This is a genomic window from Streptomyces sp. NPDC102274, assembly GCF_044766385.1.
GTDB lineage: Bacteria > Actinomycetota > Actinomycetes > Streptomycetales > Streptomycetaceae > Streptomyces.
The window spans coordinates 356,111-413,201 of sequence record NZ_JBIWLW010000003.1; the positions used below are offsets into that span (position 1 = coordinate 356,111).

55 protein-coding genes and 1 tRNA gene (2 of these 56 cut by a window edge) are annotated in these 57,091 nt (G+C 70.0%); 47 read left to right on the plus strand and 9 right to left on the minus strand.

Features of this window, described 5'->3' with window-relative positions; all coding sequences use genetic code 11:
- Together ACIRQP_RS06150 and ACIRQP_RS06155 are read left to right on the plus strand one after the other, a co-directional pair.
- Positions 1-491, plus strand: partial view of an FtsX-like permease family protein gene (locus ACIRQP_RS06150; protein ID WP_403884168.1) — the 3' end only. It extends 2,077 nt beyond the left edge of the window; 491 of the gene's 2,568 nt are visible here — the last part of the coding sequence; its start codon lies off the left edge, out of view; its stop codon occupies positions 489-491.
- Between the two features lie 474 nt (positions 492-965).
- Positions 966-1,835, plus strand: coding sequence for a 4'-phosphopantetheinyl transferase family protein (locus tag ACIRQP_RS06155; protein ID WP_403884171.1), 870 nt, complete (start codon positions 966-968; stop codon positions 1,833-1,835).
- 195 nt (positions 1,836-2,030) lie between these two features.
- Here ACIRQP_RS06155 and ACIRQP_RS06160 read toward each other — a convergent pair whose 3' ends face one another.
- Positions 2,031-3,818, minus strand: a complete 1,788-nt coding sequence (locus ACIRQP_RS06160) for a BTAD domain-containing putative transcriptional regulator (RefSeq protein ID WP_403884173.1) — start codon at positions 3,816-3,818, stop codon at positions 2,031-2,033.
- 448 nt (positions 3,819-4,266) lie between these two features.
- Complete coding sequence (ligD, locus tag ACIRQP_RS06165; protein WP_403884176.1) at positions 4,267-5,151, minus strand: non-homologous end-joining DNA ligase; 885 nt, start codon at positions 5,149-5,151, stop codon at positions 4,267-4,269.
- A 50-nt stretch (positions 5,152-5,201) separates the two neighbouring features.
- Here ligD and ACIRQP_RS06170 point away from each other — a divergent pair, with 50 nt between their 5' ends.
- From ACIRQP_RS06170 to ACIRQP_RS06195, 6 genes are all read left to right on the plus strand, one after another.
- Positions 5,202-6,251 carry a Ku protein gene (locus tag ACIRQP_RS06170; RefSeq protein WP_403884178.1) on the plus strand — a complete coding sequence of 350 codons (1,050 nt, stop codon included), beginning with the start codon at positions 5,202-5,204 and terminating at the stop codon, positions 6,249-6,251.
- A 67-nt stretch (positions 6,252-6,318) separates the two neighbouring features.
- Positions 6,319-6,951 carry a response regulator gene (locus ACIRQP_RS06175; RefSeq protein ID WP_403884391.1) on the plus strand — a complete coding sequence of 211 codons (633 nt, stop codon included), beginning with the start codon at positions 6,319-6,321 and terminating at the stop codon, positions 6,949-6,951.
- Positions 6,952-7,054: 103 nt separating this feature from the next.
- Positions 7,055-7,126, plus strand: a tRNA-Arg gene (locus ACIRQP_RS06180).
- Between the two features lie 965 nt (positions 7,127-8,091).
- On the plus strand, positions 8,092-8,370 hold the full coding sequence (locus tag ACIRQP_RS06185; RefSeq protein WP_403884181.1) for a hypothetical protein: 279 nt from the start codon (positions 8,092-8,094) through the stop codon (positions 8,368-8,370).
- Between the two features lie 102 nt (positions 8,371-8,472).
- Positions 8,473-9,723, plus strand: a complete 1,251-nt coding sequence (locus tag ACIRQP_RS06190) for a cytochrome P450 (RefSeq protein WP_403884184.1) — start codon at positions 8,473-8,475, stop codon at positions 9,721-9,723.
- A 5-nt stretch (positions 9,724-9,728) separates the two neighbouring features.
- Entirely contained in the window at positions 9,729-9,938 is a 210-nt protein-coding gene (locus ACIRQP_RS06195) for a ferredoxin (protein WP_403884187.1), read from the plus strand.
- Positions 9,939-9,958: 20 nt separating this feature from the next.
- On the opposite strand, the gene ACIRQP_RS06200 is transcribed toward ACIRQP_RS06195, so the two are convergent.
- On the minus strand, positions 9,959-10,705 hold the full coding sequence (locus ACIRQP_RS06200; protein WP_403884190.1) for an SDR family NAD(P)-dependent oxidoreductase: 747 nt from the start codon (positions 10,703-10,705) through the stop codon (positions 9,959-9,961).
- A gap of 118 nt (positions 10,706-10,823) precedes the next feature.
- Here ACIRQP_RS06200 and ACIRQP_RS06205 point away from each other — a divergent pair, with 118 nt between their 5' ends.
- The 12 genes from ACIRQP_RS06205 (at position 10,824) to ACIRQP_RS06260 (ending at position 23,810) form a co-directional block, all read left to right on the plus strand.
- On the plus strand, positions 10,824-11,453 hold the full coding sequence (locus tag ACIRQP_RS06205; RefSeq protein ID WP_403884193.1) for a TetR/AcrR family transcriptional regulator: 630 nt from the start codon (positions 10,824-10,826) through the stop codon (positions 11,451-11,453).
- 172 nt (positions 11,454-11,625) lie between these two features.
- Entirely contained in the window at positions 11,626-11,814 is a 189-nt protein-coding gene (locus tag ACIRQP_RS06210) for a hypothetical protein (RefSeq protein ID WP_403884196.1), read from the plus strand.
- 197 nt (positions 11,815-12,011) lie between these two features.
- Complete coding sequence (locus ACIRQP_RS06215; RefSeq protein ID WP_403884199.1) at positions 12,012-13,862, plus strand: asparagine synthase-related protein; 1,851 nt, start codon at positions 12,012-12,014, stop codon at positions 13,860-13,862.
- Complete coding sequence (locus ACIRQP_RS06220; RefSeq protein ID WP_403884202.1) at positions 13,843-14,100, plus strand: lasso peptide biosynthesis PqqD family chaperone; 258 nt, start codon at positions 13,843-13,845, stop codon at positions 14,098-14,100. Before ACIRQP_RS06215 ends, ACIRQP_RS06220 begins: the two co-directional genes overlap by 20 nt.
- A complete protein-coding gene (locus ACIRQP_RS06225; RefSeq protein WP_403884205.1) occupies positions 14,097-14,624 on the plus strand; it encodes a lasso peptide biosynthesis B2 protein in 528 nt (175 codons plus the stop codon). The genes ACIRQP_RS06220 and ACIRQP_RS06225 overlap by 4 nt, the downstream gene beginning before the upstream one ends.
- Complete coding sequence (locus tag ACIRQP_RS06230) at positions 14,569-14,691, plus strand: lasso RiPP family leader peptide-containing protein (protein WP_403884208.1); 123 nt, start codon at positions 14,569-14,571, stop codon at positions 14,689-14,691. Before ACIRQP_RS06225 ends, ACIRQP_RS06230 begins: the two co-directional genes overlap by 56 nt.
- A gap of 43 nt (positions 14,692-14,734) precedes the next feature.
- On the plus strand, positions 14,735-14,857 hold the full coding sequence (locus tag ACIRQP_RS06235; RefSeq protein WP_249953513.1) for a keywimysin-related RiPP: 123 nt from the start codon (positions 14,735-14,737) through the stop codon (positions 14,855-14,857).
- Positions 14,858-14,957: 100 nt separating this feature from the next.
- The gene (locus ACIRQP_RS06240; RefSeq protein ID WP_403884212.1) at positions 14,958-16,778 is read left to right on the plus strand and encodes an ABC transporter ATP-binding protein; all 1,821 of its coding nucleotides are present in this window, start codon (positions 14,958-14,960) and stop codon (positions 16,776-16,778) included.
- Between the two features lie 14 nt (positions 16,779-16,792).
- The gene (locus tag ACIRQP_RS06245) at positions 16,793-18,625 is read left to right on the plus strand and encodes an ABC transporter ATP-binding protein (RefSeq protein ID WP_403884216.1); all 1,833 of its coding nucleotides are present in this window, start codon (positions 16,793-16,795) and stop codon (positions 18,623-18,625) included.
- A gap of 354 nt (positions 18,626-18,979) precedes the next feature.
- Positions 18,980-21,001 (plus strand): BTAD domain-containing putative transcriptional regulator, encoded by a 2,022-nt coding sequence (locus ACIRQP_RS06250; RefSeq protein ID WP_403884219.1) that lies wholly within the window; start codon positions 18,980-18,982, stop codon positions 20,999-21,001.
- Positions 21,002-21,208: 207 nt separating this feature from the next.
- Complete coding sequence (locus tag ACIRQP_RS06255) at positions 21,209-22,402, plus strand: sensor histidine kinase (RefSeq protein ID WP_403884222.1); 1,194 nt, start codon at positions 21,209-21,211, stop codon at positions 22,400-22,402.
- Entirely contained in the window at positions 22,395-23,810 is a 1,416-nt protein-coding gene (locus tag ACIRQP_RS06260) for a hypothetical protein (RefSeq protein ID WP_403884225.1), read from the plus strand. Before ACIRQP_RS06255 ends, ACIRQP_RS06260 begins: the two co-directional genes overlap by 8 nt.
- Here the strand turns inward: ACIRQP_RS06260 and ACIRQP_RS06265 are convergent.
- Positions 23,777-24,433, minus strand: coding sequence for a response regulator (locus ACIRQP_RS06265; RefSeq protein ID WP_403884229.1), 657 nt, complete (start codon positions 24,431-24,433; stop codon positions 23,777-23,779). The genes ACIRQP_RS06260 and ACIRQP_RS06265 overlap by 34 nt on opposite strands.
- A 245-nt stretch (positions 24,434-24,678) precedes the next feature.
- On the opposite strand from ACIRQP_RS06265, the gene ACIRQP_RS06270 reads away from it, so the two are divergent.
- Positions 24,679-25,206 (plus strand): HIT family protein, encoded by a 528-nt coding sequence (locus ACIRQP_RS06270; protein ID WP_403884232.1) that lies wholly within the window; start codon positions 24,679-24,681, stop codon positions 25,204-25,206.
- 96 nt (positions 25,207-25,302) lie between these two features.
- On the opposite strand, the gene ACIRQP_RS06275 is transcribed toward ACIRQP_RS06270, so the two are convergent.
- Positions 25,303-25,728, minus strand: coding sequence for a hypothetical protein (locus ACIRQP_RS06275; RefSeq protein ID WP_403884235.1), 426 nt, complete (start codon positions 25,726-25,728; stop codon positions 25,303-25,305).
- 97 nt (positions 25,729-25,825) lie between these two features.
- Here ACIRQP_RS06275 and ACIRQP_RS06280 point away from each other — a divergent pair, with 97 nt between their 5' ends.
- The 25 genes from ACIRQP_RS06280 (at position 25,826) to ACIRQP_RS06400 (ending at position 52,274) form a co-directional block, all read left to right on the plus strand.
- Positions 25,826-26,338 carry a response regulator gene (locus ACIRQP_RS06280; protein WP_403884238.1) on the plus strand — a complete coding sequence of 171 codons (513 nt, stop codon included), beginning with the start codon at positions 25,826-25,828 and terminating at the stop codon, positions 26,336-26,338.
- A 55-nt stretch (positions 26,339-26,393) separates the two neighbouring features.
- Positions 26,394-27,503, plus strand: a complete 1,110-nt coding sequence (nrtL, locus tag ACIRQP_RS06285) for an ArgS-related anticodon-binding protein NrtL (RefSeq protein ID WP_403884241.1) — start codon at positions 26,394-26,396, stop codon at positions 27,501-27,503.
- 23 nt (positions 27,504-27,526) lie between these two features.
- A complete protein-coding gene (gene lysA, locus ACIRQP_RS06290) occupies positions 27,527-28,921 on the plus strand; it encodes a diaminopimelate decarboxylase (RefSeq protein ID WP_403884243.1) in 1,395 nt (464 codons plus the stop codon).
- 108 nt (positions 28,922-29,029) lie between these two features.
- Positions 29,030-30,331 (plus strand): homoserine dehydrogenase, encoded by a 1,302-nt coding sequence (locus tag ACIRQP_RS06295; RefSeq protein WP_403884246.1) that lies wholly within the window; start codon positions 29,030-29,032, stop codon positions 30,329-30,331.
- Positions 30,332-30,339: 8 nt separating this feature from the next.
- Positions 30,340-31,422, plus strand: coding sequence for a threonine synthase (gene thrC, locus ACIRQP_RS06300; RefSeq protein WP_403884249.1), 1,083 nt, complete (start codon positions 30,340-30,342; stop codon positions 31,420-31,422).
- A gap of 289 nt (positions 31,423-31,711) precedes the next feature.
- Positions 31,712-32,629 carry a homoserine kinase gene (thrB, locus tag ACIRQP_RS06305; RefSeq protein WP_403884252.1) on the plus strand — a complete coding sequence of 306 codons (918 nt, stop codon included), beginning with the start codon at positions 31,712-31,714 and terminating at the stop codon, positions 32,627-32,629.
- A gap of 394 nt (positions 32,630-33,023) precedes the next feature.
- Positions 33,024-35,108 carry a transcription termination factor Rho gene (gene rho / locus ACIRQP_RS06310; protein WP_403884255.1) on the plus strand — a complete coding sequence of 695 codons (2,085 nt, stop codon included), beginning with the start codon at positions 33,024-33,026 and terminating at the stop codon, positions 35,106-35,108.
- A gap of 351 nt (positions 35,109-35,459) precedes the next feature.
- Positions 35,460-36,557, plus strand: coding sequence for an LCP family protein (locus ACIRQP_RS06315; protein WP_403884258.1), 1,098 nt, complete (start codon positions 35,460-35,462; stop codon positions 36,555-36,557).
- Between the two features lie 235 nt (positions 36,558-36,792).
- The gene (gene rpmE / locus ACIRQP_RS06320) at positions 36,793-37,017 is read left to right on the plus strand and encodes a 50S ribosomal protein L31 (RefSeq protein ID WP_066950131.1); all 225 of its coding nucleotides are present in this window, start codon (positions 36,793-36,795) and stop codon (positions 37,015-37,017) included.
- Positions 37,018-37,117: 100 nt separating this feature from the next.
- Complete coding sequence (gene prfA / locus ACIRQP_RS06325; protein WP_403884262.1) at positions 37,118-38,197, plus strand: peptide chain release factor 1; 1,080 nt, start codon at positions 37,118-37,120, stop codon at positions 38,195-38,197.
- A 96-nt stretch (positions 38,198-38,293) separates the two neighbouring features.
- On the plus strand, positions 38,294-39,133 hold the full coding sequence (gene prmC, locus ACIRQP_RS06330; protein WP_403884394.1) for a peptide chain release factor N(5)-glutamine methyltransferase: 840 nt from the start codon (positions 38,294-38,296) through the stop codon (positions 39,131-39,133).
- A 95-nt stretch (positions 39,134-39,228) separates the two neighbouring features.
- Positions 39,229-39,876, plus strand: a complete 648-nt coding sequence (locus ACIRQP_RS06335) for an L-threonylcarbamoyladenylate synthase (protein ID WP_403884265.1) — start codon at positions 39,229-39,231, stop codon at positions 39,874-39,876.
- Positions 39,873-40,532: a protein-tyrosine-phosphatase gene (locus tag ACIRQP_RS06340; RefSeq protein WP_365752205.1), complete on the plus strand. Its 660-nt coding sequence runs from the start codon at positions 39,873-39,875 to the stop codon at positions 40,530-40,532. The genes ACIRQP_RS06335 and ACIRQP_RS06340 overlap by 4 nt, the downstream gene beginning before the upstream one ends.
- Positions 40,533-40,806: 274 nt before the next feature.
- Positions 40,807-42,063, plus strand: coding sequence for a serine hydroxymethyltransferase (gene glyA / locus ACIRQP_RS06345; protein WP_403884269.1), 1,257 nt, complete (start codon positions 40,807-40,809; stop codon positions 42,061-42,063).
- A gap of 145 nt (positions 42,064-42,208) precedes the next feature.
- Entirely contained in the window at positions 42,209-43,561 is a 1,353-nt protein-coding gene (locus ACIRQP_RS06350; protein WP_403884272.1) for an MraY family glycosyltransferase, read from the plus strand.
- Positions 43,562-43,833: 272 nt separating this feature from the next.
- The gene (locus ACIRQP_RS06355; RefSeq protein WP_326810646.1) at positions 43,834-44,271 is read left to right on the plus strand and encodes a hypothetical protein; all 438 of its coding nucleotides are present in this window, start codon (positions 43,834-43,836) and stop codon (positions 44,269-44,271) included.
- A gap of 210 nt (positions 44,272-44,481) precedes the next feature.
- Positions 44,482-45,318, plus strand: a complete 837-nt coding sequence (atpB, locus tag ACIRQP_RS06360; protein ID WP_403884397.1) for a F0F1 ATP synthase subunit A — start codon at positions 44,482-44,484, stop codon at positions 45,316-45,318.
- A 72-nt stretch (positions 45,319-45,390) separates the two neighbouring features.
- The gene (gene atpE, locus ACIRQP_RS06365) at positions 45,391-45,618 is read left to right on the plus strand and encodes an ATP synthase F0 subunit C (RefSeq protein WP_249953492.1); all 228 of its coding nucleotides are present in this window, start codon (positions 45,391-45,393) and stop codon (positions 45,616-45,618) included.
- A 44-nt stretch (positions 45,619-45,662) separates the two neighbouring features.
- Complete coding sequence (locus ACIRQP_RS06370; RefSeq protein ID WP_403884276.1) at positions 45,663-46,217, plus strand: F0F1 ATP synthase subunit B; 555 nt, start codon at positions 45,663-45,665, stop codon at positions 46,215-46,217.
- Positions 46,214-47,029, plus strand: a complete 816-nt coding sequence (locus ACIRQP_RS06375; RefSeq protein WP_403884279.1) for a F0F1 ATP synthase subunit delta — start codon at positions 46,214-46,216, stop codon at positions 47,027-47,029. Before ACIRQP_RS06370 ends, ACIRQP_RS06375 begins: the two co-directional genes overlap by 4 nt.
- 187 nt (positions 47,030-47,216) lie before the next feature.
- A complete protein-coding gene (gene atpA, locus ACIRQP_RS06380; RefSeq protein ID WP_403884282.1) occupies positions 47,217-48,812 on the plus strand; it encodes a F0F1 ATP synthase subunit alpha in 1,596 nt (531 codons plus the stop codon).
- Positions 48,813-48,832: 20 nt separating this feature from the next.
- Entirely contained in the window at positions 48,833-49,747 is a 915-nt protein-coding gene (locus tag ACIRQP_RS06385; protein ID WP_403884285.1) for a F0F1 ATP synthase subunit gamma, read from the plus strand.
- Between the two features lie 2 nt (positions 49,748-49,749).
- Positions 49,750-51,204 (plus strand): F0F1 ATP synthase subunit beta, encoded by a 1,455-nt coding sequence (atpD, locus tag ACIRQP_RS06390; protein WP_403884288.1) that lies wholly within the window; start codon positions 49,750-49,752, stop codon positions 51,202-51,204.
- 121 nt (positions 51,205-51,325) lie between these two features.
- Positions 51,326-51,700, plus strand: a complete 375-nt coding sequence (locus ACIRQP_RS06395; protein ID WP_249953486.1) for a F0F1 ATP synthase subunit epsilon — start codon at positions 51,326-51,328, stop codon at positions 51,698-51,700.
- Between the two features lie 127 nt (positions 51,701-51,827).
- Positions 51,828-52,274: a DUF2550 domain-containing protein gene (locus tag ACIRQP_RS06400; protein WP_403884400.1), complete on the plus strand. Its 447-nt coding sequence runs from the start codon at positions 51,828-51,830 to the stop codon at positions 52,272-52,274.
- Positions 52,275-52,376: 102 nt separating this feature from the next.
- On the opposite strand, the gene ACIRQP_RS06405 is transcribed toward ACIRQP_RS06400, so the two are convergent.
- The 3 genes from ACIRQP_RS06405 to ACIRQP_RS06415 form a co-directional block, all read right to left on the minus strand.
- On the minus strand, positions 52,377-54,233 hold the full coding sequence (locus ACIRQP_RS06405; protein ID WP_403884291.1) for a glycosyl hydrolase family 18 protein: 1,857 nt from the start codon (positions 54,231-54,233) through the stop codon (positions 52,377-52,379).
- Between the two features lie 145 nt (positions 54,234-54,378).
- On the minus strand, positions 54,379-55,029 hold the full coding sequence (locus tag ACIRQP_RS06410; protein ID WP_403884293.1) for a response regulator: 651 nt from the start codon (positions 55,027-55,029) through the stop codon (positions 54,379-54,381).
- Entirely contained in the window at positions 55,026-56,270 is a 1,245-nt protein-coding gene (locus tag ACIRQP_RS06415; protein ID WP_403884296.1) for a sensor histidine kinase, read from the minus strand. Before ACIRQP_RS06415 ends, ACIRQP_RS06410 begins: the two co-directional genes overlap by 4 nt.
- A gap of 151 nt (positions 56,271-56,421) precedes the next feature.
- Between ACIRQP_RS06415 and ACIRQP_RS06420 the strand changes: the two genes are divergently transcribed.
- Positions 56,422-57,009, plus strand: coding sequence for a hypothetical protein (locus tag ACIRQP_RS06420; protein ID WP_403884299.1), 588 nt, complete (start codon positions 56,422-56,424; stop codon positions 57,007-57,009).
- Positions 57,010-57,011: 2 nt separating this feature from the next.
- Here ACIRQP_RS06420 and ACIRQP_RS06425 read toward each other — a convergent pair whose 3' ends face one another.
- A protein-coding gene (locus tag ACIRQP_RS06425) for a cob(I)yrinic acid a,c-diamide adenosyltransferase (RefSeq protein ID WP_403884302.1) crosses the window boundary here: on the minus strand, positions 57,012-57,091 show its final stretch. 493 nt of this gene lie beyond the right edge of the window; 80 of the gene's 573 nt are visible here — the last part of the coding sequence; the start codon falls outside the window, past its right edge; the stop codon is at positions 57,012-57,014.

Below are 57,091 nucleotides of genomic sequence, written 5' to 3' on the forward strand. Positions count from 1 at the left end.
GCCGGGAACAACTGACCGCCGCGGTCAAGGGCTTCCCCGGGATCGCGGTGCTCGACCGCACGCAGGTCGACGGTCTCGCGGCCGACGCGCAGCAGTCCAACGCCGAGGTCAACTACCTGGCCATGGGCCTGATCATCGCGTTCACCGCGATCGCGGTGGTCAACACTCTGGCCATGTCCGTCTCCGACAGGACCCGTGAGTTCGCGCTCCTGCGGCTCGTCGGCACGACCCGCCGGCAGGTGATGATGATGCTGCGCATCGAGTCAGCGCTGGTGATCCTGGTCGCCGCCGTCCTCGGCACCGGTATCGCGATCGCCGTTTTGACCGCTTTCAGCGTCGGAATGACCGGTGCCGCCCAGCCCTCCTTCGAACCGCTGACGTACATCGGGGTGGTCGCCCTCGCCGCGGTCCTCGCGGCCCTGGCCACCACGATCGCGGGCCGCTTCGCCCTGGGCAGCCGGCCCGCGGACGTGATCAGCGCCAACCAGTAGCCACACGGAGGCCTGCAGGGGCGTACGGGACACTCCCGTACGCCCCTGCGGCGTGTACCGGCCCTGCGGGCCCGCGCGGCCTCCGGGCAACCCCCGGCCCGCTGCCCGGCACCGAGACGCACATCCAGGCCCCGGCGGACCTCATCCCCGGGGGGGGGATCAGATCCCGGCAGGATCCGCGGCCGAACTCTTCCCGCACGAAAGGAAGCCGGTCCCGAGGATCCTTTTTCGGGGTCCCGGGAGGCGTACGGGTCTCGGACATGTGGGCATACCTCGCGTCGATCGGAATTTACCGCCCCAGTCTCCGAGGAACTGCTAGGGCGCCCCTAGGGGTGAATTCATGAGCCAACCCGTATAGAGGCCCTGTAGCCCCGCGGCGCACGATCGCCGGGTGGCATTTCTGTCCGTGCCGCACGCGGAGATAAAGCGTAAGAGGCCGAGAAAATTCAAGAGGGACTGTGAGGTAAATGGGAAATGGCGTCCACATACGGAACACAGGAGGGCGAACAGATCCAGCAGCCTCCCCGGACCGCGGCCGGGGTGCCCGGGGTGCCCGGGGTGCCAGGGGTGCCAGGGGCCGACGGTGAGGCGCACGTCTGGTGGTGGCAGCCGCCGGCCCGGCTGATCCCGGCCGACCTCGCCCTGCTCGGCACCGAGGAGTTCCGCCGTGTGCTCAGCCTGCCGGCCGAGCGTGACGCGGCGGCCTTCACGCACCACAGGGCGGAGGCGCGGCGAGCACTGGCCGGACTGCTGGGTATCGCCCCCCAGTCCGTCGAACTGGGGAGGTACCGCTGTCCGGGCTGCGGCGACTTCGGGCACGGCCCGCCGCGGATCGTGTCCCCGCCGAGGGCCGCGCGGCTGGCGATCAGCATGTCCCGTACCGCCGACCGCGGTGTCTTCGCGGTCGGTGCCGGCACCACGATCGGCGTCGACGTCGAGAAGGTAATCCCGATGCGCGAGGCATCACTCTCCGGCTCCGTACTGACCGAGAACGAGAGTTCCCACCTGCTGACACTGCCCGCAGGACCGGTCAGGGACGCGGGCTTCCACCGCGTCTGGACCCGCAAGGAGGCCGTGGTGAAGGCGGCCGGGATCGGCCTGGTGGGCACCGTGCTCAATCGGCTCGAAACCTGGCCCGCCCATCAGGGCCCGGTCAGCGTCCTGCACACGTACGCGGGCCGCACCACCGCTTGGGCCGTGCAGGACCTGCGACTCCACGACAAGGTCGCGGCAGCGGTTGCCCGCCCCCAGGGTGACCGGGCCCAGGGTCCCGTCCACATCCATTCCGCACCACACAGCGAGACACCCACCGCATCGGACCCGGAAGGAAACCGACGGACATGACCGCATCGACCGTAGAGACCGTAGAGACCGTAGAGACCAGGAACCGCCCCCCACCCAGGCGTTCACGTCCCAGCCGCCCTCCGCCGAACACGTCGGGCCCGTCCCCGCCGGACTCGGCGACACGGACCTCGCCGCCTACTGCGCCGACCTCACCGAGGCCGTCCAACGCGACGACCGTATCCGGTGGCACCACGCTCACCCGACCGCGGTGGCGTCGTGCGTTCCCATCGAAGCGGCGTACAGCAGCACCAGTTCGTGGTACCGGTACAGCGGCAGCCCCTGCGGATCCAGACCCGACAGATCGAGCAGGGCGCCGTCCACCAGCGACTCCAGCAGCCGCTCCGCCGTTTCCTCCGGCAACGAGAGCCGGGTGCCCGCCTCCCGCGCCGAGAACGGTTCGGTTCCCCAGCCGGCCAGCGCCGCCAGGGTCTCCCGTCCCTGGGGTGTCGTGCGGCGCGCCGAGGGAAGCAGGGCCCTGCGCACGTCCAGATCGCCGAAGGACAGCTCCGCGAGCCGGGTCCTGGGATCCGCCATCCGCTCCGCGAACCGGCGGACCGGCCAGTGCGGCCGCGCCACCAGCCTGGCGCCCATCACGGCCAAGGCCAGCGGCAGTCCGCCGCAGTACGCCACCAGGTCGTCGGCGGCGTCGGGATCGGCCAGCAGCCGGTCCCGGCCCGCCGCCGCCGCGAGTACGGCCAGCGCCTCGTCGTCGTCCAGCGAAGCCAGTGCCACCGTGTCGGCGCCCGTCACCCTCGCCATCCTGGACCGGCTGGTGATCAGCACGGCGCACTGTGTGCCGGCCGGCATCAGCGGGGCCACCTGAAGGTCACCCGCCGCGTCGTCCAGCACCACCAGCAGCCGTTTGCCCGCCGTACGCGCCCGGTAGAGCCGCACCAGCTCGTCGCGGTCCGGGGCGGGTCCCGCGCCGTCGAGCCCGGGTTCCCCCAGCGCCCGCAGCAGCCGTATCAGCACCTCGCCGGCGTCCTTCGCGGCGCCGTCGGGGCGGCACAGTTCGGCGAAGAGCTGCCCGTCCGGGAAGTGCTCCGCGCAGTCGGCCGCCGCCCGCACCGCGAGGGCCGTCTTGCCCATCCCCGCCATACCGGTCACCAGGAGCCGCCGCGGCCTGCCGTCCGGCGGCCCGAGACGGGAACGGAGAGCGGCGAGTTCACCGTCCCGCCCCACCAGCTCGCCCTCGTCGGCCGGGAGCATCGCCGGCGCGTCCGGCAGGGCCGGCGAACTGGGCACCGAGAAGCCCAACTCCCCTCCCAGTACGGCCTGGTAGGTGGCTCCCAGCGCGTCACCCGGATTGACCCCGAGCTGGTCGACGAGAACCTTGCGCCCCTCGTAGTAGGTGTGCAGTGCGTCGGCCTGTCGCCCGCACCGGTACAACGCCGTCATCAGCTGGGCCCGCAGCCGCTCCCGTACGGGGAACTCCGCGACCAGGCCCGTGAGTTCGGCGGTCACCTGCTCATGCCTGCCGAGGGCGAGGTCCGCCTCGATCCGGTTCTCCAGCGCGAACATCCGGGCCTCTTCCAGCTGTGGCAGCTCGGCGTCCAGCAGGAATTCCGTGACGTTCGACAGCGCGGAACCGCGCCAGCACCCGAGCGCCTCGGTGAGCAGCGCCTGTGCCTCGGCGTGGCGGCCGTCCTGCAGCGCCTCGCGGCCCAGCCGGTCCAGCCGCTCGAACTCGACGACGTCGATCCGGGCCGCTGGGGCCCGCAGCACGTATCCGGGCTGGCGCCGGATGATCTCGATCTCGTCCCCGAGGTGCTTCCGTAGCCGTGAGATGTACGTATAGATCTGCGCGCCGGCGGTGACAGGCGGGTCCCATCCCCACAACAGGGCTCCCAGTCTCGCGTCGGAGACCACTCGCCCACGGGCCAGCAGCAACGCCGCGAGGACCGTGTGCACCTTCGAACCGGACAACGCGACCCTTTCCCCACCACGCCGGGCCTCCACCGGCCCGAGAATCCTGAAATCCATGCGCCACTCCCTTCTGGTGTGATCTGGTGTGAGCGTCCTGCATGGACTCAGAAGCTATGCCTCGGCTTTATCCGAGGGTTATCGCGCGGGAACCGGCCACCGATACCGGCCATGCGCACGGGCCGTACGGTCGTGGGGCCATGGCTGGTCGATCCGCAGCACATCCTCGGAGCGGGCCCGCGCGCGGGCTCTGGCCCGGCGAGTGCGCGACGCGCGGGAATCCCGCGGGTGGACGCGGGAGCGTCTCGCGAAGGAAGCGGGACTTCACCCGCGTACGCTGCTGCGGCCGGAGACCGAAGCGGTGATCCAGCCGGGTTTTTCCAGGTCGGGGCACTTGCGGCGGCGCTGGATGTTTCCCTGGACGATCTGCTCAGGGCCTCTCACGCCACCCCCGCGACTGTGGTCCGCCGGTTATGAGGGCCAGGACAATCCGCTGCTCTGACCGGGTTCAGGGCAGCGGCGCGGCGCTGTCGGGGTCGGTGAGCGGGCCGAGGAGGTCCCCGTACCGCTCCAGCCGCCCCTCGATGTCCCCCAGCCGGAAGACCAGCTGCCCGGCTTCCGTACAGTCGGCGACCTCCTCCCAGGTCAGGGGAGTGGAGACGGTCGGTTCCGCTCTGGCGCGCAGCGTGTAGGGCGCCGCGGTGGTCTTCGCGGCGGCGTTCTGGCTGTGGTCGACGAAGACCTTTCCGGGCCGCAGCGAGCGCCGCATCCGGTGCACCACCAGCTCCGGCATCGCCGCCTCGGCCTCGACGGCCAGCCCCTTCGCGTACGCCGAGACCTCCGCGGACGGGGCGCGCTCCAGCGGTACGAGGAGGTGCAGCCCCTTCGACCCCGAGGTCTTCACGTACGCCTCCAGCCCGTCCGTACCCAGCCGCTCGCGCAGCCAGAGCGCCACCGCGCAGCACTCCACGGCGGTGGCGGGCGCCCCGGGGTCCAGATCGAGGACGAGCCTGTCGGCGCGCTCGGGCGCGTCGGCGCGCCACTGATGCGTATGGAACTCCACGACCAGGTTCGCCGCCCACATCAGCGACGCCAGGTCCTCCACCACCACCTGTCTGCCGGTGTCGGCCGTTCTTCGGGGCACATCGGCGATCCGTACCCAGTCGGGCGTACCGGGCGGCGGGTTCTTGGTGAAGAAGAGCGGCCCGTCGGGCCCGTCCGGGTAGCGGAGGAAGGACACGGGGCGGTCGGCGAGATGGGCCAGCAGGGGGGCCGCCGTACGGGCGTAGTGGTGCAGGACCTCGCCCTTGGTGGTGCCGGTGGCGGTGTACAGGACCTTGTCCAGGTTGCTGAGCGCCAGGCGTCGCCCCTCCACCTCTGTGATCGGCGTCATACGATGAGAATCCCATATATCTCGCGAATCTCAGATGAAAGGGATGGAACGTGCGATCAATATGGAACGGCGCGATCTCCTTCGGTCTGGTCAGCATCCCGATCAAACTGGTCAACGCCACCGAGAATCACTCGATCTCCTTCCGGCAGATCCACAGGGCGGACGGCGGCCGTATCCGCTACCGGAAGGTCTGTGAACTGGACGGCGAGGAGGTGTCGACGCCGGAGATCGGCAAGGCGTACGAGGACGCGGACGGGTCCATGATCCCGATCACCGACGACGATCTGGCCGCGCTGCCGCTGCCGACGGCGAAGACGATCGAGATCGTCGCGTTCGTCCCGGCGGATTCGATCGACCCGCTCCAGATGGACACGGCGTACTACCTCTCCGCCGCCGGCGTGCCCGCGGCCAAGCCGTACACCCTGCTGCGCGAGGCGCTGAAGCGCAGCCAGAAGGTGGCCGTCGCCAAGTTCGCCCTGCGGGGGCGGGAGCGGCTCGGGATGCTACGGGTGGTCGACGACGTGATCGCGATGCACGGCCTGCTCTGGCCGGACGAGATCCGTGCCCCGGAGAGCGTCGCGCCGGAGACGGACGTCACCGTACGGGAGGCCGAACTCGACCTGGCCGATGCCCTGATGGACACGCTCGGCTCGGTCGACCTCGACTCGCTGCACGACGACTACCGGGACGCGGTCGAGGAGATGATCGCCGCCAAGGCGGAAGGCGCGCCGGCACCGGAACGGGAGCCGGCGGCGGGCGAGGGAGGGAAGGTCCTCGACCTGATGGCGGCGCTGGAGAACAGCGTGCGCGCGGCGAAGGAGGGCCGGGCGGAGGGCGACGAGGTCGCGGAGGTGACGCGGCTCCCGGAGAAGAAGGCGGCGAAGGAGACGGCGAAGAGGGCGCCGGCGAAGAGGGCGCCGGCGAAGAAGTCGACGGCGGCGAAGAAGACCGCCACGTCCAAGCCGGCGTCGAAGGCAACCGCGAGGACGGCGTCGAAGACGGCGAAGACATCGAAGACGGCGAGCAAGTCGGCGAAGAAGACAGCCGCGAAGACAACCTCGAAGACGGCCTCCGGCGCCCGGAAGCGCGCCTCGGCCTGAGCGGCGTCCCCGGCGGAGCCCTCACCCCGGATGGCACACTGCGCGTGTGGACCGAACGCTGCGCATCGTGCTGGCCGAGGACAGTGTGCTGCTCCGAGAAGGCCTGACCGCCCTGCTGGACCGCTTCGGCCACAAGGTCGTCGCGGCGGTGGGCGACGCGCCCGCCCTGCTGACGGCGGTGGCGGAACACACCCCGGACATCGTGGTCACCGACGTACGGATGCCCCCGGGCTTCCAGGACGAGGGCCTCCACGCGGCCGTCCGCCTCCGCGAGCGGCAGCCCTCCCTCCCGGTGCTCGTCCTCAGCCAGTACGTCCAGCGCGCCTACGCCGCCGAGCTCCTCGACTCCGGCGACGGCTCCGGTGTCGGCTACCTCCTCAAGGACCGCGTCGGCCACGTGGAGGACTTCGAGGCCGCCCTCCAGTCCGTGGCCTCCGGCGGCACGGTCGTGGACCCGGAAGTGGTCCGCCACCTGCTACGCCGCCGCAGAGACCCCCTGGAACGCCTGACCTCCCGCGAACGCGAAGTCCTGGCCGTGGTCGCCGAGGGCAAGTCCAACGCGGCGATAGCCCGCCAACTCACCGTCTCCGAGGCGGCCGTGGGCAAACACATCGGCAACATCCTCGCCAAACTGAACCTCCCCCCGGCGGACGACACCCACCGCCGCGTCCTGGCGGTCCTCACCTACCTCCGCGCCTGACCCCTGTCTCCCACCCTGCCCCGCCCGACCTGGAAATACCTGTTCACGGCCACCCCGCCGAAGCTGGTAGGGTTTCCCTCGTCGCCAAGCACCACGGCGACGCGCCCCCGTAGCTCAGGGGATAGAGCAACGGCCTCCGGAGCCGTGTGCGCAGGTTCGAATCCTGCCGGGGGCACTTCGCCTCAACCAGCACGATGATGCGGTTGATCAGCGTAGATGCCTGGCGTGAGAGCGGGACCCAGTGTCACTGGGTCCCGCTCTTCGTAATTCGCGATGCGCGGCATCCACTTCGGCCCACGCACTGAGATGAATTCAGGATCGGCCATTGTCGATCACACGAGAGTGCCGATCTCCATCGTCGGGGCCCGACCCTCGACGAGGCCGCTGAACGGCCTGGGGTCGCTTCCAGGGTGGTCGAACGCTGGATCAGCGGACCCGAGCGCAAGCCGTATCGCCGTTTCCAGTATGCGAAAGCCTCGCTGTTGAAGTGCGAAGTGTCGTGCCTGTGGGCGGACGAACACATGTCAACCGAGGTGACGGCCTCCGGCAACACGGAGTTGGTCGGGCTCTCCCCGCACCGGTCCGTGGTGACGCGGTACCCATGGAGGGGAGCTGACCGCTGAGCGGCGGTTCCGAGGCGTCCGGGACGCAGGGGCGTCCGGGACGCAGGGGCGTCCGGGACGCAGGGGCGTCCGGGACGCAGGGGCGTCCGGGACGCAGGGGCGTCCGGAACGCAGGGGCGTCCGGGACGCAGGGCGTCGCTGAACCGGCGGGTGCCGTGCGTGCGGGATTCCGTTCGTGCTGCATCCGGGCATTCAGGCATTCAGGTATACCGGCGTGCCGACATTCAGCGGGAGCGCCCCGGCGATTGGCGCCATCTGGCGTCACCCGTACTTGCCATGGCGCCATCGTGATGCCATCATGGCGTTATGGACCTCACTCCCTATGTCACCCAGCTCCGCCATGAATTCGCGGTCGCGGCGGGCGCAGGCGGGGACGACCCCCGCGCCCTTGCCGGGCGGATGGTGCCATCCGTGGCACCCTTGGTGTCATTCACACCCCCGTCGAGTGGATGGCCTCGGTCGGCCTCCTGATCCTGCTCACCCTGGCGCCGACCTGGCCGGCGGCCGGCATTGGCTCGTGGTCAGGACACCCGAGTCGGCCGGCAACCAGCCCATGCCGCTGACCTTCCTGCCCTTCCTCGGTAGCGCCATCGTTTTGACGGACTCGATGCCGACCGGGCTGCGATGGTTCGCCGAGTACCAGCCCTTCACTCCCGTCATCGAGACCCTGCGCGGTCTGCTGATGCGCACCGGCATCCGCAACAGCGGGTACATCGCGCTCGCCTGGTGCGTCGGCCTCACCTTGGGCGGCCACGTCTGGGCGCGGTCGGCCTTCGGCCGCACCGCCGTGCCGTAAGCGCCGCTGTCCGCAAGCCACTTCGCGACACCGGGATGACAGATCCCCCTCGTCTCACCTGATGCCACCATTCACCGCACGTCACTCTCCACGGAGGGCACCATGAAGCAGGAACCGTCGATCCGACCCGGGGCCGCGGAGACCGCGGAGGCCACCGCGGTCGTCGGGCTTCCCACGCAGCGCGTCGCCGGCTGCCCCTTCGATCCCCCGTCCGACCTGGCGCCGCTGCGCGAGGCGAGCCCCCTCAGCAGGATGACGTACCCCGACGGGCACGTCGGCTGGCTGGCCACCGGCTACTCCACGGTCCGCGAGATCATGGCCGACCCCCGCTTCAGCTCGCGGTACGAGCTGATCCATCTCCCGTTCCCGTTCCCCGGTGCGCCCGAGGGTCCGCTGCCGCCGGCCCCCGTCGGTGACATGACCGGCATGGACGCTCCCGAGCACACCCGCCTCCGGCGGCTCCTCATGGGCAAGTTCACGGTCCGCCGGATGCGTCAACTCGCCGAACGGGTCGAGCAGATCACCACGGAGCACCTGGACGCGGTGGAGCGCCAGGGGCCCGGCACGGACCTGGTCGCGGCGTTCGCCCAGCCCATTCCCGCGCTGATGATCTGCGAGCTCCTCGGTGTGCCCTACGCCGACCGCGAGCTCTTCCAGAACTACGCCCACACGCTGATGACCATGGACGTCAGTCTGGAGGAACGGTACGCCGCGATGTCCGGGCTCCAGGAGTACATGGCGGCGCTGGTCGCCGCCAAGCGCGCCGAATCCTCCGACGACCTGCTCGGCGACCTCACCAGGGACTCCGACCTCACCGACGAGGAACTGGTGGGCGTGGGCGGCTTCCTGCTCGCCGCGGGACTCGACACCACCGCCAACATGATCGCCCACGGGACGTTCGCCCTGCTGAGCAACCCGGCCCAGGCCGAGGCCCTGCGCTCGGACCCGGACCTCGCCGCCCGGGCCGTCGAGGAGCTGATGCGCTATCTGACCATCGCCCACACCACCGTGAAGTCGGCGCTGGAGGATGTCGAGCTGAACGGCCAGGTGATCAAGGCGGGCGAGAGCGTCACCATCTCGTTCGAGGCCGCCAACCGGGACCCGGAGCGGTTCCCCGAGCCGGACGTCCTCGACCTGCACCGCGAGGCCACTGGGCACCTGGGCTTCGGGCACGGCGCCCACCAGTGCCTGGGTCAGCAACTGGCCCGCGTCGAGATGACGGTGGCCCTGCCGGCCTTGCTCACCCGGTTCCCCACGCTGCGGCTGGACGTGCCGGCCGAGGAGGTTCCGCTGCGGACCAATATGAACGTCTACGGCGTGCACCGGCTTCCGGTCGCCTGGGACGAGGACTGACCACCATGGACGTCCATGTCGATCGTGAACACTGCGTCGGTGCCGGGTTGTGCGCCCTGACCGCCCCTCAGGTCTTCGACCAGGACGAGGGTCTGGTTCTCCTGCTGACCGCCCGGCCGCCGCAGGAGCGGCACGCGGCAGTCCGCGTCGCCGCGGGTGTGTGTCCCGGCGCGGTCATCACCCTCACGGAGCGGGAATCCTCCACCGCCTCGTAGGCGGTCTCGACGCGGTGTCGTTACGCGTTGGTGCCCGCGTCCACGGTCAGTGCCGTGCCGGTGATGTTCTGGCCGCCGGGGCCGGCGAGGAACGCGACGGTGGCCGCTATGTCGTCGGGATCGAGGAAGCGGCCCAGCGCGGTCAACTGCCGTTGGGCGTCGGCGTGTGGGTTGTCGGCCGGGTTCATGTCCGTGTCGGTCGATCCGGGGTGCACGACGTTGGCGGTGATGCCGCGCGGGCCGAGTTCGCGTGCCAGTCCTCTGGTGAAGCCGCTGAGCGCCGCCTTGCTCATGGCGTACAGCGCGATGCCCGGGAAGGGCGCGTGGTCGGCGAGGTTGCTGCCGATGCTGATGACGCGTCCGCCCCGCGGCAGGATCCGTGCGGCGGCCTGCGAGGCGAGGAACACCGAGCGGACATGGATGGCCAGGGTCCGGTCGAGCTCCTCCGGAGTGACGTCCTCGATCGGTCCGTTCGGAAAGATCCCCGCGTTGTTGACGAGGATGTCCAGCCGGCCGAATTCGCCGGCCGTCCGCCGCACCGCGTCCGCGGCGGTGTCGTCGTCCGCCGCGTCGGCCCGGATCGCCAGCGCGCGCCGGCCGATCCCCTTGATGTCGGCCACCACATCGGCGGCCTTCGCCTCTCCGGCGGCGCTGACGTATGTGAACGCCACATCCGCACCTTCACGGGCCAGCCGTCGGGCGACAGCCGCCCCGATGCCCCTGCTGCCGCCCGTGACCAGCGCAGCCTTCCCCACCAACTCGCCCATGCCATCCCCTGATTTCTGTGTTGATCGGCACAGAAAGAATGGCAGGGCGCACCCGGCGGGTCAAGGCATATATTGAACGAACGACACAGAAAAGTCAGGGAGAGGAGAGGTGGGGAAGGTGACCACGCGCGGACGCCCCAGAGGGTTCGACCGGGACACGGCTCTGGAACAGGCGATGAAGGTGTTCTGGGCCACCGGCTACGAGGCGACGTCCATGGCCGACCTCACCTCGGCCATGGGGATCGCCTCGCCCAGCCTGTACGCGGCGTTCGGCTCCAAGGAGGAGCTGTTCCGCGAGGCGGTGGCGCTGTACGGAGCCACCGCGGGCCGGCCCGTGGCACGTGCGCTCACCGAGGAGCCCACCGCGCGCGCCGCCGTGAACGCCGTGCTCCACGCGAACGCCTACGCGTACACCAGGGCGGACACACCCGGCGGCTGCATGATCGTAATGGCCGCCACGAACTGCTCCGAGTCCAACGCCCCGGTCCGCGACCATCTCGCCCAGATTCGCAAGGCCGGCATCGAAGACCTGACGGTACGGCTGGAACAGGGCGTGCGGGACGGGGACCTGGCCCCGGGCACCGACACCCACGGCGTCGCCTCGTTCTATACCGCCGTACTCCAGGGCATGTCCGTACAGGCACGCGACGGCGCCTCGCGCGAGGACCTGGAGATGCTCGCGGAGCGGGCGATGTCGGCATGGGAGGCCGTGATCGCCCAGTGGCCTTCGCCTGCGCCGGGTCGCTGAGGACTCGCGCGAGGGCGTGAATTCCGGCGGTCGGCGGGGCACGCTGGCGGGGCCGCCTTTCGGGTGAGGGGAGAACGTTTCGGCGGTGGCCGTTCGAGCGGCGGACCGCTCGATGCCGAAACGGCTAGGCCATGCTGACGGCGCTTTGAACCGATCGAGAAAGGGATCACCTATGCGCCGCATCACCGCCGCGCTCCTCGGAGCCGTCGCACTGCTCGGAGTCGCGACCGTCACCGCCTCGGCCGCCACCGCCCACAGCGCCCCCACCGCCCACAGCACCGCGGATGTTGTCATGGGCGGCATCGATGATGGCGGCCTCGGAGGATTGGGCGACGTCATCGACGACCTCCTCGGTCACTGACCCGGCCCGATCGACCAGCTTCCCCAACCCGCACGCCCGCCTGCCCGTAACCGCCTGATCGCGGGTCGCGGGCGGCGGGCGTTTTTGCAGGTCAGGTGGGTGGCACTGATCTGCCACGGGAGTGCCACTCCACTGCCACAGCCACCGTCCAGCATGAAGTCATCGGCAAAACGGCGACGTGCGGGGCAGGAGGGCAAGTGAACAGTGATGGCTGGTACTTCGTCGCACTTCCGGACTGTGCGGGAGGCGAGCGTGTGGCCCGGCGGGTTGGTTCGGACGCTCAGCTGATCTGCCGTCATGCGTCGGGCCGGCCGCTGCTGCTGGCTCGCGGGCCGGAGCGGCAACGGGTGGTGGTGGAGGGCGGGGCCGTACGGGTCGCCGTCGTCGGGGGATCCTCCGCTACGGAAGAGCAACTGCGGGGGCGGCTGAGGCGGGCGGGGGGTGTCCGGCTGCTGGAGGAGCTCGGACATTCCCTGGCCGGCAGCTTCCATCTGGTGGCCGCCGATGGCGAGCGGCTGCGGGTGCAGGGGGCCGCGAGCGGTCTGCGGCGAGTGTTCCACGCGATGATCGACGGAGTGCGCGTGGTGTCCGACCGGGCGGATGTCCTGGCCGGGCTCGGCGGGTTCGCCCTCGATGACACCGCGTTGGCGATCAGGCTCTTGCGGGTGCTGCCGCATCCGCTGGCCGAGGAGCCGATGTGGCGGGAGGTCGAGGCCGTACCGCCCGGGTCGGCGCTGCTCGTCGAGGACGCCGGGCGGCGGGTACGTACGGTCGTCTGGTGGCGAAGGCCCGCGCCCGAGCTGTCCAGGCGGGAGGGTGCCGAGCGGTTGCGGGAGGCGCTCGAAGCCGCTGTGGACGTCAGGACCAAGGCCGGCGGGACGGTGCACTGCGATCTGTCCGGCGGTCTGGACTCGACGCCGCTGTGCCGTCTCGCGGCGAGGGGACCGGCCGAGATCGTCGCCACGACGATGTACAACGACGACCCGGGCGGCCTGGAGGATCTGATCTGGGCGCGTCGCGCCCTGCCGAGCATGCCGAATGTTCGGCACGACGTGGGCCGTCTCGACGACATGCCGCAGTTCTTCGAGGGCATGGGTGATGTCGTGGAGCGGCTGGACGAGCCGTCGCAGGCGTATCTGACCGCGCCCCGCATCCGGTACAGCATCGAGGCGGCGATGGCGCGGGGTGCCACGACCTACGTCAACGGTCTGGGCGGAGACCATCTGCTGCACGGTCTGCCGGTATGGGAGCACGCGCTGTTCCGCCGCCGTCCGTTGGTGGCCCTACGGCGCGTCAGAACCACCAGGATGCTCGATGACCGTCCGCTGATCCCCGTACTGCGCGAGCTGCTGGACTCCGAGAGCTATGGCGCATGGCTACGGCGGACCGTACGGGAGGCCCGGCGCGTCCGCGAGGTGAAATCGGATCTGCGGATGGAGTGGGACCAGCCCGTCGCGCTGCCGCGCTGGCTGAGCCGGAACGCCGCCGCGGCGCTGTCCGCCAGGCTGGGGGAGCTGGCCGCGTCGGCCGAACCGCTCGGGGCCGACCGGGCGCTCCACGCCGAGCTGGCCATGGTGCGGGACGGCAGCAGGATCGTCCGTGGCACGCAGCAGTACGCGGCCACGTTCGAAATGCCCTTCGAGGCCCCGTTCTTCGACGACCGCGTGGTGGAGGCGTGTTTCGCCGTACGCCACGAGGAACGCGACTCTCCCATGGAATTCAAGCCGCTGATCAAGGCGGCGATGCGCGGACTGCTCCCCGATGAATTCCTGCGGCGCGGCTCGAAGATGGGCGGAAGCGTCCAAGCGGCGCGCGGACTGCGGGGCCACTGGCCCACCCTTCTCGAACTCTGCGAACAGTCGCCGTTGACCACACGCGGCGTCATCGACTTCGACGCACTCGCCACCGGCGAGTCGCCACAGCACATGGGGACGCGGGACGCGTTCCTCGACGCCACCGTCAATTGCGCGGTGTTCGCCAGGAATCAGCCGGCGGGGGATCGCCGCCATGACAGGGAGGAGTCGGTTCATGGGCCTGCGGCTGCATGACCATGTCTCCACGACCGAGACCGAATACGGACTGGTCGTACTCGACGAACGCACCGGCCGTTACTGGCAGCTCAGCTCCTCCGCGGGGCTCGTGCTCTCCACCCTCGCGCAGGGGGCCTCGGTCGACGAGGCGGTCACCGCGCTCACCGACCGATACGACGTGGGCGACGCGCGAGCGCGGAAGGACATCGACGCTCTGATGGTCTCGCTGCGGTCCGCCGGGCTGGTGAAGCGATGAGCATCCCCGTACTGCCGGCTGACGCGGTGACGGTGTCCCTTCGGCAACGGCTGGTCACCCGCGCGGCGGTCGGTGCGGCCAGGCTTCTCGCCCGTCGACAGCCCCGGCACATCAGGGCCGTACTCATACGGGTACGACGGGGAGCGCGGCCGGCGACGGTGGCTGAGGCCGGACTCGCGCGCGACACCGTCCTCACGGTCAGCCCGCGCTGCTGCGGTGCCCGCGCCTGTCTCGTGCGGTCGATCGCCACGGTCCTGCTGTGCCGTACCCGCTCGGTCTGGCCGACCTGGTGCGTGGGCGTACTCAAAGCGCCTCCCTTCGCCGCGCACGCCTGGGTGGAGGCGGAGGGCCGCATGGTCGACGAGGCCACGGAAGCCGGTTACTACACCCGGCTCATCACCATCGAGGCTTCTGGCGAACTTCCCTCGCCAGGAAAGGAATACGGACAGCGGAGAGGAGGTGGCAACTATGGAGAAGGAAAGCTACGAGGCTCCCGTCGTGGTGGAGCTCGGTTCGTTCGGTGAGGAGACCGGGATTTTCGGTATCCGCAACGGGGACGAGATCACCTGGTTCTTCGACACCTGGCAGTAATCGCCCCAAGCGTGTCCGGAAAACAGGAAGGGAGGTGACCACCATGGAGAAGGAAATGTACGAGGTTCCCGCGCTCATCGAGCTCGGGGAATTCACCGAGGAGACGGGCTTCTTCCGTAACGGAGCGAACGAGGCCTACTTCTTCTTCCAGAACCAGAACGACTGATCATCAGTCGTCGGGGCCAATGGATCACCGGGTGCGGCGAGCGTTCGCAAGAGTGCCTCGCCGCGCCCGGTGGCGACAGAGAGACGGGACGGGGGGACAGATGCGCGAGAGTGACCGACTGCTGGCCGGAACGGTGGGGCGGGACAAGGGACTGTTCGCCGTGGTGGCGGCGCTGCACCTGTTCCAGAGCGCCGCCGGTCTGCTGCTGCCGCTCGCCCTGTCCGGCGCGATCGATGTGGTTCTCGGACAGACCGGCAACAGAGTCCCGTTCATGCTCGTGTGCTCCCTGCTGGGGACGATGACGGTCGCCGAGATCGCCGGGCAGATCGCCGAGGCCAGGATGAGGGCCACGGCCACCGCACGGCTGCGGCATGACACGTTCTCCCGGATCTTCCGCCTCGGACTGTCCTCCCGGAGCCGGTTCACGCCCGGGGACCTGCTGAGCCGCTCGCTGGAGAGCACCGCCGAAGCCGGTGGCGCGGGGCTGAATCTCCTCAACGCGGCCTTCGCCGCGCTGACCGCCTTCGGCGGGCTGGTCGCGCTCTTCCTCATCGACTGGCGGCTCGTTCTCGTCTTCGTTCTCGGTGTCCCCGCCGTCTGGCTGCTCGCCCGGATGCTCATCCGCAGGACCACCACGCTCACCGGCCAGTACCAGCAAGCACACGGGGAGTTGTCCGACCGCTTCGTCGACGCCGTCGGCGGAGCCCGCACCATCCGCGCCTCCGCCACCTTCGACCGGGAGGTGGAGCGCGTGCTCCGCCCGCTGCCCCGGCTGCGAGCCGCCGGAACAGGCTTCTGGGAGGCACAGCGCCGAGCGGGCTGGTATCTGTCACTGCTCGCGCCCGGCCTGCAGATCGGCGTGCTGGCGATGGCCGGGTACGGGGTGGTGGCCGGGCGGCTGACTCCCGGCCAGATGCTCGCGGCACAGCTCTACTTGACGTATGCGATGAGGCTGCTGTCGCAGGTCGGCATCTTCGCCGAACTGGGCAGGGCGCGGGGTTCGACCGAGCGGCTTCAGGAGGTGTTCGCCGCGCCGGTGCCCCACCAGGGGGACCGGCCCCTGCCGCCGGGAGAGGGGGCCCTCACGCTGCACGACATCACCGTACGGGCCGACGACAGGCTCGTACTCGACCGGCTGACGCTCGACGTCCCCGCCGGCTCCACCCTGGCGGTGGTCGGTGCCTCGGGGTCGGGCAAGACGACGCTGGCGCTCGTCGCCGGGGCGGCGCTGCCACCGGACGGCGGAGAGGTACGACTGGACGGCGCCGACCTCGCCGAGACCGACCGCGGCGAGGTGCGCGCCGCCATCGCGTACGCCTTCGAGCGCCCCCACCCACTGGGCGAGACCGTGGCCGATCTGATCGGGTACGGCGACCGGCCGGTGACCGCGACCGCCGTACGGGAAGCGGCGCGTGCGGCCCACGCGGACGGCTTCATCAGCCGACTTCCCCGCGCCTATCGAACCCCCGTCGCCGAACTCCGGCTGTCGGGAGGCGAATCGCAGCGGCTCGGGCTGGCGCGCGCGGTCTGCCGGCGGGCCAGGGTCGTGATCTTCGACGACGCGATGTCCAGCGTGGACACAGCGACCGAGAACGAGATCGGCAGGGCTATGGACGAGTCCCTGCGCGGCACCACCCGGATCGTGGTGGCCCACCGGATCACCACCGCAGCCGGCGCCGACCTGGTCGCCTGGCTGGAGCGGGGCCGCGTCCGCGCTGTCGGCCCGCACCGGACGCTGCTGGCAGACCCCGCCTACCGGGCTGTCTTCGGCACCGGCCGGGACCGGGCGGCTCCGGACAGAGCCGGACCGGACAGGGCGGGGCCGGACGCGGCTGGCCTGGACCGTGCGGGCGGCCCAGCACGCGGCCCGGCACGCGGCCCGGCGCGGGGCAACGGCCGAGAACGTTCGGGGGCGGTGTGATGGCGTCGGAGACCATGAGGCTCGTACGACCCGTTCTGCGCGCCCATCGCCGCGATCTCGGCGCCCTCGCCGCCTGGTCGCTTGTCGAGACGCTGCCGGTGCTGCTTTCCGGGACCCTGGTGGCGGCGGCCCTCGACCACGGCTTTCTGGACGGCCGCGCCGTGTATGGGCTGCTGCTCCTGCTCGCGTACGGCGTCACCATGGTGATAGGGACGCTCGGGACCAGACAGGCCATGCCACATACAGCGGCCGTCGTGGAGTCGCTGCGCGACGCGCTCATCAGCCAGGTGGTCCGTGCCGGACTGCACCGCGCGGTCTATCCGGAGAGCGGCGCGGGATACTCCGGCGGATCGACCGCGGATGTCTCCACCGTCGCCCGCCTCACCCGGCAGGTGGAGACGGTCCGTCAGATCTCCGGCGGGCTGCTGCTCTCCCTGCGCGGGGTCGCGTTGGCCATGGTGGCGGCCATGATCGGCCTGTTCGCGCTGGATCCGCTCCTCGCGCTGATCACGGGCGGGGCGGTGCTCACGGCGGTCGCGTTGACGGCTCTGCTCTCCCGGGTGCTCCGGCGACGCCATGTCGCCCTGCTCCGGGCGCAGGAGGAGCTGGCGCGGCGGGCCGGTCCTCAACTGACCGGGATCCGGGACGTCGTGACGTGCGGTGCCTGGGAGACGGCGCGGCGGACGGTGGGCGCGGGGGTGGACGCCGAAGCCGCGGCGGCCGTGGCCAGTGCCCGCGCGGGTGCCGGGCGTATCGCCGTGGTCGCGGTGGGCACCCGGCTGCCGTTCGCGATCATCCTCCTCTCCTCGCCCTGGCTCGTCTCCTCGGCCGTACTGACGCCCGGCGCGCTGGTCGGCGCCATGGTCTATTTGCTCCAGGGAATCGAGCCGGCGCTGCGTGCCATGGTGCAGACGGTGTCGAACATGGGACTCCAGCTCTCCGTCACACTGCACAGGCTCACCGACTTCATCAACGTCCCGCCCCGCCGGCCCTCCGGGACCGCCTCGCTCACAGGGGCGGGTGCCGGGGCCGGCATCGGAACAGGCAGCGACATCGCGCTGCGGGATGTCCTCTTCGCCTATGGGCCGCACGCCGAACCGCTCTTCTCCCGTGTCAGCCTCGATATCCCCTACGGCTCGCATCTGGCGATCGTCGGGCCGAGCGGTATCGGCAAGTCCACCCTGGCCTGTCTGGCCGGTGGTTTGGAACAGGCGCAGCGCGGGGTGGTGACGGTCGGCGGCATACCGGTCGCGGAGCTGGCCGAGGACGAACTGCGCCGACGGGTCGCCGTCGTACCGCAGGAGTCGTACGTCTTCGCCGGCACGCTCCGTGAGAACCTCGCCCTCCTGCGCCCCGACGTGCCGGAGAGCGAGCTGGACGCGGCGGCCGTGGCGCTGGGCCTGGGGGAGACCGTGCGCGGGTTGGGCGGTTACGACGCGGTGATCAGCTCACCCGGGCTGCTCTCCCAGGGGGAGCGCCAACTGATCACGCTGGCCCGGGTGTACGTCAGCGACGCGCACGTCGTGATCCTGGACGAGGCGACCTGCCATCTGGACCGGACGGGAGAGGAACGGGTCGAGGACGCGTTCATAGCGCGGCCCGGCACGCTGATCGTGGTGGCCCACCGCATCACCTCGGCCCTGCGCGCCGAGCGCATCGCCGTCGTCGGGCAGGACTCACTGACCGTGGGGAGCCACGACGAACTCCTGCGGAGGTCGGCCGAGTACGCGGAGCTGATCGGCTACTGGTCCTCCGCCGGAGAGAGCGTGGAGCCCGCCGGAGAGAGCGCTGAGCCCGTCGGAGAGAGCGCGGAGCCCGCCACCTCACGCCCGCGCCCGCTCGTCTGAAGCGAGCGCCCGCACCTGGAGCTTCGGCGGGAGCAGCGCCCATGCGTGCGGTGGCCCCGTTGGTGAGGCTTCCCGCGTGTGCGGCGGGACCCGTGCGAGGCGGGACCCGTGTGAGGCGTCGCTCGGGTGACGGGACTCGATATGCCATCCGGGGTGGCTATCCCATGGGGCCGTATCCATGCGGGTATGGCCACTATGCGTCATGTGGGTCGAATGACCGTCACACACTTCGGATCGCAAACGGTAAATTTCGTTATGTCCTGGATGGCGGTGCCGCTGACCCCGGCCCGCTGTCAGGCAGACGACGTGCGGACGGCGGCACACGCCGGGCGCACACACAAGGGGGAATACCGAGTGCACAGGATCGATGTGCGCCTGCTCGGCGCATTTGAAGTGACCCACCGAGAGAATCACGGGGCCGCACGACTCACCGTGTCGGCCGGGCGGCAGCAGACGCTGCTGGCCGCGCTGGCACTGCACCACGGGCAGATCGTGCCGGTGGACGACATCGCCGAATGCCTCTGGGGGATCGACCCCCCGGCATCGGCGCGGACAACCATCCGCAGCTACATCAAACGCCTGCGCCGTGTGCTGGACGAGGCACGCGGCACCGAGGAGTCCGTCATCGAGGCGCAGCGGGGCGGATACCGGCTGAGCCGTGAGCTGGTCTCCGTGGACGCCACCGAGTTCCGCGAACGGACCGAACGCGCCGCGGCGGTGGCCGTCACGGCGGGGCCGGACGCCGAGGCAGCGGCGCTCGACAGCGCCCTCGCCCTCTGGCGCGGCCCGGCCCTCTCCGGGATCCACGGCCCTTCGCTGCACCGCGACGTTCTCCCCTCCCTGGAGGAGGCGAGGCTCCGGGCCGTACACCGCAGGATCGCCATCGGGCTGGAGCTGGAGGATCCCGGCGACCATATTCCGCTGCTGCGGCGGACGCTGGCCCTGGACCCGCTTCAGGAACGGTTCTGGGCCCAGCTGATGCTCGCGCTCTACCGGACCGGGCGTTCGGCCGAGGCGCTGCGCGAGTACGAGCGGTGCCGGCGTCTGCTGGGTGATCGGCTCGGTGTCGACCCCGGCCCCGAACTGCGCGAACTGCACCAGCAGATGCTGGTCGCGAGCCCGGGTCTCACCGCGTCGACGGGCCGGGCCCGTGCCAGGACCCGTGTCCCGGTCGGAATGCGGGTGGCCGGACCGAGCCGGTATGTGCCACGCCAGCTTCCGGCGGGCGACGTTCCGTTCACCGGCCGGACGGATGAGCTCGCCGTGATCGACGGGCAGTTACCCGATATGCGGCGCGACGTACCGGGCTGCGCGGGCAACGTACTGCTGCTCGACGGCCCCGCCGGGGTCGGGAAGACGGCGCTCGCGATCCACTGGGCCAACGGACGGCAGGAGCGCTATCCCGGCGGCCAGATCTATCTGGATCTCGAAGGGTTCAGCATCCGCGATCCGCTGAGCCCGGCGGATGCCCTGCGCGCCCTGCTGATCGGCCTCGGGATGGCCGATGACGAGGTGCCCGGCAGCGTCGGTGAGCGCAGTGCGCTGTTGCGCAGCGAACTGGCCGGCCGCCGCACGCTGCTGCTCCTGGACAATGTGATGTGCCCCGAGCAGATCAGACCACTGCTGCCCGGACCGGCGGGCACCGCGCTGGTCACCAGCCGCAACCAGTTGCGGGGTCTGGTCGTCAGGAACGGCGCCCGGCGTCTGACGCTCGCCCCGTTCGACCACGAGCGGTCCGCCGATCTGCTGAACCGGCTGCTGGGCGGCCGGCGCCGAGCCGAACGGGCCGAACGGGCCGAACACGCCGCCCTGGACGAACTCGCCGCGCTCTGCGGCGGTCTGCCGCTTGCCCTGCGCATCCTCGCCGAGCGTGCCGCGCGCCAGCCGGAGGTGAGCCTGCGGCGGTTGGTGACCGAGATCCGCGGTGAGGAGCCGCTCAACGCGTTCCGGCTGAGCGAGGACGGCACCGACCTGGACACCGTGCTCTCCTGGTCGCTCAAGGGGCTGACCGAAGCGGCTGCCCGGCTGTACGGAATGCTCGCGGCGGGCGCGAGCGCGTGGAGCCTCGCGGGCACGGCCCGGGGCGCGGAGGAGGAGAAGGGGACCGGTCCCGCGGAGGCGGCGGCGCTGCTGGGCGTCTCCCGGGAGGAGGCGGTACGCCTGCTCGATGAACTCGTACAGGTGCATCTGGTGGAGAGGCGCGGATCCGATCGGTTCCGGCTGCCGGCGGCCTGTCTGATCCGCGTCCCGGGGGCGCTCGCCGGGGCATTGTCCGTACCGGCCCTGCCTGTCACCGTTCCGGGTTCTGTCTCCGTATCGGGTTCTGTCTCCGTACCCGGTCCCGTCGCTGTTCCCGTCCCTGTATCCGTGCCCTGACGGCGGTCTCCGCGACGTGCGGATTGTTTCGCGCGCACCCCTGCCCACCCCCCACGAGGCAGGTGTGCGCGCGGCCAACGGGACAGCTCCCACACGGCCCGGAAGCGTCGGCACAGTGACCAAAGAAACGCTATCGCTGGACCCCCTCGACATGTGACGGTCAATCGACCGACAAACCGATGAGGACAGCGACAGGTGGGGCACCGAGTGGCACATGAGCCGGACGACTCTCAGGCCCCGCCCGATCCCGCCGAGAGAACCGGTCCCGCGGGGCTCGCGGGGCCCGCCGAGCGGGAGTTCGTGCGGTTCGCGTACCGCTACGCGCATCAGATCCGGATGGTGGTGGTCTGCTCCTGCGCGGTTCTGGCCGTACCGGCGATGCCTGTCGACCGTATGGCCGTCGCCTCGGCCATCTCCTGCGTCGTGCTCGGCTGGAGTGTTCTGCACTACCGGCTGGGGATGGCGGGGGCCCGCCCCGGGCCGTTGCTCGCCGCCGACGTGGCGGTCCTGACCGGCCTCTGCCTCACCCAGGAACTGACGATTCCGGACAGCCAGTCCATGTACGGCAGCACCTGGCTGCTGGTAGTGGTCAGCATCGTGGCGGTCGGGTACCAGATGATGTACCCGGCGGGGCTCGCGCTGGCGACCGCGCTGCTGCTGTCCGTCGTGGATCTGGCCGGTGCCATGCTCGACCGCCCCGACGGCTGGGACTACGCGGTGCCCAATGTCAGCTGGCTGCTGGTACAGAGCCTGCTCGCCCAGGGGCTCTACCGGCTGGTGCTGCGCGCGAGCAGAGCGGCCGACGCCGTCGGTACGAAGGCGGCAGCCGCCCGGCGCGGGCACGAAGTGGCGCAGGCGCAGCGTGCGGCGGAGCGCGAACATCTGGCGACCCTGCACGACACCGCGTGCGCCACGATGCTGATGGTCTCGGCCCACGGTCAGTCCATCCAGCCGGACATACTGCGTACCCAGGCGGCCAAGGACCTGCGGCGCCTGGCGTCGGAGCGGGCGACGTCCGGTGAGACGGATGTGGCACAGGAACTGTTCGCGGAGACCGGCGACCACCGGCTCCTCGTACGCGCCGAGTTCGACGGCTCGCTCGGTCTGATGTGGCGGCCGGCCGTCGAGGCGTTGCGCGGCAGCCTCGGCGAGGCGCTGCGTAACGTCTCGCGCCACGCGGGCGTCAACTCCGCGACTGTGACCGCGAGCCGGGAGGGTGACACCGTCACGGTCGTCATCAGCGACGACGGCGCCGGATTCGAGGTGACGCGGGTGCCTCCGCACTGCCAGGGGCTCGCCCGCTCGGTCGTCGAGCGCATGGCCGCCGTCGGGGGCAGGGCTACGATCGACTCCCGGCCGGGCCACGGCACCGCCGTACGCCTGGAGTGGCCCCATGTCTGACGACCGTCAGCCTCCCCGTCCGCCCGAGCTTGGTCCAGCGGCGCCCGATACGCGACCGCCGGGAACGGATTCACGACCACTCGACTCGCGACCACTCGACTCGCGGCCGCCCGAATCACGGCCGCCCGACTCACAACTGCTCGACTCGCGACCGCCCGGCTCGCGACCGTCCCATCCCCTCGACGGCGAAGGACCGCTGTCCGATCCGCTGACGGACCGTATCGCCGCCGGCATGCTCGGCGCGCTGCGGCTGGCGGGGCTCGTCATTCTCTCCGCGGTCCACTTCGGGCTGGCGTTCCCCGCCCTGCTCTCCAACCTCGACGGTTACCGGCACGCCTGGGTGCAGCTCACCGCGTTCGGCCTGCTGACGCTCATCATCGTGGTCGACGCGCTCCTCGGGGCGGCCGGCCGGCGCAGACCGCGCCGCTGGGTCGCGGCCGGGCTGTTGTGCTCGCTCGTGGCGGCCGTCGTCGCCACCAGCCAGCTGCCGGGCGAGCACTACCTCGCCACCCCGCACTGGACGTTCCTGGAGATCGGCTGGTTCGGCGTCCTGCTGCTGTTCGACGCCGGTCTGAACGCGACACTGCTCTTCCTCGCGCTCCATGTGGTCCTGACGCTCGGGCAGTTGCTGCTCGTCGGGATCCCGTCCCGGCAGACCGCGGCCGGTATGGCCGTCAGCGCCCTCGCCATCTGCGCGTTCCAGATCGCCGCCGCCGTGATGGCCAGGCTGCTGCGGGAGTGCGCGACCGCGGCCGGTGCCACGGCACGGGAGCAGGAGCGGGTACGCACCGAAGCAGCGGTCTCCGCCCAGGTGCATGTCGACCAGCGGTCGCGCTACCGCGACCTCGGCCGCTCCGTACTGCCCCTGCTGACCGGGCTGGCCGACGGAACGCTCGACCCCGGGAGCGAGCGGGTACGCCGCCGATGCGCCTTCGAGGCCGCCCGGATGCGACGTCTCTTCGCGGAACGGGACCACGCGTCGGACCCGCTGCTCCATGAACTACGGGCCGGTATCGGGGTGGCCGAACGCCACGGGGTCGATGTGCAGCTCGCTGTACGGGGCGCGTCCGCGCCGGTGCCCCGGCATCTGCGCCGCGCGCTGACCGAGCCCGTACTCGCCGCGCTCGCGACCGCCGAGCGCAGCGCGCGGGCGACCGTCGTGCGCGGCGGCGGGCAGGTACGTGTCAGTGTGGTGACGGACGCACCCCAGACGGACATCCCGGAACCGACCGAGCGCGGTATCCGCGTACGTACGGTGCACAGCGAGGGCCGGCTTCTCGTCGAGGCGTCGTACACGCTGCTCGCGGCCCCGCCGTCCGCGCCGTCTTCCTCCGGCGGCGTCCGCACGATCAACGTTCGGAGCACCCAGAACACTCAGAGCTCGTCCAGCGAGGTCAATCCGTCCTGAATGGCCCTCGCGACCAGATTCGCCTTGGTCGTCGCGGGCCGCCCCGCGTTCGCGTACTTGATCCGTACCCGCTCCAGATAAGTGTTCACCGTACGTACGGAGAGGCCGAGGCTCTCCCCGACCATGGCCTTCGACTCCGACTGGAACCACTCCAGCAGCACCTCCACCTCACGCGGTGTCAGCGCGGGGCGGCCCTTTCTGGCATCGCTGCCGAAAGCACCGGCGAGAGCGGGCGGCGTGTAGGGCCGGCAGTCGGCGGCGGCCAGAGTGGCCGCCATGAGATGCCGCTCGCCCTCGGCCTTCGTCAGATAGGTGAACGCGCCCAGGTCCAGACAGGTCAGCGCCGTCTCCTGGCTTTCCTGCATGGTGTAGACGATCACCTGGCGCTCCTGCGCGACCAGTTGCTTCAGCTCGGGGTACGCGGGCACCCCGTGGGAGAGCTGGAGGTCGAGCACCACCACATCGGCCGCCCGGCCGGGCCCGCTCACGGCGATGGAGAGATCGGGGCCCTTGGCCGTGACGGTGATCGGCCGTTCCGACGCGGCGTACCAGGATTCGATCCCCGCGAGCACCACGGGATGGTCGTCGATCAGCACCACACTCACGGACTCGTTTTCCGGCATGCCTCATCCTCCCCCGAACCGGCGACGCCCCGCCATATACGCGGAGCGTGGCCGGTCGATCGTCGCGGCCGTGCCGCTCATCGGTTTCGCGGCGACGCCGAACCGGCCCCCGGGCCTCGGCGTGGCGGCCGGTTCGTGCACTACCGTCTGACCTCTCGGTGGTCGAACCGCATCGGCCACGACGTCGTCGGAGCGCTCCAGCACTGAACTGAGTACCGCCCCAGCACCGATGAGGAGGAGTCCGGATGGAAGCCACGGATCGTACGGACCGCCGGCCGATGGATCTCACGGCGTACGAGGAACGGGCCAGGCGCGGCCCCTGCTTCGTCTGCGCGTTCCTCGCGGGGGACCCCGCGTTCCGGCACGAGACGGTGTACGAGGACGAGGATCACGTGGCCTTCCTCGACCGCTACCCCACCCTGCCGGGGAAGCTCCTGGTCGCGCCGAAGGCCCATGTCGAGCAGGTCGTCCGCGACATGGACGAGACCGCGTACACCCGGTTGATGCTGTTCGTACGGACGGTCGCGCTCGCGATGGAGGACGTACTGGCGTCCGAGCGCACGTACCTGCTCTCGCTGGGCAGTCAGCAGGGCAACACGCATCTGCACTGGCACATCGCCGGGCTGCCGCCGGGGGTGCCGTACGAGCGGCAGCAGTACTACGCGCTCATGGGCGAGAACGGCGTACTGACCGCGTCCCCCGACGAGACCGCGGCCCTGGCCGAGAGGTTGCGCCGGGCGGTGTGGGAAAGGCTGGGGCACGGACCTCGATGAACTCCGGCGCCGCGCCCGGTCGGTCAGCGGGCACGGACGGTCCGTCAACCCACGCGGCGCCGCCGTGAACAGCGCCGGCAGCCCCTCCCGCCTCGACTACACCGCGTCGTTCGGACGGGACATCCGAAGCGCCAGCTCCCGCAGCAGTTCCTCCGAGGTGATGTCCGTACGGCCGCTGTCATGGACCTCGGCCAGCTGCGCGAAGACATACGTGAACGCGCCGATCAGCTGCATCATCGGCGGCAGCGCGGCGGCGGTCACCGCGTGCGCCGCTTCGAGCGGGGTGGACTCCGGCGAGACCGTGAAGGAGGGGAAGACCTCGGCGAGCAGCGATCCGATCTGCCCCTCGCCCGAGCCCCGCCGGCCGCCTTCCGCGCCGCCCGCCGCGCCGATGTCCCCGCCCGCGTCCCCGCCCGCGTCCCCGAGCGAGTCCCCGCCCGCGTCCCGGTTGGCGGTCCGGATCCACTCCGCGGACTGCGTGAGAATTCCGATGGCCCTGAGAACGACTTCGCTCTGCTCCATACTCAGAGCCTATGGGGGCGCGCCACGGTCCGTGGGCGCTCCGTGGCTCTTCATCGCGCGGTCAGGACGAGGTCCAGGCACGGGTGCCCGCTCGGGCATGTGCCCGCGTCGCCCACGCGAGGTGGAAGTGGGCAAAACCCGGACGCGGCACCGGGTTCGGACCTACCCTCAAGTGGTGTCGGGCGAGTCCGGCCGGGTGCTCGTTGTCGACGACAACAGGGTCATCAGGCAGCTGATCAGGGTCAATCTCGAACTTGAGGGGTTCGAGGTCGTGACCGCGGCCGATGGTGCCGAGTGCCTGGAAGTGGTCCACGACGTCATGCCCGATGCCATCACCCTCGACGTGGTGATGCCCCGCCTCGACGGTGTCCGTACGGCCCAGCGGCTGCGCGCCGACCCCCGTACCAGCGATCTGCCGGTCGCGATCATCAGCGCCTGTACGCAGTACGAGGTGGAGTCCGGCATAGCCGCCGGAGTGGACGCTTTCCTCGCCAAGCCCTTCGAGCCGGCCGAGCTGGTCCGGCTCGTCCGGCGGCTGACGCACCGGGCGGGCCCGCCGCCCCTGGACGGCAGACACGGTGCCGGGCGGGCCGGAAGCGCCCGCGGCTGACCGCATCGCGAAACCGGTTCGCGAAGAGGCCCCCCTCCTCCCATACGCTTGTCCCGTGACCCCCGCCGAGCTCTCCCGAACCGTACGGCGCGCCGTGTGCCGCGCGGTCGAGGACGACGCCCTCCCCGGGCCCGTGCCCGAACGGGTCACGATCGAACGGCCCCGCCCCGGCGGCCAGGGGGACTACGCCAGCAATATCGCCCTGAAGCTCGCGGGCCCGGCCGGGCGCCCGCCCCGCGAGGTCGCCGAGATCCTGCGCGCGAGCATCCTGCGCTCCGCTGCCGCCTCCGGGGCCGCCTCTGCGGTCGCCTCCACGACCGCCCCCGCACCACGCCCTGGCCCCGGGACGGCTCCCGGCATCGACCGTATCGAGATCACCGGCCCCGGCTTCCTGAACTTCACCCTGGCCCGCGACAGCCGCGCCGAACTGGTCCGTACGGTCCTGCGCGCCGGACCGCGCTTCGGCCACGGCGACGCGCTCGCCGGTACGACCGTGTTCCTCGCCCCCTCCGACGAGCCCCGGGCCGCTCTCTGGACCGACACGGTCGTGGAGCTGCTCCGTAGCCAGGGCGCGCGGGCCGAGGTCGTGCCCGGGGCCGACGAGAGGCCGCGCCCGCTTCCCGCCCCCGCCGGCGACGACCTCTTCGCGCGGATGGGCGCCGACGCGGCCCGCTGGGGGCTGCTGCGGCCCGCCGCCCACGACCGCCCGTACACCGGCGCCGAGCTGCTGGTACAGCGCGAGAGCAACCCTCTCTTCCGGGTGCGGTACGCGTACGCCCGTACGCGCGCCCTCGCACGCAACGCGGCGCACCTCGGCATCACCCCCGACCCCGCCGTCGCTCCGGCCCCCGCCCCGGTCCACGATGGCCTTCCCGAGATCACCGGCCACGACAGCGCCACCGCGCTCCTCCTCATCGCCCTCGGCGACCACCCCGCCGTCCTCGAAGCCGCCGCCCGGCTGCGCGCGCCCGACCGGCTCGCCCGCCATCTCGAACACACCGCGGACGCGTTCCTGCGCTTCCAGGAGACCTGCTTCCCGCTGCCGCTCGGTGACGAGAAACCCTCGGCCGCCCACCGCTCCCGGCTCGCGCTCGCCGACGCCGCCGGAGCCGTGCTGGCCGGCGGCCTGTCCCTGCTCGGCATCGATGCCCCCGCATACCTCTGAAGAGAACCAAGAGAGCCAAGAACATGAGCCGTTCCGCACACCCCGCAGGTCCCCGTCACGCGGATGTCCTCCCCGAGGGCCACTACACAGCGCCCGCCGCCGACCTCAACGTCCTTGACGAGAAGGTCTGGTCGCGCACTGTCCGCAGGAACGAGGACGGGGTGGCGACCGTCGCGGGGATCGAAGTGACCCGGCTGGCCGAGGAGTTCGGTACCCCCGCGTACTTCCTCGACGAGGTGGACTTCCGTGCCCGCTGCCGCGCCTGGGCCGACGCCTTCGGCAAGGACGCCGACGTGTTCTACGCGGGCAAGGCGTTCCTCTCCCGGGCCGTCGTCCGCTGGCTCGACGAAGAGGGCCTCAACCTCGATGTCTGCTCCGGCGGTGAACTCGCCACCGCGCTGGCGGCCGGCATGCCCGCCGAGCGGATCGCCTTCCACGGCAACAACAAGTCCGTCCAGGAGATCGAGCGTGCCGTCTCCGCCGGCGTCGGCCGTATCGTCCTCGACTCCTTCCAGGAGATCGTGCAGGTCGCGCATGTCGCGCAGCGCCTCGGCAGGCGTCAGCCCGTCCAGATCCGGGTCACCGTCGGCGTCGAGGCGCATACGCACGAATTCATCGCCACCGCACACGAGGACCAGAAGTTCGGGATCGCCCTCGCCGGAGGGCAGGCCGCGGAGGCCGTCAGGCGGGCCCTCAAGCTCGATGGGCTCGAACTGATCGGCATCCACTCCCACATCGGCTCGCAGATCTTCGACATGGCCGGTTTCGAGGTCTCCGCCCGCCGCGTCGTCCAGCTGCTGGCGGAGGTACGCGACGAGCACGGTGTGGAACTGCCCGAGATCGACCTCGGCGGTGGCCTCGGTATCGCGTACACCTCCGAGGACGACCCGCGCGAGCCCTACGACATCGCGAAGGCCCTCAGCGACATCGTCACCCGCGAGTGTGAGTCCGCCGGGCTGCGCACGCCCCGGATCTCCGTCGAGCCGGGGCGCGCGATCGTGGGTCCCACGGCCTTCACCCTGTACGAGGTCGGCACGATCAAGCCGCTCGAAGGGCTTCGTACGTATGTCAGTGTGGACGGTGGCATGTCCGACAATATTCGTACGGCCCTGTACGACGCCGAGTACAGCGTGGCGCTCGTCTCGCGCCGCTCCGACGCCGAGGCGATGCTGACACGCGTCGTCGGCAAGCACTGTGAGAGCGGCGACATCGTCGTACGGGACGCGTTCCTGCCCGCCGATCTGGCGCCGGGTGATCTGATCGCCGTCCCCGCCACCGGCGCGTACTGCCGCTCGATGGCGAGCAATTACAACCACGCGCTCCGGCCGCCCGTCGTCGCGGTCAGGGACGGTGAGGCACGGGTGATCGTCCGGCGTGAGACGGAGGAAGATCTTCTGCGTCTCGATGTCGGTCACTGAAATACATGTCTCGCAATCTGGACGAGGGGCAGAAACTCCCGTCCAGTGAGTGAGACTGGTTCGGATTCCTGCTTTAAACAGCTGTGATGGATGAAAGGCGTAGGTCGGATGATGCGTTCGCGTCCGCTGAAGGTGGCGCTGCTGGGCTGTGGTGTGGTCGGCTCAGAGGTGGCGCGCATCATGACGACGCACGCCGACGACCTCGAAGCGCGGATCGGGGCCCCGGTCGAGCTGGCCGGGGTGGCCGTCCGGCGCCCCTCCAAGGTGCGTGAGGGCATCGACCCCGCACTGATCACCACCGACGCGACCGCGCTGGTCAAGCGTGGCGACATCGATGTGGTGGTCGAGGTCATCGGCGGGATCGAGCCTGCCCGTACGCTGATCACCACCGCGTTCGAGCACGGCGCCTCCGTCGTCTCCGCCAACAAGGCGCTGCTGGCCGAGGACGGCGAGACGCTCTACGAGGCGGCCGAGCGGAACGGCCGTGATCTGTACTTCGAAGCGGCCGTCGCCGGCGCCATCCCGCTGATCAGGCCGCTGCGCGAGTCCCTCGCCGGGGACAAGGTGAACCGGGTCCTCGGCATCGTCAACGGCACCACCAACTTCATCCTCGACCGGATGGACACCGCAGGCTCCGGCTACTCCGAGGCGCTCGACGAGGCCACCGCCCTCGGCTACGCGGAGGCCGACCCGACGGCGGACGTCGAGGGCTTCGACGCCGCCGCCAAGGCCGCGATCCTCTCCGGGATCGCCTTCCACACCCGGGTACGCCTCGACGACGTGCACCGCGAGGGCATCACGGAGGTCACCTCCGCCGACCTCGCCTCGGCGAAACAGATGGGCTGCACCGTCAAACTCCTCGCCATCTGCGAGCGCGCCGCCGACGGTCTGTCCGTCACCGCGCGGGTCCACCCGGCGATGATCCCGCTCAGCCATCCGCTCGCCTCCGTGCGCGAGGCGTACAACGCGGTCTTCGTCGAGGCAGAGGCGGCTGGACAGCTGATGTTCTACGGCCCCGGCGCGGGCGGCTCCCCGACGGCCTCCGCCGTGCTCGGCGACCTCGTCGCCGTCTGCCGCAACAAGCTCAACGAGGCCACGGGCCCCGGCGAGTCGGCGTACACTCAGCTGCCCGTGAGCCCCATGGGCGAGGTCGTGACGCGCTACCACATCAGCCTCGATGTGGCCGACAAACCGGGTGTACTCGCCCAGGTCGCTACAGTCTTCGCCGAGCATGGTGTATCGATCGATACCGTACGTCAGAAAGGCCGACAGGACGGCGGCGGCGAGGCCGCCCTCGTCGTCGTCACCCACCGCGCGCCGGACGCCGCCCTCTCCGGGACCGTCGAAGCGCTGCGCAAGCTCGACACCGTGCGCGGTGTCGCCAGCATCATGCGTGTAGAAGGGGAGTAAGGGACCCAATGACCAGCATCGGCGCCCGGCAGGGCACCCACCAGTGGCGCGGCATCATCGAGGAGTACCGGGACCGCCTCCCGGTGACGGAAAACACGTCGATTGTCACCCTCCGTGAGGGCGGGACGCCGCTCGTCCCCGCGCAGGTGCTGTCCGAGCGCACGGGATGTGAGGTTCATCTCAAGGTCGAGGGTGCCAACCCCACCGGATCCTTCAAGGACCGTGGCATGACCATGGCCATCACCCGGGCCAAGGAGGAAGGCGCCCGAGCGGTCATCTGTGCCTCCACCGGCAACACCTCGGCCTCGGCCGCCGCCTACGCGGTGCGCGCCGGAATGGTCTGCGCCGTGCTCGTACCCCAGGGGAAGATCGCGCTGGGCAAGATGGGCCAGGCGCTGGTCCACGGCGCGCGCATCCTCCAGGTCGAGGGCAACTTCGACGACTGCCTGACGCTGGCGCGCTCGCTGTCCGACAACTACCCGGTGGCGCTGGTCAATTCGGTCAATCCGGTCCGTATCGAGGGTCAGAAGACCGCCGCCTTCGAAATCGTGGACGCGCTGGGCGACGCCCCTGACATTCATGTGCTGCCCGTCGGAAACGCCGGCAACATCACGGCGTACTGGAAGGGGTACACCCAGTACGCCGCCGACGGCCCGGCCGCGAGCACCCCGCGCATGTGGGGGTACCAGGCGTCCGGCTCCGCGCCGATCGTGCGCGGCGAGATCGTCAAGGATCCGCACACCGTCGCCACCGCGATCCGGATCGGCAACCCGGCGTCCTGGCAGTACGCGCTGGCGGCCCGTGACGAGTCCGGCGGCTTCATCGACGAGGTGACGGACCGGCAGATCCTGGCCGCCTACCGGCTGTTGGCCTCCCAGGAGGGCGTCTTCGTCGAGCCCGCCTCGGCCGCCTCCGTCGCCGGTCTGCTCAAGGCCGCGGAGGAGGGCAAGGTCGACCCGGGCCAGCGCATCGTCTGCACCGTCACCGGAAACGGTCTCAAGGACCCGGACTGGGCGGTCGCGGGGGCGCCCCAGCCGGTCACCGTGCCGGTGGACGCGGTCGTGGCGGCCCAGCGCCTTGGCCTGGCATAACCGCCCGGCATGAGAACGGCGCGGGGGAGCCGGGCCCGGCGTCGGCGCACAGGAGCCGAGCGACACGCATCGTGCGCCTCCTGTGCGCCCTATGTCGCCATGGAACCTTCCTTCGATAGGCTGTACTCAACCCGCCCCGCCGCATATGCCGCGGTGTTGCCCCTGTGGCCCTCGGGTGTTCCGTATGTCCTCGAACGTTTCGCAGCCGCCTCTGTCTCGCAGCCGAATCCCGCAGCCCCGAAGTCACCACCCCTGTAGTCCCGCAGCCACAAGGAGAGTCGTCAGAGCGATGGCCGGTCCCGCGTTCCGCGCCGCCGCCGTACGGGTGCGCACCCCCGCCACCAGCGCCAATCTCGGTCCGGGCTTCGATGCCTTCGGCCTGTCGCTGGGGCTCTACGACGACGTGGTCGTCCGCGTCGCCGACTCCGGCCTGCACGTCGACATCGCGGGCGAGGGCGCCGAGACGCTTCCCCGCGACGAGACCCATCTGCTCGTACGGTCCCTGCGCACGGCCTTCGAACTGCTCGGCGGGCAGCCGCGCGGCCTGGAGGTCGTCTGCGCCAACCGCATCCCGCACGGCCGCGGTCTGGGCTCCTCGTCGGCCGCGATCTGCGCCGGGATCGTGGCCGCCCGCGCGGTGACCATAGGCGGCGACGCCCGGCTCGACGACGCGGCCCTGCTCGAACTGGCCACCGAGATCGAGGGCCACCCCGACAATGTCGCCGCCTGTCTGCTCGGCGGATTCACGGTGGCCTGGATGGACGGCGGAGCGGCGCGCGCCATCAGGATGAAGCCCGCCGATTCCATCGTTCCGGTGGTTTTCGTGCCCGACAGCCCGGTTCTCACCGAGACCGCGCGCGGCCTGCTGCCGCGCACCGTCCCCCATGTGGACGCGGCGGTCAACGCCGGTCGCGCGGCCCTGCTCGTCGAGGCGCTGACCAGGCGCCCCGAGCTGCTGCTGCCGGCCACCGAGGACCGGCTCCACCAGGATTACCGGACCCCGGCGATGCCGCAGAGCGTCGCGCTGGTCAACCGACTGCGCGCGGACGGCGTCCCCGCGGTCATCTCCGGCGCGGGCCCCACGGTCCTCGCGCTGGTCGAGGACGGTGCGGCCGACAAGGTCGCACGGCTGGCGGGCGAGGGATGGGCGGCCAATCGGCTCTCCCTCGACGCCGCGGGGACGAGCGTTCTGCCGCTCGGCTCGTAGCTACAGGAGATTGCCGGTGAGTGAGAGGGGGAATGTTTGTTGGAGCCGGTAGTGTTAACCTCAAGTCTGCAACCGACGTCTTTGAGGCGCGGTGCTTCGTGTCCCGCTTCGGGACCACCCTTCTTCCGGGAGCCTCCCCAACTGCCTGAGCAGCCTGCCTGAGCAGTTTTGAGCACGCACCGGAACCGGCACGACACCCCCCGTTTTTCCCAGCGGTGGGCCGAGCAGGGGGACCTCGGGCCGGACCCATTGCACGTCCGCACGTTTGCAGATCTCTCCGCCATACCCGGCGGGACCACCGCCCCGGCACGGTCCACAAGACAGGACCGCAGTCGGACAGCACAACCGGTCGCCGAGCCAGAAGGCCGACGTCCGCTCCAGGGAAGGACCCTTCGTGAGCGACACCACCGATCTGATGGGCGTGACTGCCGACAGCACTGTCGACACGACCGCGCCCGCCGAAGGTGCTGCCACTGGCACCACCGCACGGCGCCGCCGCTCCGGCACCGGCCTCGAGGGCATGGTCCTGGCCGAGCTGCAGCAGGTCGCGTCAGGCCTCGGCATCAGGGGCACCGCGCGGATGCGCAAGAGCCAGCTGATCGAGGTCATCAAGGAGGCGCAGGCCGGGGGCTCGTCCGCCGCCAAGAGCGCCGACTCCGGCAGCGCAGACGCCGAGACCAAGCCGAAGCGGCGCGCGACCTCCAAGGCCCGTACGGGCGAGGCCGCCGAGGAGAAGTCCGGCAACGCCGAGCAGGCCGTGGCCCAGCAGCAGATCGACATCCCCGGCCAGCCCGCCAGTGACGATCAGCCCGCGGGCGAGCGCCGCCGGCGCAGGGCCACCGCGCAGGCGGGCAGCCCCGAGACCACCACGGACGCCAGGGCCGAGGCCCCGGCCGATGTCAGGGTCGAGGCCCAGCCCGACGCCAAGGCCGAGACGGCCGTCTCCGCGTCCGCCAACGGCTCGGCGCAGGCCGAGACCGACGGCCGGCGCGGCGAGCGCCAGGACCGCGGCCAGCGCGGCGAGCGTGACCGCGGCGAGCGTGGCGACCGCCGTGACCGTCAGCGTGACCGCCGGGGCAAGGGCGACGACCAGCAGGGCGGCCAGGGCGGCCAGAGTGGTCAGCAGCAGGGCGGCGGCAGCCGCCAGCAGCGCGACAACCGCGGCGGCGGCCAGAGCCAGGGCCAGGGCGGCGGCCAGAACACCGGCCCGCAGGACGACTTCGACGACGAGGCGGGCGGCCGCCGCGGCCGGCGCGGGCGCTACCGCGACCGCCGTGGCCGCCGCGGCCGCGACGAGTTCGGGCCCGGCGAGCCGCAGGTCGCCGACGACGATGTGCTGATCCCCGTCGCGGGCATCCTCGACATCCTCGACAACTACGCGTTCATCAGGACCTCCGGCTACCTGCCCGGTCCCAACGACGTGTACGTCTCGCTCGCCCAGGTCCGCAAGAACGGCCTGCGCAAGGGTGACCACGTGACCGGCGCGGTGCGCCAGCCCAAGGAAGGCGAGCGCCGCGAGAAGTTCAACGCGCTGGTCCGCCTCGACTCCGTCAACGGCATGGCGCCCGAAACCGGCCGTGGGCGGCCCGAGTTCCAGAAGCTGACGCCGCTCTACCCGCAGGACCGGCTCCGGCTGGAGACCGATCCGGGTGTGCTGACGACCCGGATCGTCGACCTGGTCGCCCCCATCGGCAAGGGCCAGCGCGGTCTGATCGTGGCCCCGCCGAAGACCGGTAAGACCATGATCCTCCAGGCCATCGCCAACGCGATCACGGTCAACAGCCCCGAGTGCCATCTGATGGTCGTCCTCGTCGACGAGCGCCCTGAAGAGGTCACCGACATGCAGCGGTCGGTCAAGGGCGAGGTCATCTCCTCGACCTTCGACCGCCCGGCCGAGGACCACACCACCGTCGCCGAGCTGGCCATCGAGCGCGCCAAGCGCCTCGTGGAGCTGGGTCACGACGTGGTCGTCCTGCTGGACTCCATCACGCGTCTGGGCCGTGCGTACAACCTCGCGGCTCCCGCCTCCGGACGCATCCTGTCCGGTGGTGTCGACTCGACCGCGCTCTACCCGCCGAAGCGCTTCTTCGGCGCGGCGCGCAACATCGAGGACGGCGGCTCGCTGACCATCCTGGCCACCGCGCTGGTCGAGACCGGCTCGCGCATGGACGAGGTGATCTTCGAGGAGTTCAAGGGCACCGGCAACATGGAGCTCAAGCTCGACCGGAAGCTCTCCGACAAGCGCATCTTCCCGGCGGTGGACGTGGACGCGTCCAGCACCCGTAAGGAAGAGATCCTGCTCGGCAGCGACGAGCTCGCCGTCGTCTGGAAGCTGCGCAGGGTGCTGCACGCCCTCGACCAGCAGCAGGCGATCGAGCTGCTGCTGGACAAGATGAAGCAGACGAAGTCGAACGCGGAGTTCCTGCTCCAGATCCAGAAGACGACGCCCGGCCCCGGAAACGGCAACGGCAACGACTGACCTGGACCGATCAGGCCCTGACCGCCCCCTCGCTCCGGCGAGGGGGCGGTTTTCCGTCTCCGAGCCCACGGCTCCCGCCGGCGACGGCCGCCCGGAAACCTTCGCCACACCCCCCGGACCGGCCCTGGCCCGCCCGTGGGCGGCTCCGTACGCCGAAGACGCAGGTGAACCACAGATGACACCACCCGTCGGCGCAGCGCCCCGGCAGGCTCCGCCGCCCGGTCTCCCGCGACGGCCACGGAGTGCTGTGCAACCCTCCTTAATGCTTCACTGTCTGTACAAGTGGTGACGAAACGTCCCACATCGCACGGCGGGAGGTAGCGGAACCGGCGCGACGGACAGAGGGAGACCATGACCGACGGGAGCGACAGCCGAATAGGCGGCGGCAAGCGCCGCGAGACCTCGGGCAAGCGTCGGCGCGCGACCACTGTCGTGGCGTGGTCGGTGGCGGGGCTGGTCCTCCTCGGCGGATCCGGGATCGGTTACGTCTACTACAAGCTCAACGGCAACATCCTGGGCGTCGACATCAACGCCCAGCTCGGCGGCGACCGCCCGGCCAACGCCGACAACGGCTCCGAGGACATCCTCGTCCTCGGCTCGGACTCCCGGTCCGGCGCGAACGCCGAGTACGGCACGGACGGCGGCGGCGCCCGCTCCGACACCGCGATGATCGTCCACGTCTACAAGGGCCACAAGACGGCCAGTGTCGTCTCCATACCGCGGGACACCCTGGTCGACCGCCCCGAGTGCACCGACTCCAAGGGCGCCGCCGTGCCCGGCGCGCGGCTGGCCATGTTCAACACGGCGTACGAGGTCGGCGGCCCCGCCTGCGCCGTGAAGACCGTCGAGAAGATGTCCGGCATCCGTATGGATCACTACATCGAGGTCGACTTCACCGGCTTCAAGAAGCTCATCGACCAGCTCGGCGGCGTGAAGATCACCACCAGGCAGGCCATCGACGACCCCAAGAGCCATCTGAAGCTCGCTCCCGGCACCCACACCCTCGACGGTGAGCAGTCCCTCGGTCTCGTACGGACCCGCCACAGCGTCGGCGACGGCAGCGATCTGGGCCGGATAGAGCTCCAGCAGGCCTTCGTCAAGGCGCTGATAGGGCAGGTCAAGAGCATCGGCGTGTTCAGCAGCCCGAAGAAGCTGTACGACCTCGCCGATACCGCCACCCGGGCGATCACCCCGGACACCCAGCTCGATTCGGTCAACGAACTGATCGGATTCGCCGACGGGCTCAAGGACCTCGGGGCCAAGGACGTCAAGATGATCACACTCCCTGTCCGGTACGACCCCGCCGACCGGAACCGCGTACTGCCCCTCCAGGCCCCTTCCCAGCAGGTTTGGACGGCGCTCAGGCAGGACAAGCCCATCCCCGCCTCCGCGACCAAGGACTCGGCGGGCGACCAGCGCGACGCGAACGGCGTGGTCAAGGGCGGCTGACCGGGCGCACCACCCGGTCCGCCCGTCCGCGCCCCGCGATCCGCCCGCCTGTGGGCACCGGCTTTCCACAGGTGTGCGGCGGAATCCGGAATACTTCCCGTCGCACCCCGGTTTTGGGAGATACGGCCGGTCCTGGCAGACTGGTACGTCGGTCCCGGTTCACGCACGCGCACTCCGCACGTGCGACCCGGAGCCCTCCCCGCCTCCGCGCGGGGATGTTCCCTAGGAGAACCCCTTGAAGCGCGACATCCACCCCGCGTACGTCGAGACCCAGGTCAGCTGCACCTGCGGTGCGTCGTTCACCACCCGGAGCACCATCGAGTCCGGCACCATCCGTGCCGACCTCTGCTCCGAGTGCCACCCGTTCTACACGGGCAAGCAGAAGATCCTCGACACCGGTGGCCGCGTGGCCCGCTTCGAGGCCCGCTTCGGCAAGGCCGCCGCCTCCGCCAAGAAGTAGCGAGCAACCCGCGCCGGTTCTCGGCGCCCCGCATCCGGGGCGCCGAGACCGGCGCTTTGGCGTCCCGAAGCACCTTACGTACGAAAACCAGGAGCCCCCGATGTTCGAGGCGGTCGAGGAACTGATCGGCGAGCACGCCGATCTGGAGAAGAAGCTCGCCGACCCGTCGGTCCACGCGGACCAGGGACACGCGCGCAAGCTCAACAAGCGTTACGCCGAGCTCACCCCGATCATCGGCACCTACCGCTCCTGGAAGCAGACCGGTGAGGACATCGTGACCGCCCGCGAGTTCGTGGCCGACGATCCCGATTTCGCCGCCGAGGTCAAGGAACTGGAGAAGCGGCGCGAAGAGCTGACCGAGAAGCTCCGCCTGCTGCTCGTACCGCGCGACCCCAGCGACGACAAGGACGTCATCCTGGAGGTCAAGGCCGGTGCGGGCGGCGACGAGTCCGCGCTCTTCGCCGGCGACCTGCTGCGCATGTATCTGCGGTACGCGGAGCGCGTCGGCTGGAAGACCGAGATCATCGACGCCACCGAATCCGAGCTGGGCGGCTACAAGGACGTCCAGGTCGCGGTGAAGACCAAGGGCGGCAACGGCGCCACCGAGCCCGGACAGGGCGTCTGGGCGCGGCTGAAGTACGAGGGCGGGGTGCACCGCGTCCAGCGCGTGCCGTCGACCGAGTCGCAGGGCCGTATCCACACCTCCGCCGCCGGTGTGCTCGTCACGCCCGAGGCCGAGGAGGTCGATGTCGAGATCCACGCGAACGATCTGCGGATCGACGTCTACCGCTCCTCGGGACCCGGCGGCCAGTCCGTCAACACCACCGACTCCGCCGTACGCATCACCCATCTGCCGACCGGTGTCGTCGCCTCCTGCCAGAACGAGAAGAGCCAGCTCCAGAACAAGGAGCAGGCCATGCGTATCCTTCGCTCGCGGCTTCTCGCGGCCGCACAGGAGGAGGCGGAGAAGAACGCGGCGGACGCCCGGCGCAGCCAGGTGCGGACGGTCGACAGGTCCGAGAAGATCCGGACGTACAACTTCCCGGAAAACCGGATCTCCGACCACCGCGTCGGTTTCAAGGCGTACAACTTGGACCAGGTGCTCGACGGAGAGCTGGACGCGGTCATCCAGGCCTGTGTCGACGCCGACTCCGCAGCGAAGCTCGCCGCCGCCCAGTAACCACTCTCGCAGTCCGGAGGAACCAGCGTGCAGCCACTTCCCGGTGGGCACAGCGACCCTCAGCGGCTCCGTCGCGGGCCCGTCGGCCGCGGCAGCCTGCTGCTCGCGGAGGTGGCGCAGGCCACCCAGCGGCTGGCGGACGCGGGTGTCCCCTCGCCGCGCTTCGACGCGGAGGAGCTCGCCGCGTATGTGCACGGCGTCAAGCGGGGAGAGCTGCACAACGTCAAGGACACGGACTTCGACGCACGCTACTGGGAGGCCGTGGCCCGCCGTGAGGCCCGCGAACCCCTCCAGCACATCACCGGACGCGCCTTCTTCCGCTATCTCGAACTCCAGGTGGGCCCCGGCGTGTTCGTGCCGCGCCCGGAGACCGAGTCGGTCGTCGGCTGGGCGATAGACGCCGTGCGCGCCATGGATGTCGTCGAGCCGCTGATCGTCGATCTGTGCTCGGGCTCCGGCGCGATCGCGCTCGCCATGGCACAGGAGGTGCCGCGCTCGCGCGTGCACGCCGTGGAGCTGTCCGAGCAGGCCCTCGTCTGGACGCGGAAGAACGCGGAGGGGTCCAGGGTCACCGTCCACCGGGGAGACGCTCTGAGCGCCCTTCCCGAGTTCGACGGCCAGGTCGACCTGGTCATCTCCAACCCGCCGTACATCCCGCTGACCGAGTGGGAGTACGTCGCCCCCGAGGCCCGTGACCACGACCCGGAGATGGCCCTCTTCTCCGGCGAGGACGGCCTCGACACGATCCGCGGCATCGAACGCACCGCGCACCGGCTGCTGCGGCCCGGCGGCCTGGTCGTCGTCGAACACGCGGACACCCAGGGCGGCCAGGTGCCGTGGATCTTCAGCGAGGAATCCGGCTGGGCGGACGCCGCCGACCACCCCGATCTGAACAAGCGACCGCGCTTCGCGACAGCCCGTAAGGCCATGCCGTGACCGCGCAGGCCGCACCGAGCGCCGTACGGACAGCCGCACCGGCAGCGAACCGGGCATCACACAAACGGGCAACACACCACAGGAAGGCCGGTTAAATGGCACGGCGATACGACTGCAACGACGCGACCGACCGTACGACGGGTCTGCGCGAGGCCGCGTCGGCCGTCCGCCGTGGTGAGCTGGTCGTGCTGCCCACCGACACCGTCTACGGGATCGGTGCGGACGCTTTCAGCTCCGAGGCCGTCGCCGAGCTGCTGGAGGCCAAGGGGCGCGGCCGCAATATGCCCACCCCTGTCCTGATCGGCTCCCCGAACACCCTGCACGGCCTTGTCACCGACTTCTCCGAGCAGGCATGGGAATTGGTCGACGCGTTCTGGCCCGGCGCCCTCACCCTCGTCGCCAAGCACCAGCCGTCCCTCCAGTGGGACCTCGGGGACACCCGAGGCACCGTCGCCATCCGGATGCCGCTCCACCCCGTCGCCATCGAACTGCTCACCGAGGTCGGCCCGATGGCCGTCTCCAGCGCCAACCTCACGGGGCACCCGGCCCCCGAGGACTGCGACGCCGCGCAGGAGATGCTCGGGGACGCCGTCTCCGTCTATCTCGACGGCGGCCCGACCCCCGGCAACGTCCCCTCCTCGATCGTCGACGTCACCGGCAACGTCCCGGTGTTGCTGCGGGCCGGCGCCCTCGACGCGGAGGAGCTCCGCAAGGTGGTACCCGACCTTGAGGTGGCCAATTGACCGCCCCTGAGGGGCGTGGCATAGCGGAGACCGCATTCACCGGCAACACCTTCCGCATCCTCCACGTCAGCACCGGCAACGTCTGCCGCTCGCCCATCACCGAGCGGCTGAACCGGCATGCCCTGACCGTCCGCCTCGGCGAGCGGCTCACCGGCGGCCTGATCGTGGAGAGCGCGGGCACCTGGGGGCACGAGGGCGCCGCCATGGAGGCCAACGCCGAAGCCGTACTGGCCGACTTCGGCGCGGACGCCTCCGGCTTCGTCGGCCGCGAGCTGCTCGACGAACACGTCATCCGTGCCGACCTGGTCCTCACCGCGACCCGCGACCACCGCGCCCAGGTGATCTCCATGGGCCACTCGGCGGGGCTGCGCACCTTCACGCTCAAGGAGTTCACCCGGCTGGTGCGCGCCATAGACCCGGCGACGCTGCCGGACCCCCTCGACGAGGGGGTGGTCGAGCGCGCCCGCGCGCTGGTCCGCGCGGCGGCGGCGCTGCGCGGCTGGCTGCTGGCGCCCACGGCGGACGCGGACGAGGTCTACGACCCGTACGGCGCGCCCATCACGTTCTTCCGCTCCATCGGCGAGGAGATCCACCAGGCGCTGGACCCGGTCGTGACGGCGCTGACGGGGGTACCGGCGCGGCCGCCGCTTTTTTAAGGGGCTCGGTTCGCGTCCGGGCGCTTTATGCCCTGTCGACGGTCGACCGTGCTCGATTCCCTCGTACCCCGGGAACCTCCGCCCGCGCGGCGGAGCCGCATATCGAGCACAGCCTCCCTTTCGACAGCGGCGCGCCCTTCGGCTCACTCGCCACCGGCAGGACGGCGCCCGGAACGTCAGGGCACCGCGAAAACCGCGTCATCCATCGCGCATCAGCGGTCCCACCGTCCTACATTGGAAGGCACGCAACCCCCTCCGAGGTCCGGAGTCCGCCATGTCCGTCGTCACCGCCCCCCGTACGACAGCGCCGGACGCCCTGCGGCGGCAGGATCCCGAGATGGCCGAGGTGATCCTCGGGGAGACGCGACGGCAGGCGGACAGTCTTCAGCTCATCGCCGCCGAGAACTTCACCTCGCCCGCCGTCCTCGCCGCCCTCGGCTCCCCGCTCGCCAACAAGTACGCCGAGGGCTATCCCGGCGCCCGCCACCACGGCGGCTGCGAGCTGGTCGACGCCGCCGAGCGGATCGCCGTCGCGCGGGCGAAGGCGCTCTTCGGGGCCGAGCACGCCAACGTACAGCCGCACTCCGGCTCCTCCGCCGTCCTCGCCACGTACGCCGCCCTGCTGCGCCCCGGAGACACCGTGCTGGCCATGGGGCTGCCGTACGGCGGCCATCTCACCCATGGCGCGCCCGTCAACTTCTCCGGCCGCTGGTTCGACTTCGTCGGGTACGGGGTCGACGCGGAGAGCGGGATCATCGACTACGCGCAGGTGCACCAGCTGGCGCGGACGCACCGGCCCAAGGCCATCGTCTGCGGGTCGATCTCCTATCCCCGCCATATCGACTACGAAACGTTCCGGGAGATCGCCGACGATGTCGGCGCGTATCTGATCGCGGACGCCGCACATCCGATCGGGCTGGTCGCCGGGGGCGCGGCGCCCAATCCCGTGCCGTACGCCGATGTCGTGTGCGCGACGACGCACAAGGTGCTGCGCGGACCGCGCGGCGGGATGATCCTGTGCGGCGAGGAGTACGCGGAGCGCGTCGACCGGGCGGTGTTCCCGTTCACTCAGGGCGGCGCGCAGATGCACACGATCGCCGCCAAGGGGGTCGCCTTCGGGGAGGCGGCGACCCCCGCGTTCACCGCGTACGCGCACCGGGTCGTAGCCAACGCCCGTGCGCTGGCCGAGGCGTTGGACACGGAGGGTTTCCTCATCACTACGGGTGGTAGCGATACGCATCTGATCACCGCCGACCCGTCGCCCCTGGGAGTGGGGGGCAGGGCGGCCCGCGGCCGACTGGCCGCCGCCGGTGTGGTGCTCGACACCTGCGCGCTGCCCTACGCGGACGGGCGGGGCATCCGGCTGGGCACCGCCGCCGTGACCACTCAGGGCATGGGGGAGGCGGAAATGCGCCGGATCGCGGCCCTCTTCGCCGCGGCGCTGCGTGAGGATGTCGCGGAGAAGCGGGGGATCCGCGGTGAAGTGCGGAGTCTGACCGGGCGTTTTCCGCCGTATGGGACCCTTTCCTGAATGAAACATCCGGGGGCGGGAAGTCGTGCAACCATCGTGCCCACCGCGTTGTCCTCGTTGATAACGCGACTCGGTTTCCATCGGTGGATCCGGAGCGGGCTAGTGTGTGGGGCTGAGATGGCCAGCGATTCCTGTGGGGCAGCCCGTGCGTGATTACCTGCTGACGCTCTGTGTGACGGCTGCGGTGACCTATCTGCTGACCGGCCCGGTGCGGAAGTTCGCCATCGCGACCGGAGCGATGCCGGAGATCCGCGCCCGCGACGTGCACCGCGAACCGACGCCGAGGCTCGGCGGCATCGCCATGTTCTTCGGCCTGTGCGCCGGACTGCTCGTCGCCGACAACCTGCAGAACCTCAACGGGGTGTTCGAGCTCTCCAACGAACCGCGTGCACTGCTCTCCGGCGCCGCGCTGATCTGGCTGATCGGTGTCCTCGACGACAAGTTCGAGATCGACGCGCTGATCAAACTGGGCGCCCAGATGATCGCCGCGGGCGTGATGGTGATGCAGGGTCTGACCATCCTGTGGATCCCGGTGCCCGGAATCGGCATGGTCTCGCTGACCTCCTGGCAGGGCACACTGCTCACCGTCGCGCTGGTGGTGATCACCATCAACGCGGTCAACTTCGTGGACGGTCTCGACGGGCTCGCGGCCGGCATGGTCTGCATCGCCGCCACCGCCTTCTTCCTGTACACCTACCGGCTCTGGTACGGCTACGGCATCGAGGCCGCCGCCCCCGCCACGCTCTTCGCGGTCATCCTGATGGGCATGTGCGTGGGTTTCCTGCCGCACAACATGCATCCGGCGCGCATCTTCATGGGCGACTCGGGGTCGATGCTGATCGGCCTGGTGCTCTCGGCGGGCGCGATCTCGGTGACGGGCCAGGTCGATCTGGACGTCCTGAAGGTCTTCGAGGGGTCGGGACGGGCGGCCACGCACGCGGCCCTGCCGGTCTTCATCCCGCTGCTGCTGCCGCTGACGATCATCGCGATCCCGTTCGCGGACCTGGTGCTGGCCGTCGTCCGCCGCGCCTGGAACGGCCAGTCGCCGTTCGCCGCCGACCGGGGCCATCTCCATCACCGGCTGCTGGAGATCGGTCACTCGCACAGCAGGTCCGTCCTGATCATGTACTTCTGGTCGGCGCTGATCGCGTTCGGTGTGGTCCTGTACTCGGTGCACTCGGCGTCGATGTGGATCCTGCCGGTCGTCGTCGTCCTGAGCGCCGTGGGGCTGGTGCTTCTGCTGCTGCCGCGCTTCACGCCGCGGGCCCCGCTCTGGGCGCAGGCCTTCGTGCCGCCGCGCTACCGGCGCCGCAACCGGGCCGCGGCCGAGCCGGACGGATCGCACGAGGAGATCGCTCCCGAGCCGGTCCCCGAGCCGCTGGGAGCGCAGGCGATGGCGGCGGAGCGTACGCCTGTTCCCGCTGGCGTCAACGGGGCGACCGCACTCGGCGCTCGTTCGCGTTTTTCCGACAGAAGGAAGGCCGATTCCAGGCGCTGACCCTGGGGCATTACACTTGTCGGAGCCCAATACCAGACACAACGCACCGCTGTCGTGCGCACACGCGCGGGTTAACTCTCATGTGTGACTGTCAGCACACCACCATGGTAAAGACCTCATCAAATAGTTTGTGATACTGTTCACGAGACCCGGCGACAGAGCCGAAGGACCGTAGTGCGATGGTCCGTTGGCCCGAGAAACCCTCTCTCGGACCGGGCCTACGCTCGTCCATGACGACACCATCTGCCCACCCATTCAGCGGAGCTGCCGCCATGCCGTCCAACGACGTCCGGAACCTCCTTCACGCCGCCGTGCCCACTGCTGCCGCCGGCGTTGTCGCCGCTGTGGTCAGCGGTGTGGTCGCGGGGGGCAAGGGGGCTCTGGGAGCCGCCGTCGGCGCCCTGTTGGTCATCTTCTTCATGGGCATGGGGCTCACGGTTCTCCAACGCACGGCGAAGTCGTTGCCGCAGTTGTTCCAGGCGATGGGGCTGATGCTCTACACAGCCCAGCTGTTGCTGGTCCTCATCTTCGTGGCCGCCTTCAAGGACACCACGCTGTTCCACCCGAAGGCGTTCGCCCTCACGCTCGTTGTGACGACCCTCGTCTGGGTCGCCGCTCAGGCTCGCGCGCACATGAAGGCCAAGATCCTCTACGTCGACCCCGAACCCTCGTCGGCCGGCAAGGCCGAGAAGACGGGATCGTCGGCGTGAGAGGTAGGGCCGGGATAAGTGCCCGTTCGGGATCCTGCTATCGTCCGGTGCCAACTGCGGCACTGCGGGCGCGGGCATCCGAGCTGACGCCTGTTCTTACGCGAGGCTCTACGCCCGATCGCCGTCCCCACATCCGTAACACCAGTCCAGTGCCGAACCGCGGCTGCGCGCCGCGCCGACACAACGAGGTTGCCGTACCTATGCGCCATGCTGAAGGAGCCCGCGGTGAGTGCTGACCCGACGCAGGTGCTCGCCTTCGAGACCGACTGCCACATCTTCCAGGGATGTGGCTTCCCGGCACCCGGCCTGCACTCGTTCCTGTTCAAGCCGATCTTCGGCAACGCGGACAGCAACTTGTACTTCAACAAGACGATGCTGCTGGCGCTGCTCGCCTCCCTCATTATCGTGGGCTTCTTCTGGGCCGCTTTCCGTAAGCCGAAGGTTGTCCCGGGCAAGCTTCAGATGGTGGCCGAGGCCGGCTACGACTTCGTACGCCGTGGGGTCGTCTACGAGATCATCGGCAAGAAGGAGGGCGAGAAGTACGTACCACTGGTCGTCTCGCTGTTCTTCTTCGTCTGGATGATGAACATCTGGTCGATCGTTCCGGTCGCGCAGTTCCCGGTGACATCGATCGTCGCCTACCCGGCGGCTCTCGCCCTGATCGTCTACATCCTCTGGGTGTCGCTGACCTTCAAGAGGCACGGCTTCGTCGGCGCCCTCAAGAACTTCACGGGCTACGACAAGTCGCTCGGCGCGGTGCTGCCGATGTCGATGGCCATCGAGTTCTTCTCGAACCTCCTGGTCCGGCCGTTCACGCACGCGGTGCGACTGTTCGCGAACATGTTCGCGGGCCACACGCTGCTGCTGCTCTTCACCATCGCGAGCTGGTACCTGCTCAACGGCATCGGCATCGCCTACGCGGGCGTCTCGTTCGTGATGGTCCTCGTGATGACCGCCTTCGAGCTCTTCATCCAGGCTGTCCAGGCATATGTGTTCGTCCTGCTGACCTGCAACTACATCCAGGGCGCACTGGCCGAGAACCACTGAGTCCCTGCACAGACCCCCAAGACGTCCGGTGGCCAACCCCCACCGGTCCGTGAAAGAGAAGGAAGAACTGGCATGTCCCAGACCCTTGCTGCTGTCACCGGCTCCCTCAGCTCCGTCGGGTATGGCCTTTCCGCTATCGGTCCCGGCGTCGGCGTCGGCATCATCTTCGGTAACGGCACCCAGGCGCTCGCCCGCCAGCCCGAGGCGGCCGGTCTGATCCGTACCAACCAGATCCTCGGCTTCGCCTTCTGTGAGGCACTGGCCCTTATCGGCCTGGTCATGCCGTTCGTCTACCCGTAAGACGAACCGCGACAGCCAGCTTTACCTAGACGAAAGGCACTGATGTGAACCCCCTGGTTCAGCTCGCGGCGGAAGAGGCGCAAAACCCGCTGATTCCGCCGATTCCCGAGCTTGTCATCGGCCTGATCGCTTTCGTCATCGTCTTCGGCTTCCTTGCCAAGAAGCTCCTTCCGAACATCAACAAGGTTCTGGAAGAGCGTCGCGAGGCCATCGAGGGCGGTATCGAGAAGGCCGACGCCGCCAAGACCGAGGCGGAGAGCGTCCTTGAGCAGTACAAGGCGCAGCTCGCCGAGGCCCGGCACGAGGCCGCCAGGCTCCGCCAGGAGGCGACCGAGCAGGGCACCGCGATCATCCAGGAGATGAGGGCGGAAGGCCAGCGGCAGCGTGAGGAGATCGTCGCCGCCGGTCACGCCCAGATCGAGGCCGACCGCAAGGCCGCGGCCAGCGCGCTGCGTCAGGACGTGGGCAAGCTCGCCACCGAACTGGCCGGCAAGCTGGTCGGTGAGTCGCTCGAGGACCACGCCAGGCAGAGCCGCACCATCGACCGCTTCCTCGATGAGCTCGAGGACGGCGCTTCGAAGGCCGAGGCCACGCGATGAACGGAGCGAGCCGCGAGGCGCTGGCCGCCGCGCGTGAGCGTCTCGACGCGCTGACCGACAGCACGTCGGTCGACGCGGCGAAGCTCGCCGACGACCTGGCCGCCGTGACCGCGCTGCTCGACCGTGAGGTCTCGCTGCGTCGGGTCCTGACCGACCCGGCGCAGGGCGGCGAGGCCAAGGCCGAGCTGGCCGGACGGCTGCTGAGCGGCCAGGTGGGCGGTCCGGCCGCCGATCTGGTCTCCGGCATGGTCCGCTCCCGCTGGTCGCAGCCGCGTGACCTGGTCGACTCGGTGGAGGAGCTCTCGGCGACCGCCGAGCTCACCGCCGCGCAGCAGGCCGGTTCGCTGGACGACGTGGAGGACGAGCTGTTCCGGTTCGGCCGGATCGTCGAGTCCAGTCCCGCCCTGCGGGCCGCGCTGACCGACAGGTCGGCGACGACCACCGCCAAGACCGGGCTCCTGGGCGGTCTGCTGGGCGGGCGGGCCAATCCGGCCACCGAGCGTCTGGTTGTCCGTCTCGTGACCCGGCCCCGGGGACGTAGCCTTGAGGCGGGTCTTCAGACCCTGTCCCGGCTCGCCGCGGCGCGCCGGGACCGGATGGTCGCCGTCGTCACCTCGGCCGTGCCGCTCAGCGACGGACAGAAGCAGCGTCTCGGCGCGGCTCTGGCCAGGCTGTATGGCCACCCGATGCATCTGAACCTGGACGTGGACCCCGAGGTCCTCGGCGGGATCTCGGTGCGGGTCGGTGACGAGATCATCAACGGCACCGTCGCGGACCGTCTCGAAGAGGCGGAACGGCGGCTCGCGGGCTGACGACGAGCGGCGGAGCCGTCCGCGGACGCGGGCACAGCAGACACAGGCATACGCAGGCAACAGAACAGAGCAACACCAGCGGCCCGGTTGGGCCGTGCAGAAACTGCAGAAGATTCCTGGGGGTCGCCCCCAGACCCGCAGACCCCCAAAGAAACTTCGGGCCCAACAAGGAGAGCAGGGAACCCAGATGGCGGAGCTCACGATCCGGCCGGAGGAGATCCGGGACGCGCTGGAGAACTTTGTCCAGTCGTACAAGCCGGACGCGGCCTCGCGCGAGGAGGTCGGTACGGTCAGCGTGGCCGGCGACGGCATCGCCAAGGTCGAGGGTCTGCCCTCGGCCATGGCGAACGAGCTGCTGAAGTTCGAGGACGGCACCCTCGGCCTCGCCCTCAACCTCGAGGAGCGCGAGATCGGTTCGATCGTCCTCGGCGAGTTCAGCGGTATCGAGGAGGGTCAGTCGGTCACCCGTACCGGCGAGGTCCTCTCCGTCGCTGTCGGCGAGGGCTACCTGGGTCGCGTGGTCGACCCGCTCGGCAACCCGATCGACGGCCTCGGCGAGATCGAGACCGAAGGCCGCCGCGCGCTGGAGCTGCAGGCCCCGGGCGTCATGGTCCGTAAGTCGGTCCACGAGCCGATGCAGACCGGCTACAAGGCTGTCGACGCCATGGTGCCGATCGGCCGTGGCCAGCGTCAGCTGATCATCGGCGACCGGCAGACCGGCAAGACCGCTCTGGCCGTCGACACGATCATCAACCAGCGCGACAACTGGCGCTCGGGCGACACCAACAGGCAGGTCCGCTGCATCTACGTCGCCATCGGCCAGAAAGGCTCCACCATCGCGGGTGTCCGCGGTGCGCTGGAGGAGGCGGGCGCGCTCGAGTACACGACGATCGTCGCCGCCCCCGCGTCCGACCCGGCCGGCTTCAAGTACCTGGCGCCGTACACCGGTTCGGCCATCGGCCAGCACTGGATGTACGAGGGCAAGCACGTCCTGATCATCTTCGACGACCTCTCGAAGCAGGCCGACGCCTACCGCGCCGTGTCCCTGCTGCTGCGCCGTCCGCCGGGCCGTGAGGCCTACCCGGGCGACGTCTTCTACCTGCACTCGCGTCTGCTGGAGCGCTGCGCCAAGCTCTCCGACGACATGGGCGCCGGTTCGATGACGGGTCTCCCGATCGTCGAGACGAAGGCCAACGACGTGTCGGCGTTCATTCCGACCAACGTCATCTCCATCACCGACGGACAGTGCTTCCTGGAGTCCGACCTGTTCAACGCCGGCCAGCGGCCCGCGCTGAACGTCGGTATCTCGGTCTCCCGAGTCGGTGGCTCCGCCCAGCACCGGGCCATGCGGCAGGTCTCCGGCCGACTGCGTGTGGACCTCGCCCAGTACCGCGAGCTGGAGGCGTTCGCGTCCTTCGGTTCCGACCTGGACGCGGCGTCCAAGGCGTCCCTGGAGCGCGGTAAGCGCATGGTCGAGCTGCTGAAGCAGCCGCAGTACGCGCCGTTCCCGGTGGAGGAGCAGGTCGTCTCCATCTGGGCCGGCACCAACGGCCAGATGGACGAGGTACCGGTCGCCGACATCCGCCGCTTCGAGAGCGAGCTGCTGGAGTACCTGCGCCGTGAGCGCAAGGACCTGCTGACCAGCATCGCCGAGGGCGCCAAGATGTCCGACGACACCATCCAGTCGATCGGGGACGCCATCACCGCCTTCAAGCGGCAGTTCGAGACCTCGGACGGCAAGCTCCTCGGCGACGACGCGCCGGCCGTCAACGTCTCCAAGTGACGACGGAAGGGACCTGACTCATGGGAGCCCAGCTCCGGGTCTACAAGCGTCGCATCAAATCCGTCACCGCGACCAAGAAGATCACCAAGGCGATGGAGATGATCGCCGCCTCGCGCATCGTCAAGGCGCAGCGCCAGGTGGCGGCCTCCACTCCGTACGCGACCGAGCTGACCCGCGCGGTCACCGCGGTGGCGACGGGGTCGACGACCAAGCACCCCCTGACCACCGAGGCGGAGACGCCGACCCGCGCCGCGGTCCTGCTCGTCACGAGCGACCGCGGTCTGGCCGGCGGCTACTCCTCGAACGCCATCAAGGCGGCGGAGCGGCTCACCGAGCGGCTCCGCGGTGAGGGCAAGGAGGTCGACACGTACATCGTCGGCCGCAAGGGTGTCGCCTACTACAGCTTCCGTGAGCGCAAGGTCACGGACTCGTGGAGCGGCTTCACCGACAGCCCGACGTACGCGGACGCCAAGCAGGTCGCGGCGCCGCTGATCGCGGCCGTCCAGCAGGACACGGCCGAGGGCGGCGTGGACGAGCTCCACATCGTCTTCACCGAGTTCGTGTCGATGCTGACGCAGACGCCGGTGCAGCACCGGCTGCTGCCGCTCAGCCTGGACAAGGCGGCCGAGGAGTCGGGTACGAAGGGCGAGATCCTTCCGCTCTTCGACTTCGAGCCGTCGGCGGAGGACGTCCTCGACGCCCTGCTGCCGCGCTACGTCGAGAGCCGTATCTACAACGCGCTGCTCCAGGCCGCCGCTTCCAAGCACGCTGCCACCCGCCGCGCGATGAAGTCGGCGACCGACAACGCCGGGGACCTCATCAAGAGCCTCTCCCGGCTTGCCAACGCGGCCCGCCAGGCCGAAATCACCCAGGAAATCAGCGAGATCGTCGGTGGCGCGAGCGCCCTGGCCGACGCGACCGCGGGGAGTGAATAATCATGACGACCACTGTTGAGGCGGCCACCCCGGGAAGCACGGCCACAGGCCGCGTTGCCCGGGTCATCGGCCCGGTCGTCGACGTGGAGTTCCCCGTCGACGCGATGCCGGACATCTACAACGCGCTGCACGTCGAGGTCGCCGACCCGGCCGAGGCGGGCAAGCTCAAGACGCTGACCCTCGAAGTCGCCCAGCACCTGGGCGACGGCGTGGTCCGCGCGGTCTCGATGCAGCCCACCGACGGTCTGGTCCGCCAGGCCTCGGTGACCGACACGGGCAATGGCATCACCGTGCCGGTCGGCGATGTGACCAAGGGCAAGGTGTTCAACACCCTCGGTCAGATCCTGAACGAGCCCGAGGCCGAGTCCCAGATCACGGAGCGCTGGCCGATCCACCGCAAGGCCCCGGCCTTCGACCAGCTCGAGTCCAAGACCGAGATGTTCGAGACCGGCCTGAAGGTCGTCGACCTGCTGACCCCGTACGTCAAGGGCGGCAAGATCGGTCTGTTCGGTGGTGCGGGCGTCGGCAAGACCGTCCTCATCCAGGAAATGATCATGCGTGTGGCCAAGCTGCACGACGGTGTTTCCGTGTTCGCCGGTGTCGGTGAGCGCACCCGTGAGGGCAACGACCTCATCGACGAGATGACCGAGTCCGGCGTGCTGGACAAGACCGCGCTGGTCTTCGGCCAGATGGACGAGCCGCCGGGCACGCGTCTGCGTGTGGCGCTCTCCGCGCTGACCATGGCGGAGTACTTCCGCGATGTGCAGAAGCAGGACGTGCTGCTCTTCATCGACAACATCTTCCGCTTCACCCAGGCCGGTTCCGAGGTTTCCACGCTGCTCGGCCGTATGCCGTCCGCGGTGGGTTACCAGCCGACCCTGGCGGACGAGATGGGTGTGCTCCAGGAGCGCATCACCTCGACGCGCGGTCACTCGATCACCTCGATGCAGGCGATCTACGTCCCCGCGGACGACCTGACCGACCCGGCGCCGGCCACGACCTTCGCGCACCTCGACGCGACGACCGTGCTGTCGCGTCCGATCTCGGAGAAGGGCATCTACCCGGCGGTGGACCCGCTGGACTCGACGTCCCGCATCCTGGACCCGCGCTACATCTCGCAGGCCCACTACGACGCGGCCAGCCGCGTCAAGGGAATCCTGCAGAAGTACAAGGATCTCCAGGACATCATCGCGATCCTCGGTATCGACGAGCTGGGCGAGGAGGACAAGCTCGTTGTCCACCGGGCCCGTCGCGTCGAGCGCTTCCTGTCGCAGAACACCCACGCCGCCAAGCAGTTCACCGGCCTGGACGGTTCGGACGTGCCGCTCGACGAGTCGATCGCCGCGTTCAACTCGATCTGTGACGGGGAGTACGACCACTTCCCCGAGCAGGCGTTCTTCATGTGCGGTGGCATCGAGGACCTGAAGGCCAAGGCCAAGGAACTCGGCGTCTCCTGACCCGTCGGCGCACGGAGGGGGGCGGGTACCTCCCGCCCCCCTCCGACGCTCTTATCGACACCCCATAGAATTGAAGCCAACACCCGGCGATACGGCCGGGTGGTGACCCGAGGAGCCACCCTTGGCTGCTGAGCTGCATGTCGAGCTGGTCGCCGCTGACCGCAGTATCTGGTCCGGCGAGGCCACCCTGGTCGTCGCGCGCACCACGTCCGGCGACATCGGCGTCATGCCCGGTCACCAGCCGCTGCTCGGTGTGCTGGAGTCGGGCCCGGTGACCATTCGTACGAGTGAGGGCGAAACGGTCGTGGCCGCTGTGCACGGCGGTTTCCTCTCCTTCGCCGACAACAAGCTTTCGCTGCTGGCGGAGATCGCCGAACTGGCGGATGAGATCGATACCCAGCGCGCCGAGCGTGCGCTGGAACGCGCGAAGTCGGGTGACGACGACGCCGCCGAACGGCGCGCCGACGTCCGACTGCGTGCGGTGGCGGTGCGATAAGCGCTGTCACCACGGATTTATCCTCAGCCGCGGCTCGTTCCGGATCCCTCCGGACCGGGTCGCGGCTGAGGCGATGCGGGTGCGGTTCCTGTTCCGGTACTGAATGAGGCGAGGAGGTCGGTGTTTGATGGTCCTCGCTCTGCTCATTTGCGGACTGGTCGTCGTACTGGTTGCGGTGGGGCTCTTCGTCTTCGGTCTGCGCCGGCGGCTGATCCAGCGCTCCGGCGGGACGTTCGACTGCAGTCTGCGCTGGAACGTGCCGGCGGAGCCCGATCGCTCCGGCAAGGGCTGGGTGTATGGCGTGGCCCGCTACAACGGCGACCGCATCAACTGGTTTCGGGTCTTCTCCTACGCCCCGCGCCCGCGCCGTACGCTGGAGCGCTCCGCCATCGAGGTGCTGTCGCGCCGTGCGCCCGAGGGCGAGGAGGAGCTCGCGCTGCTCTCCGACGCGGTCATCCTGGGCTGCGCGCACCGCGATGTCCGGCTGGAGCTGGCCATGAGTGACGACGCCCTCACCGGTTTTCTCGCCTGGCTGGAGGCGGCTCCGCCGGGACAGCGGGTGAATGTGGCCTGAGCGCCGGCTTCCTGTCGGGACCTCAGCGGACATGATGACCTCAGCGGACATGATGAAGGGGGCGGCGCTCGGGCGCCGCCCCCTTCACCTGTGCTGTTGTGGCTATCCGAGACCGTTGTTGATCGCGGTCACCAGCTCGCCGTTGGCGGTGTCACCCGTGAAGTCCCAGAAGAAGGCGCCTCCCAGGCTCTGCTGGTTCGCCCAGGCCATCTTGGACGTGATGGTGGCCGGGGTGTCGTAACTCCACCAGTTGCTGCCGCACTTGGCGTACGAGGTGCCCGCGATGGTGCCGGTGGGCGGGCAGGTGTTCTTGAGGACCTTGTAGTCCTCGATGCCGGGCTCGTACGTACCGGGAGCGGCGCCGGTCGCGGTGCCGCCCGGGGTCGCCTGGGTCACGCCGGTCCAGCCGCGCCCGTAGAAGCCGATACCGAGCAGCAGCTTGTTGGCCGGCACGCCCTGCGCCTTGAACTTGGCTATCGCCTCGGCGGAGTTGAAGCCCGCCTGCGGGATGCCCGGGTACGAGGTGAGCGGGGAGTGCGGAGCCGTCGGGCCCTGCGCGGCGAAGGCGCCGAAGAAGTCGTACGTCATGACGTTGAACCAGTCCATGTACGGGGCCGCGCCCGCGTAGTCGACCTTGTCGATCTTGCCGCCGGCCGAGGCGTCCGCCGTGGTGGCCGCCGTGACCAGGTTGTTGGCGCCGAACTTGGCGCGCATGGCCTGCATCATGTTCTTGAACGACGCGGGGCCGCTGGTGTCACAGGTCAGACCACAGGCGTTGGGGTACTCCCAGTCCAGGTCGATGCCGTCGAAGACATCGGCCCAGCGCGGGTCCTCCACCAGGTCGTAGCAGGACTGGGCGAAGGCGGCCGGGTTCTGCATGGCCTGGCCGAAGCCGCCGGACCAGGTCCAGCCGCCGAACGACCAGAGGACCTTGATGTGCGGGTACTTGGCCTTGAGCTTGCGCAGCTGGTTGAAGCTGCCGCGCAGCGGCTGGTCCCAGGTGTCGGCGACGCCGTCGACGGACTGGTCGGCGGTGTACGCCTTCTCGTAGTCGGCGTAGGAGTCACCGATGGTGCACTTGCCGCCGGTGACATTGCCGAAGGCGTAGTTGATATGGGTGATCTTGGCCGCGGAACCGGAGGTGTCCAGGTTCTTGACGTGGTAGTTCCGGCCGTAGACGCCCCACTCGGTGAAGTAGCCGAGCTTGACCTTGCTGCCGGGACCGGGGCCGGGGCCCGGGTCGCCACCGGTGGTGCGGACCGCGCGGGCGCCGCTGACCGGGCCCGTCTGGTCGGCCGTGTCACGGGCCTGGACGGTGTACGAGTAGTCGGTGCCCGCGGTCAGACCGGTGTTGGTGTACGTCGTACCGGTGACCGTGGCGACCTTCGCGCCGTCCCGCAGGACGTCGTAGTTCTTGATGCCCTTGTCGTCGGTGGCCGCGGTCCAGCTCAGCTTCACCGAGGTGTTGGTGATCTCACTGGCGGCCGGGGTGCCGGGAGCCGAGGGCGCGTTGTCGCCCGGGACGCTCGGGCCGCCGTCGCACGAGCCGCCGTTGAGCTTGCAGCCGGTCGGGGCGCCCGAGCCGGTGCCGTTGAAGCCGAAGGTGACGGTCGCGCCGGGGGCGAGCGTACCGTTCCAGGTCTTGTTCTTGGCGGTCCAGTGGTTGGCCGCTCCGGTGATGTCGGCGTCCCAGCCGGAGGTGACCGCCGTACCGGCGGGGAAGTCCCACTCGACGGTCCAGGAGCTGAGGCTGGTGGTGCCGGTGTTCTTCACCGTCCACTTGCCCTCGAAGCCCGTGCCCCAGTCGGAGGCCTTGGTGTACGTGGCGGTGGCCGAGGTGGCGGCCTGTGCGGGGGAGGCCAGCCCGACGAGGGCGGCGAGAGGCAGCAGCAGCGCGGTGAGACCCGCGACGGCTCTGGATCTGAATCTGGGTCTGTGGAGGGCGGGTTGGGAGTTCAAGCGTGCTCCTCAGGTGAGTACAGGACAAAACGGGGTGGTCCGTGCACTGCTCACCCTGCGACAGCTCACCGCAGTGTGTGCGGTGAGAGTAGGAAGGTCTGGACCACTCGTCAATAGGTCCAGACCAAAGGTGAGGAGCGGCCGGTCAGATTCCCAGCTCCTGGGCGAGGACGGCGGCCTGCACCCGGCTGCGCAGCTCCAACTTGCCCAGCAGCCTGCTCACATGGGTTTTCACGGTCGCCTCCGCCATTGTGAGGCGCCCCGCGATCTCGGCGTTCGACAGCCCCTCACCGAGACACGAAAGCACCTCGCGCTCGCGGCGCGTGAGGACTTTGAGGACCGCCGGATCGGGAGCGTCGGCGGGGCGTACGGGTGTCGGCGCCGCGAATTCGGCGATCAGCCGGCGGGTGACGGCCGGGGCGATCAGTCCCTCGCCGCGCGCCACCGTCCGTACCGCCGCGAGCAGTTCACCGGCCTCCGCGTTCTTCAGCAGAAAGCCCGAGGCTCCGGCCCGCAGTGCCCCGAAGACATACTCGTCCAGATCGAAGGTGGTCAGCACCAGCACATCGGCCAGCCGCTCCGCGACCACCTTCGCGGTCGCCGACACCCCGTCGAGCCGTGGCATCTGCACATCCATCAGCACCAGATCGGGCCGTAGCTCCCGGGCCAGCGCGACCGCCTCCTCGCCGTCCGACGCCTCCCCGACGACGTCGATGTCCGGCGCGCTGCGCAGAATGAGCACCAGCCCCGCCCGTACCGCCGACTGGTCCTCCGCGACCAGCACCCGGACCGTCATGTTCTCTCCCGCCCTTCCACGACCGGCAGTTCGGCCCTCACCAGCCAGATCTTCCCCCCGTCGGCGCCGGTGACGGGACCCGCCTCGAACTCTCCGTCCAGCAGCTCGACCCGCTCGCGCATCCCTATCAGACCGGCGCCGGACCCCGGCGCGCGCGGCCCCGGCCGGTCACCGAACGGGCTGCGGACCCGTACCGTCAGGGCGTGGTCCGATCCTGCCAGCTCGACGGTGGTCGTGCCGGGGGCCGCGTGCTTGAGGGCGTTGGTCAGCGACTCCTGGATGATGCGGTACGCGGCCAGATCAATGGGCGTGGGCAGCGCGACGCCCTCGCCGCGCCGGTCGTCCAGGGTGAACCGCAGCCCGCTGGAGGCACCGTTCGTACGGGCCTGCTCCAGCAGCGTGTCCAGCGCCCGCAGCGTCGGCGCGGCGGACACCCTGCCGGGGTCGTCGCTCTTCCGCAGCAGCCCGATCAGCCGGCGCATCTCGGCCAGCCCCTCGACGCTGTTCTCCCGGATGACGCCGAGCGCGTCCCGGGTCGTGCGCTCGTCGTCCAGCGAGAGCGCGGCCGTCGAGTGGATGGCGATCGCCGAGAGATGGTTGGCGACCATGTCATGCAGCTCACGGGCCATCCGCGCGCGCTCCGCGGCCACCGCCTGGGTACGGTCCATCTCGGCCAGCAGCGCCGTCTGCTCGGCCCGCAGCCTGGCCGACTCGGCGGCGTCCCGGTGGTTGCGTACGAGAACACCGGTACTGGCCGGAAAGAAGCCGACCAACGCGGTGACCACCCCGATCAGCAGCGCCTCGGGCGTACGCAGCCAGGTGACGAAGCCGATCGTCACCGCGACCGTGATCAGCCCGGTGGTCCAGGGGATCCGGCGGGCGGCGGCCGGTGTCCCGTAGAGCACGGCCGCGTACATCACATCCGTGAACATCACCACCGTCGCCACACTGCCCATGGTGAACTGATCGGCCACCAGCGCGAGTGTGGCGACGATCAGCGCGGTCCGCGGCGACGACCTGCGCAGCAGCTCCACCCCCGCCATGACGGTCATCGGCAGCAGCACCCAGGCCCCGGGCAGCGGGCGGCCCCCCTGGGTGTGCAGCCCCACGGCCCACAGGGCGATGCCGCCCGTCAGACCGGCGAGGGCGATCAGCGCGTCGACGCGGTGCGGCTGGTGGGAGCGGGAGGACCGGGGCCGGCGCGAGGGGACAGACGCGGCAGATCGGGGAGAAGCGATCATCCCCCCATCCAACACGGCACGCCGGGCGCCGGCCTCCCCATACGGGCCGAGCGCCGAGTACATCGAAGGATGCAGTCGCGGTTCGTCACTGACGACGACGTGCCGTGGTCGAACGGATGGGAGGCTGGAACCGACAGAAAGGAGCGACGCTGTGATCGTCACACTGATCGTCGCCTGCGAGGTCGGCTTCTGGGTGTTGCTGGCCGCCGGGCTCATCCTGCGCTACCTGGCCAAGATGCCGCGGCTCGGCGGGGCGGTCCTGCTGCTGGAACCGCTGCTGGAGGTCGTGCTGCTGGTGGTCACGACCATCGACCTCAGAAACGGCGCGGAGCCGGACTGGAAGCACGGTCTGGCCGCGATGTACATCGGCTTCACCATCGGCTACGGCCACTACACGATCAAACGGATCGACGGCTGGGTCGCCCATCGCTTCGCCGGCGGCCCCCCGCCGGTCGAACCACCGCGCTACGGCGCGGCCCGCGCCCGGTACGAGGGCCGGCTGTGGCTCCGTACCGTCCTGGCCGCCGCCGTCGCGGTCGTCCTGCTCCAGCTCGCGATCTGGTACGTGGGCGACGCGGGCAGCACGGAGTCGCTGGTCGCGTGGCAGCTCAACGCGGCGCGTGTCACCGGTATCCACGGGGTGATCGCCCTGACGTACACGCTCTGGCCGAAGAAGCCCCCCGTGGACGCGGGCCCCACCCGCGTGGAAACCCACCCGTCCGCCGGCGGCAAGGGCTGACCTCAGCGCTCCCCGCCGGGGACCCAGAGCACGTCTCCGACCGCCTTGTTCGCCACGCGGGCCAGAATGAACAGGAGGTCGG

Excerpts from the sequence above, each read along its gene's own strand:
- ACIRQP_RS06200 (WP_403884190.1), bottom strand. The coding sequence starts at position 10,705 with ATGGGCGAGTTGGTGGGGAAGGCTGCGCTGGTCACGGGCGGCAGCAGG.
- ACIRQP_RS06190 (WP_403884184.1), top strand. The coding sequence starts at position 8,473 with ATGAAGCAGGAACCGTCGATCCGACCCGGGGCCGCGGAGACCGCGGAG.
- thrC (WP_403884249.1), top strand. The coding sequence starts at position 30,340 with ATGACCAGCATCGGCGCCCGGCAGGGCACCCACCAGTGGCGCGGCATC.
- ACIRQP_RS06230 (WP_403884208.1), top strand. The coding sequence starts at position 14,569 with ATGGAGAAGGAAAGCTACGAGGCTCCCGTCGTGGTGGAGCTCGGTTCG.
- ACIRQP_RS06335 (WP_403884265.1), top strand. The coding sequence starts at position 39,229 with ATGGCACGGCGATACGACTGCAACGACGCGACCGACCGTACGACGGGT.
- ACIRQP_RS06355 (WP_326810646.1), top strand. The coding sequence starts at position 43,834 with ATGCCGTCCAACGACGTCCGGAACCTCCTTCACGCCGCCGTGCCCACT.
- ACIRQP_RS06400 (WP_403884400.1), top strand. The coding sequence starts at position 51,828 with ATGGTCCTCGCTCTGCTCATTTGCGGACTGGTCGTCGTACTGGTTGCG.
- ACIRQP_RS06160 (WP_403884173.1), bottom strand. The coding sequence starts at position 3,818 with ATGGATTTCAGGATTCTCGGGCCGGTGGAGGCCCGGCGTGGTGGGGAA.
- ACIRQP_RS06260 (WP_403884225.1), top strand. The coding sequence starts at position 22,395 with ATGTCTGACGACCGTCAGCCTCCCCGTCCGCCCGAGCTTGGTCCAGCG.
- ACIRQP_RS06225 (WP_403884205.1), top strand. The coding sequence starts at position 14,097 with ATGAGCATCCCCGTACTGCCGGCTGACGCGGTGACGGTGTCCCTTCGG.
- ACIRQP_RS06265 (WP_403884229.1), bottom strand. The coding sequence starts at position 24,433 with ATGCCGGAAAACGAGTCCGTGAGTGTGGTGCTGATCGACGACCATCCC.
- ACIRQP_RS06235 (WP_249953513.1), top strand. The coding sequence starts at position 14,735 with ATGGAGAAGGAAATGTACGAGGTTCCCGCGCTCATCGAGCTCGGGGAA.
- glyA (WP_403884269.1), top strand. The coding sequence starts at position 40,807 with ATGTCCGTCGTCACCGCCCCCCGTACGACAGCGCCGGACGCCCTGCGG.
- ACIRQP_RS06240 (WP_403884212.1), top strand. The coding sequence starts at position 14,958 with ATGCGCGAGAGTGACCGACTGCTGGCCGGAACGGTGGGGCGGGACAAG.
- ACIRQP_RS06410 (WP_403884293.1), bottom strand. The coding sequence starts at position 55,029 with ATGACGGTCCGGGTGCTGGTCGCGGAGGACCAGTCGGCGGTACGGGCG.
- prfA (WP_403884262.1), top strand. The coding sequence starts at position 37,118 with ATGTTCGAGGCGGTCGAGGAACTGATCGGCGAGCACGCCGATCTGGAG.
- ACIRQP_RS06315 (WP_403884258.1), top strand. The coding sequence starts at position 35,460 with ATGACCGACGGGAGCGACAGCCGAATAGGCGGCGGCAAGCGCCGCGAG.
- atpD (WP_403884288.1), top strand. The coding sequence starts at position 49,750 with ATGACGACCACTGTTGAGGCGGCCACCCCGGGAAGCACGGCCACAGGC.
- ACIRQP_RS06280 (WP_403884238.1), top strand. The coding sequence starts at position 25,826 with ATGTGCCCGCGTCGCCCACGCGAGGTGGAAGTGGGCAAAACCCGGACG.
- ligD (WP_403884176.1), bottom strand. The coding sequence starts at position 5,151 with ATGACGCCGATCACAGAGGTGGAGGGGCGACGCCTGGCGCTCAGCAAC.
- ACIRQP_RS06210 (WP_403884196.1), top strand. The coding sequence starts at position 11,626 with ATGCGCCGCATCACCGCCGCGCTCCTCGGAGCCGTCGCACTGCTCGGA.
- ACIRQP_RS06275 (WP_403884235.1), bottom strand. The coding sequence starts at position 25,728 with ATGGAGCAGAGCGAAGTCGTTCTCAGGGCCATCGGAATTCTCACGCAG.
- ACIRQP_RS06220 (WP_403884202.1), top strand. The coding sequence starts at position 13,843 with ATGGGCCTGCGGCTGCATGACCATGTCTCCACGACCGAGACCGAATAC.
- ACIRQP_RS06245 (WP_403884216.1), top strand. The coding sequence starts at position 16,793 with ATGAGGCTCGTACGACCCGTTCTGCGCGCCCATCGCCGCGATCTCGGC.
- atpA (WP_403884282.1), top strand. The coding sequence starts at position 47,217 with ATGGCGGAGCTCACGATCCGGCCGGAGGAGATCCGGGACGCGCTGGAG.
- thrB (WP_403884252.1), top strand. The coding sequence starts at position 31,712 with ATGGCCGGTCCCGCGTTCCGCGCCGCCGCCGTACGGGTGCGCACCCCC.
- ACIRQP_RS06415 (WP_403884296.1), bottom strand. The coding sequence starts at position 56,270 with ATGATCGCTTCTCCCCGATCTGCCGCGTCTGTCCCCTCGCGCCGGCCC.
- atpE (WP_249953492.1), top strand. The coding sequence starts at position 45,391 with ATGTCCCAGACCCTTGCTGCTGTCACCGGCTCCCTCAGCTCCGTCGGG.
- ACIRQP_RS06155 (WP_403884171.1), top strand. The coding sequence starts at position 966 with ATGGCGTCCACATACGGAACACAGGAGGGCGAACAGATCCAGCAGCCT.
- ACIRQP_RS06295 (WP_403884246.1), top strand. The coding sequence starts at position 29,030 with ATGATGCGTTCGCGTCCGCTGAAGGTGGCGCTGCTGGGCTGTGGTGTG.
- ACIRQP_RS06385 (WP_403884285.1), top strand. The coding sequence starts at position 48,833 with ATGGGAGCCCAGCTCCGGGTCTACAAGCGTCGCATCAAATCCGTCACC.
- ACIRQP_RS06375 (WP_403884279.1), top strand. The coding sequence starts at position 46,214 with ATGAACGGAGCGAGCCGCGAGGCGCTGGCCGCCGCGCGTGAGCGTCTC.
- ACIRQP_RS06270 (WP_403884232.1), top strand. The coding sequence starts at position 24,679 with ATGGAAGCCACGGATCGTACGGACCGCCGGCCGATGGATCTCACGGCG.
- ACIRQP_RS06195 (WP_403884187.1), top strand. The coding sequence starts at position 9,729 with ATGGACGTCCATGTCGATCGTGAACACTGCGTCGGTGCCGGGTTGTGC.
- lysA (WP_403884243.1), top strand. The coding sequence starts at position 27,527 with ATGAGCCGTTCCGCACACCCCGCAGGTCCCCGTCACGCGGATGTCCTC.